The sequence below is a fragment of the Cupriavidus sp. OTU4054 genome (assembly GCF_038440175.1).
Taxonomy (GTDB): Bacteria; Pseudomonadota; Gammaproteobacteria; order Burkholderiales; family Burkholderiaceae; genus Cupriavidus; species Cupriavidus pauculus_D.
Map to the genome: position 1 here is coordinate 1 of NZ_JASATF010000031.1, position 57,428 is coordinate 57,428.

Consider the following 57,428-nt stretch of genomic DNA (forward strand, 5'->3'; position numbering starts at 1 on the left):
CCCCCCCGCCCCCCCCCCCCCCCCCCCCCCCCCCCCCCCCCCCCACCCCCCCCCCCCCCCCCCCCCCCCCCCCCCCCCCCCCCCCCCGCCCCCCCCCCCCCCCCCCCCCCCCCCCCCCCCCCCCCCGCGCCCGTGTGCATTTTCGGGCCGCGCTTTCACTGCCCTCGCACCGCCAGTGCACTGTGTGGGCTAGCAGACAGTACCGCCGCGGCCATCGACCCTACAGTCGTCGCATCCGTAATTCACATGGGACTGTCATGGGCGCAAACGAGCTGGATAACCTTGGCCTCCGCACTTCGGACGATGCTTCGGAGCGTGCATCCGCCACGCCGGCACGCGGCGCTCGCCGGCGTGCGCTGATTACCGGCATCACGGGGCAGGACGGTTCGTACCTGACCGAGCTCCTGCTGCAGAAGGGATACGAGGTGCACGGCATCAAGCGCCGCAGCTCGCTGTTCAATACCGACCGTATCGACCATCTGTATCAGGACCCGCAGGCGGAAGACCGTCGGCTGATCCTGCATCATGGCGACATGACGGACACCGCCAGCCTCGTGCGCGTGGTCCAGCAGGCCCAGCCCGACGAGATCTACAACCTCGCGGCGCAGAGCCACGTGCAGGTGTCGTTCGAAGAGCCCGAGTACACGGCCAACACCGATGCCGTGGGTACGCTCCGCCTGCTCGAAGCCATGCGCATTCTCGGCATGGAGAAGCGCGCGCGGTTCTATCAGGCGTCGACGTCGGAACTGTATGGCCTGGTGCAGGAAATTCCGCAGAAGGAAACCACCCCGTTCTACCCGCGCAGTCCGTACGCGGCGGCCAAGCTGTATGCGTACTGGATTACCGTGAACTACCGCGAAGCGTACGGGATGTACGCGTGCAACGGCATTCTGTTCAACCATGAAAGCCCAGTGCGCGGCGAGACCTTCGTGACGCGCAAGATCACGCGCGCGCTGGCGCGCATCGCACTGGGGCTGCAGGACACGCTGCATCTGGGGAATCTCTCCGCACTGCGCGACTGGGGACATGCCCGCGACTACGTGGAAATGCAGTGGCTGATGCTGCAGCAGGAACAGGCCGAGGACTTCGTCATCGCCACCGGCGAGCAGCACAGCGTGCGCGAGTTCGTGGAATCCGCCGCGCGCTACCTCGGCATCACGGTGGCGTTCGAAGGCACCGGAGTCGATGAGGTCGGCGTCATCGCGGCGATCGACGATCCCGATCGGCGGCTCTCGTCCACCTGCAAGGTTGGCGACGTCATCGTTCGCGTGGACCCGCGCTACTTCCGCCCCACCGAAGTGGAAACATTGCTGGGCGATCCGACGCGCGCGCGCGAGCGCCTGGGCTGGACGCCGCGCACCACGTTCGCCGAACTCGTGCGCGAGATGATCGAGGCCGACTTCGTGTCGGCGCGTCGCGACGCGCTGGTCAAGATGGCCGGCTTCCGGACCTATGACCATCATGAGTGAGCGCAAAAAACGTGTCTTCGTGGCCGGCCATCGCGGCATGGTCGGCGCCGCCATTGCGCGCGCACTATCGCATCGCGCCGACGTCGAGCTCGTGTGCCGCACCCATGCCGAACTCGATCTGACCGACCAGCAACAGGTCCGCGCGTTCTTCGCCGCCGAGCCGATCGACGAGGTCTATCTGGCGGCAGCGCGCGTGGGCGGCATCCACGCCAACGATACCTATCCGGCCGAGTTCATCCAGCAGAACCTCGCCATCGCGAACAACGTCATTCACGAGGCCTGGCGCCACGGCGTGACGCGCCTGCTGTTTCTCGGCTCCAGCTGCATCTATCCGCGGCTCGCGCCCCAGCCGATGCGCGAGAGCGCGCTGCTGACCGGCGAGCTCGAGTCCACCAACGCGGCCTACGCGCTCGCCAAGATTGCCGGGATGAAGCTGTGCGAGAGCTACAACCGCCAGTACGGCGTGGACTATCGCAGCGTCATGCCGACGAACCTCTACGGTCCCGGCGACAACTATCACCCCGAGAACAGCCACGTCATTCCGGCATTGATTCGCCGCTTTCACGAAGCGCGCGAGCACGATGCGCCCACCGTGGCCATCTGGGGCTCGGGCACGCCGATGCGCGAGTTCCTGTATGCCGACGATCTCGCACGCGCGTGCGTCCACGTCATGGCGCTGTCTCCGGACGACTACCGCACGCATAGCGCGCCGGCGGGCTTCTTCAATATCGGGACCGGCACCGAGGTGTCGATTCGCGAACTGGCGCTGCTGATCGGAAAGGTGATCGGCTATCGCGGCGAGATCGTGTTCGATGCCACGCGCCCCGACGGGACGCCCCGCAAGCTGCTCGACTGCGGCGCCATCGCTGCCACGGGCTGGGCCCCGCTGATCGGCCTCGAGGCCGGCCTGCACCTGGCCTACCGCGACGCGCTGGACTCCGGCCGCCTGGCGGCCCCTCTTGAAATCACTACCGCACTGGAAAACTCGGTGTAGGAGACTGCCATGCGTCTGTCGTCCAGCTTTGTTTGGGACATGGTGTTGGCCGCGGCGCTGCTTCTGATGGTGGGCTACTGCCATGCGATCTCGAGCATCGAGTCGCCGATGCTGCTGATGTCGACGCTGTTGCTCACCACCACCGTGATCATCCACTGGTGCCTGCATACGCGGGAACGCGAATCGTCGCTGGCCGATGCCTCGGTGCTGCTCTTCGAGATGCTCTTCCTCGTGGTGGCGCCCGCCGTGCAGCGGGTCTACTACGATCTGCAGATGGTGAACACGGCGCTGATCGTGGAAGGGTACGCGATCGGCACGAACCTGCTTTGCACGCTGTTCATCATGGTGTACGTGGGCACGCGCCAGGCCGCGCTGCGCCGCGCCTCCCTTTACCGTGCCCGGCACGGCGGCCGCGAGCTTCCCCCGCCCGGCGGCGAGCGCGTGCTGCGCCTGACGGTGCCCAAGGCGCTGGTGCTGGGCGGCGTTGCCGCGGCGGCCGCGCTGCTGTCGCTGCAATCGATCGACCTGCGCGCGGCGGAGGAACTGGTCGATGCCACGCCGCAGTACCTGCTGCAACAGAAGTACTTCTGCTTCCTGCCCATTCCGGCCCTGCTGATGCTGATCAACGTGAAGGGCCGCAAGCTGCTGCGCCAGCCCTTCTGGCTGATGCTCGCGGTACTGCTGTTCGGTTGCGTGCTGATGGCGCAGAATCCGCTGATCGAGAAGCGCAACGCGATCGGCCCCGTGTATCTGAGCCTGCTGCTCCTGCTGTTGCCGTGGTTCTCGCGCACGCCGCGGCGCCAGGTCACCACGCTGCTGCTGCTTACGGGCGTGTTCTTTCCGCTCGCCTCGATCTTCACGCACGTCAATCCGGATGCCTGGGATATCGCGGAGATCCTCGACCCGTGGATGTATTTCTCGCACTTCCTGGATCTGCACTACGATGCCTGGTCGAACATCCACACCGTGCTGGAGATGGTGAACCGTGACGGCGCGCGCTATGGCGAGCAGATTCTCGGCAGCCTGCTCTTCTTCGTCCCGCATACGCTGTGGGAAACCAAGCCGCACGCGACCGGCATCGATATCGGCCAGTTCCTCATGGCCTATTACAAGCTCGACTTCGACAACCTGTCGTCGCCGCTGATCGCCGAGGGTTACATCGACTTCTCGGTCTTCGGCGTGGTGCTGGTCGCGGTGGTGCTGGCGCTGGTCACGCGCTTTCTGGACCGCCTGGTCCACGCGGGCGGACCGGTCGGCAAACCCGCTGGCATCTATTTCTCGATCTATCTGATCTTCGTGCTGCGTGGCGCGCTGATGGTTGCGGTGGCCTACGGTAGCGGCGCCGCGATGGCGTTCATGACGATCAGCTGGTTCGTGACGCGCCGCCGGCGGCGCGTGCGGCGCGCCGCGCCCACCGTGCCGGCCGGTGCACCGCTCCATATCCTCGGCAACCCCGCCCGGCCTGCTGGCCCGCCGCGCCGCGCCTGAGCGGCCCTGGCGCGCGGGTTGACATCATCCTGCGCGCCTGAGCAGACCGAGCGCGCGGGCCGGCATCATCCAGAGCGCCGTCACCCCGTTTGCCACCAGCAGTGCGATCACGACATTGGGGAAGGTCACCGCATCGGCCAGATACAGCGCCCCGCACAACACCGAAGCCGCCACCAGTTCCATCGTGCCGATATTGCCGAGGCTGCTGAACGCCTGCGCGCCCATCAGCACGGGCGTGCTCGCGGCGGAGGCCACCAGCACCGCGAAGTAGGCCGCGCACAGCGTGGCCTGGCTTGCCGGGATCACGAATTCACCCGACGTCCACAATGACACCGCCGCGCTCCCTACCAGCGGCGCGGCGGCCACGGCGAGCAGGCCGTATGCGACATACACCGCGCCAAGCTTGCGATAGGTCCGAGACACCCATTCCCAGTCGCCGGCCAGCATATGCCGGTGGATGATCGGCCAGAGCGGCTGGTTGATCATGTACACGAGGCTGTGCAGCAGCAGGTTGGCGCGATAGAGCAGCGCCAGCAGCGCCGCGTCGCGCGGACGGTCCATCTCGTAGCAAAGCAGCACCGTCCCCTGCTGGATGAATGCGAGCGCAAGCTGGGCCTGCACGAGCGACCGCGTGTTGCGCGCAAGGTCCAGCGCGAACGCCTTGCCCGGCCATTGCCGCGGCCGTCCGACCCGCATCAGCACGGCGCCCATGTTGATCACGCGCACGAGCACGAAGCCGAGCTGGCTGGCCACGAACAGGAACGTCACGTCCGCCGCGTGCGTCGGTGCCACGAACGCGATCAGCACGATGCAGATCACGTTGAGCACGCTGCCACCGGCGGTGATGAGGTTGTTGACGTGCTGGCGGTGCTGCCCCTGGTTGACGGCCTCGCCGATCGACAGGACCGTCAGCGTGGCAAAGCACGCCAGGGCCGCGATGAACAGATCGAAATGCCCCGCGGAGAACAGGTTGATGCCGCTGGTCTCGAGCCACGGCCTGAGCAGCAGCGCCGCGGCGATCAACGCGATGAACAGCGACGACAGCGCCGCGGTGGACACGGTCACCACACCGGCGAGCATGGCCTGCTTGCGATCGTCGGCCGCAATCGCGGTGATGGTGGGCCAGATGCCGATGGCCACCAGCGCGAGCCATGCGGAGATGCCGTTGTAGACCATCAGCGCGCTGAAATCGGCGACGTCGAGGACCTTCGCAAACAACGGGATGCTGACGAGCTGCAGCGTGACGCTGCACACCTTGGACACCATGGAGCTCGCCACGGCCAGCCGCAGCGCGCGCGCGCCCTCGCTGGCCCGCTTCACGGCTCCAGGCGCCTCGGCGGGTGCGGGCGCTCCGGACATCGCATCGGGCTCACCCGACGGCATTTCACCGTTCAAGATCTTCACGCAAGCTCCCTTGTTGGTATCGGTTTGGCCGCTCTGGTGGCTCGCCTGGCGGCTGGTTTGGCGGCTGGTCTGGCGGATTTGGCAGGGTCCGGATGGGACGGACTGCCGCAATGCAGCATAGCCCCGCGCGCCGCCGCGATTCTGTTCGCTTGCCCACGCCGGCTCCGTGGGGGGTCGAACATTCACCCGCCACAGTGCCGCATAGACTCCATCGCTGGATAACCGTCGAGCCGAGCCCACACATGAAGATCCTGCTTTACTGCCTCAACTACGCACCGGAGCTGACCGGCATCGGCAAGTACATGGCCGAGCAGGCGGAGTGGCTCGCCGCGCGCGGGCACGAAGTACGCGTGGTCACGGCACCGCCCTACTATCCGGCCTGGCAGGTTGGCGAGGGCTATCGCGCCGGCCGTTACCGCCGCGAGGTACTCAATGGCGTGACGGTCCTGCGCGCGCCACTGTGGATTCCGGCGCGGCCGTCGGGTCTGAAGCGCGTGCTGCATCTCGCGTCGTTCGCGGTCTCGAGCATCGCGAGCCTCGCCACGCAACTGGGCTGGCGCCCCGACGTGGTGTTCGTGGTCGAGCCGCCGCTGTTCTGCAGCCCCGCCGCGCTGGCGCTCGCGCGCCTGACAGGTGCCCGGGCATGGCTGCATATCCAGGACTATGAGGTGGACGCCGCGTTCGAGCTCGGCCTGCTCAAGGGCCGGACCCTGCGCCGCCTGGCGGAGTCATTCGAACGCTGGCTGCTGCGGCGGTTCGATCATGTCTCGTCGATCTCGAACGCGATGGTCGCGCTCGCGCGCCGCAAGGGTACCCACGACGAACGGCTGTCGCTGCTGCCGAACTGGACGGACCTCGGCGCGCTGACGCGGCATGCGGGCGTGGACTTCCGCGCGCGGCTCGGGATTCCCGCCGATGCGGTGGTCGCCCTTTACTCGGGCACGATCGGTGCCAAGCAGGGCATCGAGATTCTGGCGGACGTCGCGGGGCGGCTGCAAGACCGTACCGACCTGCACTTCATCTTCTGCGGGACCGGTGCCGGCGCGCCCGCGCTGCACGCGGCCTGCGCGGGCCTGGAGCGCGTGCACTGCCTGCCGCTGCAGCCGGCCAGCGATTTTCCGTCGCTGCTGGCCACGGCCGATATCCACCTGATGCCGCAGCGCGCCGGCGCCGCGGACCTCGTGCTCCCATCGAAGCTCGCCGCGATGCTGGCCAGCGGGAAGCCGGTGGTGGCCACGGCGGAGGGGACCACCGAGCTCGGCAAGCTGGTCACCGGCTGCGGCGTGCTGGTCGAACCCGGCGACGCCGCGGCCATGGCCGATGCCATCGCGGCGCTGGCGGACGCGCCCTCGCACCGCCTCGCGCTGGGGCGAGCCGGCCGTGTCTGGGCCGAGCAACATCTCGACCGCGATGCGGTGCTGCTGAAGTTCGAGGAAGCGCTGGTTCGCCTGTGCGCGCCGCCCGCGCACGGGAAGCAAGCCGATGTCGACTATGCCGGCAAGTAGCCCATGCGCTGGTTTGTGGGCTGGCGAACGGTCCCGCCCCCGGTGCCGCGTCACGATGGTACGCATATGGGCGCCGGTGGCGCGGAACCGGAAGAAGGACCCCACAACATGATTCAGGATCTGTCGTCGTTCAGGATGCCGCCGGGCTTCCGTGGACGCTCCGTGGTGGTGGTGCAGTTGTGGTGGTGCGTGCAGAGCCTGCTGTTCCATCGCTCTCCACGTTTCGCCAACGGCTGGCGCCGATGGCTGCTGCGCTGCTTCGGCGCGCGCGTCGGACGCGACGTGCTGATCCGGCCCAGCGTCAAGGTGACCTATCCGTGGAAAGTCTCGATCGGGGACTACGCATGGATCGGCGACGACGTGGAGCTGTACAGCCTGGCCGAGATCGAGATCGGCAATCACGCGGTGGTCTCGCAGCACAGCTACCTGTGCGCGGGCGACCACGACTATCAGCGCAGCGATTTTCCGATTCGGGGCAAGCCCATCCGGATCGCCGACGAGGCGTGGGTCGCGAGCCATACCTTTATCGCGCCCGGTGTCACGATCGGACATGGCGCCGTGATCGGCGCCTGCAGCGCGGTGTTCCGCGACATGCCTGCCGGCATGGTCTGCATGGGCAGCCCCTGCCGGCCGCTGCGCCCGCGCGCGGACACGTCGGCCGAATCGGAAAACGCGACGGGGCCCGCGGCAGCGCGGGCCCGGACGCGACGCGCTGCCGCGCGGATCCACGAAGACTTGCACGTCAACTAGCACGGTAACTAGCACGTCAGCCAGCACAGCAGCGAGGGCGAGCCATGCGAGAGCTGGGAGGGGAGAGGGGACCTCATGATGATCGATATCTATCACAACATGCTATGGCCGAAGTACAAGGGCGCAGTGTTCAGCGAGGCGTTCTCTCGCGCGCGCGCCATCGGGCGCGAAGTCAGGTTTTCCCATATCGCCCCCACCGGCTACGGACGCTCGGCTTACAGCAGCGTGGATACCAGCTATCACCGGTATCCGTATCGGATCCTCTTCGACGAACCCTATGACCGCGTGCCGCAGTGGCGCGTCGCGCTTCGCCTGATCAGCGAAGTGTGGCGCTCGCAAAGCGAACTGGTGGTCCTGCCCGGCTATCACCGTGTGGAGTACTGGGCGATGCTGCTGGCCTGCATGGTGCGCGGCAAGCGCCGCGGCGTGTTCTGCGACTCGACCATGCGCGACCAGCCCGACCGCCCGCTCAAGCGGCAACTCAAGCGCTTCTTCTTCCGCCGCTGCGACGGCATCTTCGTCTACGGCCAGCGCTCCGCGGAATACGTGATCGCGATGGGGGCCGATCCGGCCAGGATCATCGACCGCTGCCAGGCCGCGGCCCTGCCCCATGCGTACAGCCCCGAGCAGGCCGCGTGGCAGCGCCTGGCCAATGCGCCGCGCGCCGACGCGCCGCGCTTCCTGTTCGCCGGCCTCGTGTGCCGCAACAAGGGCATCGCGGACCTGCTGCGCGCGTTTGCGCGGGTGCGCAAGCAGCATCCCGCGGCGACGCTGGTGCTGGCCGGCCCCGTCGTCGAAGGCGACGGATTGCGGGAGCTCGCCACGTCGCTCGGCATCGACGGCGCCACCGAATTTCTCGGCGCGCTGGATATCGAACAACTGGCCGACCAGTATTCGCAGGCCACCTGCCTCGTGTTGCCCAGCCATACCGAAGCCTGGGGCCTCGTCGTCAACGAGGCGCTGAGCTACGGCTGCCCCGTGGTCGTCAGCGACTGCTGCGGCTGTGTACCCGAGCTCGTGCATGAAGGTGTGACCGGGCACGTGTTCGCCACGGGCAACGTGGACGCGCTGGCCGGCACGCTGGACCGTGCCGTCGAAAGTTTCGGCGAGGTGGAGCTGGCCATGCGCAACTGCCTGCAGCTGGCCAGCCAATACACCCCTGCCTGTGCCGGCCGCTCCATTATGGACGGCTGCGTGAAGATCATCGAGGAGAACCGCACATGACCACGCCCATTGCCAAGCAGCGCACCGAGCCGGCGGCCGAAGGCCCGTCGCCGCAGGCGCGGCACGCGGCGACGCCCGCGGACCTGGCGCGGCCGGTGATCTTCCTCGGCCATCTTGGGCTGGCGAACAACGGCTTTTCCGCGGCATGCCAGCGCATGCTCGAACGCATTCGCGAACGCGGGCCGGTGGTCGTTCTCGACGTGGCCCGGCGCGGCCGCGGCGCGATGGCGGGCATCGGCACGCTGGGGAATCGCCTGCGCCAGTTCGCGCGCATGTTCGGCACCTGCGTGGCCGCACGCCCGCATACGCTGTATCTCGGATTCTCCGGCGGATTCGGACAACTGATGGATGTGCCCTTCATCGCACTGGCACAGTTGTTCGGCATGGAGATCTATTTCCACCATCACAGCTTCGCGTATATCAATCAGCCCACCTGGTACACGCGGCTGGCCATCCGCTGCGCGCCGCGTGGCCGGCATCTCGTGCTCTGCGACATGATGCGCACCGAGCTGGCGCGCATCTACGACCTGCCGCCGGAACGCGTGCAGGTCTTGTCCAACCTGGGATTGATCGAGCTCGCCGAGCCGGCGCCGCAGGGCGCCGGGCGCCAGACGGAAGACGACGCCATCCATGTGGGATTCCTGTCGAACATCACCGCGGCGAAGGGCATCTTCACGTTCTTCGAGGTGGTCCGGCTCGCGCAGGAGATGAACATTCCCGTCTGCGCCCGCATCGCGGGCCCGGTAGAGGCCGCCATTCGCGAACGCTTCGACGCGGAACTCGCGCGCACGCCCTGCGTGCGCTACCTCGGTCCCGCCCACGGCGCGCAGAAGCAGGACTTCTTCCGCAGCATCGACGTGCTGCTGTTTCCGACCACCTACCACAACGAAGCCGAGCCTCTGGTGGTGCTCGAAGCGCGCAGCCATGGTGCCTCGGTGGTCGCCTATGCGCGAGGCTGCATCGGCGCCATGATCGACGAATGCAGCGGCCTGCTGGTACCGGCCGACGCGGACTTCGCCGAGGCCGCGGTGCCCTATCTGCACCGCCTGATGCTCGAGCGCGCAGGCGGTGCGAGGACGGATGGGAATGCAGAAAGGGATGCAGAAGACTTGCGTGCCCGGCGCGTGGCGCATTTTCATGCGGACCGGATCCGCGCGGAAGCGACGCTGAGCAATGCCGTGGCAATGATCAGCCGCCGCCCCTGAGGCGCCGCTCAGATGTCGTGATAGCGCATCAGCACGGCGCCGGCCTGCTTCAGCGTCTGGGCCAGCGCCGCCGGCGCCATCAGCGGCGCGCCTTCCTGCTTGCGCCAGTCTTCCGAGAAGCCCGGATGCACCGACATCTCGGTGACGCCTTCGGCCAGGACCGCGGGCACCTGCGCCGCCCAGTCCGACTCCAGCGCATCCACCCCGAGGTAGTAGTCCGTATAGCGCAGGCCGCCGAAGTTGCGCAGCAGCATCGCGTTGAGCGTGCCGCGGACGTTGTGCGCGGTCGGATACCAGTTCTGCGGACGGCGCACGCGCGTAATGCCGGCGCGCAGCATTTCGTCGCGCAGCACGCGCATGATCGCCGGGTACTTGTGCATATGCCCGTGCCCGTCCACATGCGTGACGGAAACGCCGTTGTCGCGCAACTCGTCGAGCTGCAGGCGGAATTCGCGGCGGATATCGGCCGCATCGATCAGACCTGCCATGGCGCGGGCGCGCTGCACCCGCGCGGGAAACAGCGAGCCATCCTTGCGGCACAGCGTGCTGGCCGCGCTCTTGGGCCGCCAGCCCTCGACGATATTGAAGTGCAGCCCGAACGAGAAGCGATCCCGATGCTCGCGCGCATAGGCGCAGGCCTCGGCCGTGGCGGGCCGCCCCGCCAGGATCGTCGCGCTCGTCAGCAGCCCCGCATCGAAGCAGGCCACCGTCGCGCGGAATGTATCGTCGTCGTAGCCGAAATCGTCGGCATTGATGATCACGCCTTTCATCCGTTTTCCCCTTTCGCTTTCCCTTGCCATGCATGCCGCCCATGCGACGCGCATGGGCCGTGTGCGCCACGTTATGCGGCGCGTCCGCAGGCCTCGGTGCGCTGTGCCACGTTGCCATGGTGGGGTCCGGGATCAATGTGCGAGAGCGCACCGATAGTGGCATGACGTGCTCCTAGCATCCCATCAACCGGACCATGGCTGACGTTCCAGGCCATGGCCGATCGAGAGACTGGGGAGAGTGCCGTGAGCCATATCGAATACCCGATTACCACCCGGCTGGGCGCCATTGCGGCCATGCTCGGCGCCGCCATCGTGATGGCCGGCTGTTCCACCGCGCCGGGGATGCAGTTCAGCCCCAAGGCGCCCGTCTCCGCGGTCAGCCCGGATGCCGTACCCGATGTCACGCCGATCACGCTGGACCTCGTGCGTGAACAGCGCGCCAAGTCCAAGCCCACGAACGATGGCGTGGAAGAGCTGTACGCCAAACCCGAGCCCTATCGCATCGGTCCCGGCGACATCATCTCGGTGGTCGTGTGGGACCACCCCGAGCTCGTGTTTCCGACGCAGACCTACAGCATCGGCGCCGCGTTCGAGATCCCGACGTCGAGCGGCGGCTCGAACATGCCCGGCTACGTGGTGAGCCCGGCCGGCGACATCCAGTTTCCGTACGCGGGCGTCATGAAGGTGTCGGGCAAGACCGCCAACGAGGTGCGCGACGAAATGGCGCGCATTCTCTCGCGCGTGGTGCGCGACCCGCAGATGACCGTGCGGGTGCTCGGGTTCCGCAGCCAGCGCGTGTATGTCGATGGTGAAGTCAAGACCCCCGGCATGCTCGCCATCGACGATGCGCCGATGACGCTGGTGGAAGCGCTCAACCGCGCGGGCGGCGTGCTGAACCTGACCGGTGACAACAGCCGCGTGCGCGTGACGCGCGGCGAGCGCAGCTGGTACGTCAACATTCCGGCGCTGCTCGCCAAGGGGACCGATCCCTCGCGCATCCTGCTGCGCTCGGGAGATATCGTGCGCGTGGAGCAGCGCGAGGACAGCAAGATCTTCGTGACCGGGGAAGTGGTCAAGCCCTCTTCGCTCCTGATGCGCAACGGACGCATGACGCTGAACGAGGCGCTCGGCGACGCGGGCGGTGTGAACCCATCCTCCGCCAATGCCGAGCAGATCTTCGTGATTCGCAAGGCCAGCGACGGCAACCCCAAGGTCTATCACCTCGACGGCACCTCGCCGGTGGCGCTGGCCATCGCGGAGAGCTTCGAACTCGAACCGAAGGACGTCGTGTACGTGGACGCCCGCGACCTCGTGCGCTGGAGCCGCGTGATGACGCTGCTGATCCAGCCGGTCGTCGGCACGGCCAGCATCGCACGTCCGTGAGAGGAGACTCGATGGACGGGACGCGCACCATTCACACGGTACTCGTCGTGTGCCTGGGCAACCGATGCCGCAGCCCGATGGCGGCCGACCTGCTGCAGCGCGCGCTGCCCGAGTGCAGCGTGATCTCGGCCGGGCTCGAGCCGCCCCCGGACCTGCCGGCCGATCCACGCGCGGTGCGCCTGCTGGCCACCGAGGGCTCGGACCTCAGCGCCCATCGCACGCGCGCCATCGATGCCTCGCTCGTTGCCCGCGCCGACCTCGTGCTCGTGATGGACAACGAACAGCGCGAGGCGCTGGAAGACCTGTTTCCCAATGCACGCGGCAAGACGTATCGCCTGTGTGAGAAGGAAGAGACCGATGTGCCCGATCCCTATGGTGGATCGCAAAGCATGTTCGTCATCGTACTTGGCTTGATCAAGCTGGGTGTTGAATCATGGTCGGCAAGAATCCATGCCGCGGAGCCGACCCATCACGACGGAGGGGCATGATGAGCAACGTTAGGAGTTTCCGAGATCGGGCGCCCGAAACTTGGGAAGAGGACGACAAGCCGATCGACATGACCTCCTACCTGGACGTGTTGATCCGCTACCGAATGACCTTCATCGTCGTTGCCGCGGCGATTCTGGGCCTCGGACTGCTCTATGCCTTCCTCGCGAGGCCTGTGTACCGCGCCGACATGCTGGTGCAGGTCGAGGACACCAACCCCGGCAATTCGGCCAGCAAGATGGTGGCGAACATTTCCCCGGTGTTCGACGTGAAGCCCGCCGCGTCGGCCGAGATCGAACTGCTGCGCTCGCGCATGGTGGTCGGCAAGGCGGTGGATTCGCTGCGCCTCGACATCGAGGCCACGCCCAAGTATCTGCCGCTGATCGGCGCCGCCATCGCCAGCTATAACCCCGAGCTCTCCAAGCCCGGCCTGTTCGGCTTCGGCGGATATGCCTGGGGTGGCGAGTCGATCTCGGTGTCGCGCCTCGACGTGCCTGCCGAAATGGACGGCCGCGCCATGGTGGTGACCGCGCTCGGCAACAAGAAGTACCGCCTCAGCTTCGCAAGCAGCGACCAGACTGCCGAAGGCACGGTGGGCGCGCCGCTGACGGTGGCGATGCCCAGCGGCGACGTCACGCTGCAGATCGAGCGGCTCGACGGGCAGCCCGGCGCGCAATTCGTGGTCCGCCACGTGGCCCGCGCCACCGCGATCACGCAGTTGCAGGAGCAGCTGATGATCGGCGAGCGCGGCAAGCAGAGCGGTGTGATCGGCGTGGCGCTGGAAGGCTACTCGCCCGGCAAGACGGCGGCGATCCTCAACGAAATCGGCAACGAGTACGTCGAGCAGAACGTGCGCCGCAAGGCCGCGGAGGCCGAGAAGTCGGTCGCCTTCCTCGAGAGCCAGCTGCCGCAGCTCAAGCAGCAGGTGGAAACGGCAGAGAGCCGCTACAACACGATGCGCAACCAGCGCGGCACGATCGACCTCAGCGAGGAATCGAAGCTGATGCTGGCGCAGTCGGTGCAAATCCAGACCAAGTTGCAGGAACTGCGTCAGAAGCGGCAGGAACTGATCGCGCGCTTCACCGGCAACCACCCGACCATCGAGATCCTCGACAACCAGATCGCGGGCCTGACCGGCCAGCTCAACGGCGTGAGCGGCAAGATCCAGCGCCTGCCTGAAGTCGAGCAGAACGTGCTGCGGCTGATGCGCGATCTCAAGGTCAGCACCGAGCTCTACCAGTCGCTGCTCAACGACGTGCAGCAGCTGCGGCTCGTGAAGGCCAGCAAGGTCGGCACGGCGCGCCTCGTCGATCCCGCCGAGGTCCCGCTCCGGCCCGTGCGCCCCAACCGCATGTTGATCGCCGGCACGTCGGCGGCCCTGGCGATCATCGCCGCGCTGCTGATGGTCGCCATGCGCCGCATGCTCGACGGCGGTGTGACCGATGCGGACGAGATCGAATCGCAGTGCGGCCTGACCGTCTACGCGACCATCCCGATGAGCCCGCAGCAGGCACGACTCGCCCGCGCCAAGGCCGCGCCCAACGATGTGCTGGCCATCCAGCAGCCCGACGATCCCGCGGTCGAGAGCCTGCGCAGTTTCCGCACCGCGCTGCAGTTCGCGCTGCTCAACGCGCCGGACAACCACGTCGTGCTGTTCACGGGTCCGGCGCCCGATGCAGGCAAGTCGTTCCTCTCGGCCAACTTCGCCGTGGTCGCCGCGGCGTCGGGCCGCAGGGTCATGCTGATCGATGGCGACCTGCGGCGAGGCGAGCTCAACAGCCGCTTCCATGCGACGCGCAAGCCGGGCCTGACCGAACTGCTGACCACCGGCGCGGACCTCGACGAGGTGATCCAGCAGGGCGTCGCACCGAATGTCGACTTCATCTCCACCGGTTCGGTACCGCCGCTCGCGGCGGACCTGCTGCAGAGCCCGGGCATGGACCGCCTGCTGTCCACACTGCGCGGCCGTTACGACCTCGTGCTGATCGATACGCCGCCGGTACTGGCCGCGTCGGACGCCAGCATCCTGGCACCGAAGGCGGGCGCGGTATTCCTCGTGGCACGGGCCGATGCGACCACGGCAAGCGAACTGACCGCGGCGCGGCGTCTGATCGAGCAGGCAGGCGGCGAGGTCAAGGGCGTGCTGTTCAACGGCCTCAAGGTGGAAGGGCGCTGGTATCGCGCCCACTACCGCTTCGGCAAGTACCGCTACCTGAACCGTTACGGCAGCGAACAGGCCAAGCGCGCGTAAGTCACCACCAAAGCGCCACCACCAAGGCGCGCAAGAAGAAGGGGCTGAGCCTTGCGGCTCGGCCCCTTTGACGTTTCCGGGCGCTTCTCCGCCGATATTCTCAGCCGATATTCTCAGCCGATATATTCCACCAGCGCGATCGCACCGCCCCCGGGCGACTGATCGGTGCCGGCGCCGGCCACCAGGCTTAGCGTGCACTGCTGCCGCGTGGTGCAGCGAAAGACCGTGCGCTGGTCCGCCAGACCGCCGGCCGAGAACTGCTGCATGCGCAGCGTGGCGAGCACCGTGGGCTTGCTCTCGCCGCTCTGGATCGTATAGACGCCCGCGCCCGACGACGTCGCGGCGCCGGGCGGCACATCGAGGATCACGCGCGTGACGATCGCGTTGAGCGGCAGCACCACGGTCTGCGCGCCGTCGGCCGCCGAGGGCAGCCTGCCGAACGCGTTCTTGAACGACACCACCTTGGTCCTGACCGTGGCAGCGGCCGCCACATGCCAGCCGATCTCGGCATCGGCGAACACGCCACCGCTGGAGTCTCCGCGGCAGCCTTCCATCGTCACCACGCGGCGCCGGCCCAGCTGATTGCCGGCCTCCGAGAACATCACGGCTTCGTCCGGATGCTTGTAGTTCAGGAAGTCGCAGTTGCGGTACACCGCCCGGCCCTGGCCGGCCGGCCCCTGCCCCGCGTTGTACTGGTGCTTGCCCATGATCGCGCAGTTGTCGAACACCACCTGCGCGCCGGCGGTATTCCCGGGAGAAAACACCGCGGAGATCGTGCCGGCCGCATAGGGCTGGTAGGCCTGCGAGCCGAAGTCGCAATCCTTGAACCCGATGTTCCCCTGCTCCCACTCGCAATAGATGACCGCCGCGTTCTTCGTCTTCTGTTCGACGCGCAACCCCTCGGCCTTGAACGAGCACACGCCCAGCGCGTGGTTGTTGCCGCGCAGGTTGAACAGATACGTCTGGCCGGCGGGCTCGTAGCCGCTGACATCGCAGTCGGTCAGCTTCACGTTGCCGCCGCGCTGCATGTCGATCCAGTTGCTCGAGGACCAGTACTTGCAGTGATCGAACCAGTAGTTGAGGAACTGGTCGGACGTGTTGTCCTTGCCGACGTAGAGAAACGATTTCCAGTTGCCGGCCCACGCGCAGCGCCAGAACTTCCATTCGCTGTTGCAGTTCTCGCCCGTCAGGTTCGCGCCATAGCGCCAGTCCCCCGTGAAGATGCAATCGTCGAACGCATAGTCCTGCGCGCCGCCGGCGCTCACGCTGTCGATCAGGTCGTTGTTGGGCGCCTTGCCATGAAACTGCAGATTGCGGAAACGGACGACCAGCGCCTTGTCCTGGTTGCGGATCAGCGCACCGCTTCCGCGCGGGTCGTAGAGAATCACGACCGATCCGGGCGGTCCGTCGCCTTCGATGACGAGCCCCTGCGTGCGGCCCGAAAGCAATGACGAATCGAACAGCGCGCCCGGACGTGTCAGACGATAGGTGCCCGGCGGCAACACGATGCGCTTGCCGCCGATGAGGTTCGGGTTCTCGCCGAAGGCCGACTGGCGTACCTGCGTCGCCATGTTGCGCAGGGCGCTGGCGAACGCGCCATCCGACGGCGAGCGTCCAGTCGGGTCCAGCCCCTGGAACTCGGCCACGGACACCACGCGCTCGCCCGCGCCGTCGTCGGCGGGGCGGGCCAGCACGTTGCGCGATGCGCCGGTGGCCGCGAGCGCGGCCCCCGTGCCGCCGATCACGCCGAGCCGTGCGAGAAAACTTCTGCGAAGACTGCGCATGCGGTTGTCCTTATATCGGTGGATTCACTGCGTCAGCAGGAACGACCAGAGCGCGGTGCAGTCGGCATCCGCGAGCTGGTATTGCGGCATCGCCTTCGCCAGCAACACCCCGCCCTGATCGATACTGCTGGCCAGCGCGTGGCAGAAGCCGTCGCGGTCGTAAGCGGTGGGAGGCCCACCGCGGCGCGCAGTGAGCGTGAGCAGGGAGTCGGAGGTCAGCCGGGGCCCGAGCGGCTCGGCGCCGGCCGCCGCCGCATGGCAGTTGATGCAGCGCACCGCGGCCGCCGGCAGCAGCCGGGTTTCACCGCGCATATGCGCGGTGACCGGTGCCTCGCCCTGGAAGATGCGCCGCCCCCGGTCGACGTCGGTCGCCGCCTGGGCCTGTACCCACAGGCTGGCGGTGGCCAACAGCCACGCCAGCCTGCGCAGACGGGCGCTCGCCCGCATCAACGTACGCGCACGATCGCGGACACGCTCGGCACCCCGGCGGCGTTCATGGCGAACAGCATGTAATAGCCAGGCACCGCCACGCCAGGATCGGCCGGAATCTGCAGCTGGTACTCGCCGCCCGTGCCGACCGTGAAGTTCAGCGGAATGCGGCGCTGCTCGTTGTTGACCGAGTGCGTGACCGAGGACATCCGCACCAGCGAGAATGCCTTCATGTTCGCGGTAGCGTTGACCGCGATGGTGGTGCCGAGATAGGCGTCGGCCGGTGCGTTGGTGATGGCCGGCCGCGTGGCCGCGGTGCCATCCGCGTTGAGCAGGTACGGCGGCGTCAGGATCTCGACGTTCGGATGGTTGGTCGCGCAGTTGCCGCACAGACCGCCGCCGCCGCTCAGCACACGGCCGTCGGGCAGCAGCAGCGCCACGCTGTGATACGTGCGCGGCGTGACCATCGATGCCAGGCGCGAGAACTTCTCGGTGGCCGGATCCCACATCTCGGCCACGAGCACCGCGCCATCGTCGCTGAACGTCACCGGCCAGGCCTGGCCGCCAATCACTACGATCTGTCCGTTCGGCAGCACCACGCTGTTGTGGAACGCCCGTGCATACGACATCGAGGCCACCTTGCGCACCGTGGGCGTCGTGGTACGGATGTCGATGACATGCGCGTTCGCGGTCGCGTTGGAGTTCTCGTAATCGGGTGCGCCCCCGACCGTGAAGATCCTGCCGATGTCGTAGAGCACGGCGTTGCCGTTCATCGCATCGCCGTCCGCCGCCCGCGTGCCTGCGGGTGTCACGCCGCCGTTGCCCGCGGTGTCGATCCAGTTCATCTGCTTGCTCGGGCCCGCATGGAACACGCGGCCGTTGGACACCGCGAACAGCCAGGCATGGTTGTCGGAGCGATAGATGCCGCCCGCATCGCCAGTCAGGATGTAGTCGTCCCACACGGCGCTGTTCAGCTTCCATCCGGTGGCCGATTGCCAGGTCTCGCCGTCCTTGTCCCCGATATTGCCGCTCCAGGAACCGCCGATCGTGAACACGCCGCCGTTGCTCAGCGTGACAGCACCCTGATAGCCGCGCCCCTTGACCATCGCCGCCGCAGCCGTCCATGCATTGGTGCTGGGGTTGTAGATACTGGTCTTGGAGTCGCTGCTGCCGCCATTGACAAGGATCCGGCCGTCCGGAAGATTGGCCGTACCCGGGCAGAACATGTCGTGCTGGGTGTTCGTCACGAGCTTCTCGGTGGACGTGTTGTTGGCCGGGTTGAAGATGGCGGTGTAGGTTTGCCCGTTATCGCCACCGAAGTTGAAGCGATCGTAGGCCGACCACACGAGGATACGGCCGTTGGGCAGGTTCGCCGCGGCCGCCGGTACCAGCGGCAGGGTGATCGGCGCCGACCACTTCGACGGCAGCACCGTGACCTGCTGGATCGTGATGTTCCACGTCTGCGCCACCGCGCCCGTACAGGTCTTCTGCACGACGGCCTGTCCATCGGCCGCAGTCGAATTCGGCGCGAGACATTTGCCGCTATGAACGGCCACGATCGCGTAGCCGCCGTTCTGGGCCTTCAGCGTGTAGCGCTGGTTGGTCGTGCCGCTGCAGGTCCACTGCAGGGCCGGCGCATTGTTCGCGGTGCTCGCGTACTGGATATCCAGGCACTTGTTGCTGTGCGACGCGGCAAGCTGGTACTGGCTGCCGAACGCAGTCAGGATCCACTGCTGGTTGGCATCGCCATGACAGGTCCAGATGATGGCCGGCGCATCGTTGTCGACGACGCCACCCGAAATATCCAGACAGAAATTGGTGCCGCTCAGCTTGATGGGAACGGGCGCCGACTGCGCCTGCGCGGGCGCGCTGCACAGGAGCAGCAGCGGCAGCAGGCACGCGCCGATCCACCTCGGAAGCCATGCAAGGGGCGACCAGTTGCGAGAGTAGAGATTCATGTTAGGTCCCCTGAAGTGAACCGGTTCAAACGTTATGGTCTTGGTGTCCGCGTGTGCCGTTATGTGTTTGCCAGATGGTCGAGGACGGTCACGATGTCCCCGGGCTCGGGCAGCGACGGACTACGCCAGCACAGCTGCGCCGCCGCGTTGAAAAAGTAGACCTGTGTGGTATGGCGATCGAGGTTCGCGTCGGGCGGGCGGCCGGCCAGTGCGCTCCGGAGGTCGCGCGCGTCGCCGACGGGAATCACGCCCGCCCACGATGGCCCCGCATTCATCTGGCGGAGCCACGCCTGCATCGACTGGGGGGTATCGCCGAGGGGATCGATACTGAGGGATAGCAGGCGTTTCGGGCGGCGTCCGCTGCTGCGTGCCAGGCCCTCCTGCACGGCGCCGAACATCGCGCCCTGCAGCGGGCACACCGAACTGCATCCCGTGAACATGGTTTGCACCGCAGTGGCCTTGCCGAGAAGCAGTTCGGGCAGGCGGCGGCGCTGACCGGTCGCGTCGAGCACCCAGATATCGGGTGCCGGCACCAGTGGATCGACAGGCCCCGTACCAATATGCGCCGCGAGGTCGCGCGAGGCGACGGCAAGGGCAGTGACAGAAATGCTGCGCAGCCAGGCGCGGCGGGTCCAGCTCATCGAAACGCTCCAGCCATCGGTGCATGCCGCACCGGATCATCGCCTCATCTTGCGAGTCCGATGGTGCCTTCATCCGTGCGCTTCCGCACAAAACACGCCTGTGGAGTGAAGCCGCACTCTGTCACCATCCGGGTAGGTGGTCAAACAGACCGATGCCGGAGAACCACTGTTCTCATAGTTGGCATGACTACCCCAACAACAGGAAGAACCCAGGGAGAAAACGTGAATCCGCATCGGACACCAGGCGCGGCACACGCGCACCGCATCGCCGTCATCATCGCCACCAAGGGACGTCGGGAAGCCCTCTCGCACGTGCTACGGCTGCTCGAGACGCAGACACGCGCACCGGACCTCGTGGTGGTCTCGGCAACCTCGCAGGACGACGTGGAAACACCGTTCGTCACGACGTTGCCCATCGAGTACCTGTTCGGGCCCGCGGGCCTCCCCGCGCAACGCAATCGCGGGCTGGAACGCGTGCTGCAAGCGAGCGACATCGTGGTGTTCCTGGATGACGACTTCGTCCCCGCGACGGACTGGCTCGCGCGCTGCGCGGAAGGCTTCGACGCGCGTCCCAATGCGGCCGGCATGACCGGCGCGGTGATCCGTGACGGCGCCAACGGCGATGCACTCGACTGGGACCAGGCTGCGGCGTTGCTCGCCGACGACGCCGCGCATGCACCCGCGGGTGGGCTGGTGCCGGTGGGGAAGCTCTACGGCTGCAACATGGCATATCGCTGCGCCGCGATCGGCGACCTCCGCTTCGACGAACGGCTGGTGCTGTATGGCTGGCTCGAGGATATGGACTTCTCGCGCGCCGTGGGACGCCGGGGGCAGCTGCTCGAGGTCCATGCCGCGCGCGGGGTGCATCTTGGACTGCGCTCGGGCGGCCGGACATCGGGCAGACGGCTCGGCTTCTCGCAGATCGTCAACGCGTGGTACCTGTACGAGAAAGGCGCGTTGTCCGCGCGGGAAGCAATCCTCAACACGCTGCGCGCGCTTCTCGCCAACAGCGGCAAAGCGTTCTTCCCCGAGGCGCATATCGACCGTCGCGGGCGGCTCGCGGGCAACCTCATCGGTCTGCGCGAACTGCTGTCCGGACAGTGCCGGCCCGAGCGCAGCGCCGAACTCTGAGCGTAGCGCCGCGCTGAAGTTGCCGCCGGCCGCGGGCACCATGCGCGGGCCGGCTCAGTCCTTCTGACGGGCGACGGGATTCTGCGCGACGCGCGCGGGCACGCGCACGGGGCGCGGCGGCCGCACGGTATTGCGCGCGGCCGCGCGCTCCACGCGCACCAGCTGACGTGCCATCGAATCCTGCACGCGCGCCACGTGCGCGAGCAATTGCTCCGCAAACGCCTCGCGGCTCGCCACAAGGAACAGCGAGTGGTCGAGCATCGGCAGGATGCGCACATCGACGGATGGCAGCGATGCAATCGCCTCCAGCTGCCGTCCGAAGCCAAGCCGCACTTCGCGCAGGCCCACGTCGCTGGCGCCATAGACGAAATCGGTGCGCACGCCGCGCCGGTTCAGCTCGCGCACGGCGCCGCACGCAAACGCCGACACCCCGGACTCGCCGCCGCCCTCCGTGTGCGCCGCGGCACCCGCGGCACGTGCGCGATGCCGGATCCGCCGCAGCGTCGCGCTGACGATCCGCGCCACATCGAGTCGGCCGCTCAGCAGCCTGCGCCAGTTTTCCCACTTGCAGGCCGCGGCCAGGTACACACGTGCCGAGCGCAGGTCGTCCGATGCCTCAGCCTCGTCGGCGGCATCCCAGCGGAACTTGACGAGGTTCGCGAGCACCACGCCGGTCACGTTCGGGTTGGCCAGTGCCGCGTGCAGGCTCAGGAAGGCGCCCGAGCAGACACCGGCGAGCACGATGCGCCGGTAGCCATGCGCGCGCATGCCGTCCACGGCGAGGCTGACGTCGTGGCGGGCCGTGCGCGAGTAGATGCTGGACAGGTCCATCGTACGCGCCGCGCAGAGGCTGTCGCCGAGCAGCGAGACGTCGAGCCGCAATGCCGCCACGCCCTCGCGTGCGAGACGGCGCGACAGCTCCACGAAGATCCGGCCATCGCCGACATGATGGTTGCCGCCGGTATTCGGAAAGATGACGACGAGATCGGCGGGGGCGCGCTCGGGCGTGCACAGGATGCCGAACAGGCGTCCGTTGCCGAGCCGCACGGGCTGCTCCACCATACCGTCCGCGAGCAGCGTATCGGGCGGTGGCGAGACGCTCACCGCCGTGATTGACTCGTGGGGGGACTCGTTGGGCTGCGAGCGCTCCGCCACCCATCCGACCACGGCTGCCCAGGCGCGTGACGGCACGTCGGCGAACTCGGCCGATCGCATCATCATCGGGTACTCGTCGAACCTCTCCATGCGCACCTGTGCGCCGAGCGAATGAAACTGCCCCAAAAGCGCGGGCGCCGGCGACACATGCTCCGGTCCGGCATCGAGCAGCAGCACGTGCGGGGCCGGCGCCTTGTCGAGGCGATCGAGCCGCAGGGCCTGGATCGCCTCGACAGTGGCCGCGGGCATGCGGAAGCTCAGCACATCCATATCGCCGGCGGGTGCCGGTGGCGGCTGCAGTTCGGGAATGGCGCTGTTGCGCCAGCCCGCGTGGAGCGCGCGCAACTCGCGCAGATAGGCGCGGCCGTCGGCCACGGGAGACAGCATGACGAGCCCCGATGCGCCCACGCGCGTCGCGGCCATGGCCGCCAGGCACGCGCCCATGCGCAGCCCGCACAAGACGACCTTTTCCACGGCGCCATGCCGCCGCAACAGCGCCGCGCCCGCCTCGATATCGGCCACGGCGCGCACCATGGGGTCCTGACTGGCGACATCGGCGGAGTCGCCCGTGCCCGCGTAATCGAAGCGCAAAGCCGGCACGCCGGCGGCGGCCAGCTGATCGGCCAGATGGCGCCAGGCCCGGTGCGACCACACGGCCTCATGGCCCAGCGGCGAACACAACACTACCCCCGTATCCCGCGGACCGAGGGGCCCCGTACTGCCGTGCAACCATCCCGCACAGCCGTCGAAAATGACCCGTTGCATCGATTCTCCTCGTGCGGCTGCCTGAGGCAGCCCCGGCGATGCGCACGCAGGAAGGTGTACGCAGAAACGGGTACGCTCGCCGGCGCTTGGGTGTCGTCAGTGACTGCTTTTTTCTTCTTCGGCGGCCGCATGGGCGAGGCGCCTGGGTTCGTCCGACGTGCCGATCAATGGCATGCCGAGATACGGGTTCATGGTGCCGAACTCCGCGCGATTGCTGCGCCGGGGTGTCACGCCATTGAGAATGCCGCCGAGCATGTGGGCATCGGCACGCGCCAGCCGCTTGAGCGTTTCCTCGGCCTGCGAGGGCAGCGTCGATTCCGCGCGCAGCACCAGCAGCGTCGAGCCGGCGAGATTGGCAACCAGCGTGGCATCGGCCACTGCCAGCACCGGCGTGGTGTCGATCATCACGAGGTCGAAGCGCGAAGCGCAGGTATCGAGACACTCGGCAAACGCGGGCTGCATGAGCAGTTCCGACGGATTGACCGGTGCCGTGCCCGCCGACAACACGGAGAGGCCACTGACAATGCTGGGCCGTACGGCGTCGGACAGCTCGACACGCCCCGCCAGCACTTCCGCCAGGCCGGGTTCCGGATGCTGGTCGAACCAGCTCGCCACACGCCCGCGGCGCAGGTCCGCGTCGATCAGCAGCACGCGCTTGCCCGCTTCGGCAAACAGCACGGCCAGGTTGACCGAGACGAAGGTCTTGCCCGCGCCGGCCGTGGGGCTCGTCACCGCGATCACATTGGCGCGCGGCGCCTGCGATTTGCCGCCCGTCGCCAGCATGGTGAAATGCAGGGCAGCGCGCACGTTGCGCAGTCCTTCCACCGCCATCGAATGCGGGGCATTACGCGCAAGCAGGAAGTGGTCGTGCAGCACCATGCCGGGGAGCGCGTCGACGTCCTCGTCATCGTCGTCATACAGCAGCGCATCCACCACATCGCGGCCCGGCGGGGGCGACGCCAGCTGGGCAAGGCGCGCACCGCCGGGATACCAGTGCGTGCGCGTGCACGATGCGAGCAGCCGCTCCAGTTCCACCTGCTCGCGGCTGTAGCAGATATCGCCGAGCATCGGCAGCCCCAGACTCGCCTCCGCGTCGCCGATGTTCGCGACCACGGGCTTGATACGCTGCCGGAACGAGACGAGCCCCATGGCCAGGAAGATGCCCAGCACGCCGCCGCCAGTCGTCAGCAGGCCCGTGCTCATGCCGATGGGCGCGGCGGGCATCAGTGCGGCGTCGACCACGCGCGTCGGACGCGCGCGGTCCATGCTCGCCAGCGACAGCTGTTCGAGCCGGTTGCGCAGGCCGATGTACGTATCCTCGGCCACCTTGACGTCGCGCGTGAGCGCCACCGACTTCCGCTCGGTGACCGACAGGTTCTGCAGCTTGGAGTCCATGTCGCGACGTTCGCGCGTCAGCTGCTGGATCTGGTTGTCGATGGTCTTCACCTCGTTGGATTCCTCGGTGAAGCGCTGCAGTGCCTTGGTGCGCTCGAGCCTCAGCTGCGCGATCTGGCGCTGGTAATCCATGCTGCCGTTGAGGTACGACTGCGCATCCTGGCTCGGCTGGATCGAACCCTCTTTCGCGCGATAGCGCGTCAGCGCGGCCTCGGCGCGTTCGAGCTCGGCCTGCACGCGCGGCAGTTCGCCGGACAGGTAGGCAATGGCGGCCGCGCCTTCTTCGCGGCGCAAGCCCGCCTGTTCGCCGATATACGATTCCGCGATGCCGTTGACGAGCGGCGCCACCGCGGTCCGGCTCGGGCTCTCCCACGTGATGCGGACCGTGCTCGAGTCGTTGCCGTCGCTGTCGATGCGAAGATCGCGCGCGATCGTGTCGATCGTCTGCGCCGTGTCGCGACGGGTCACCACGAAGCGCGTGCCGGGGCGCGCGGCAATGCGGTCCACCTGGAACGTCACGCCATTGACCTGCACGCGCTCGCCCACGCTGCCCTCCAGCAGCGGCTTGTCGTTGTGCCACACGCGAAACGTATTGGTCGGCAGCACCTGAAGTACCAGCGGCGCGTTGAGCAGGGCGTCCGGCACATCGAGCGTGCGGACCTCGAGCTGCTCGCCGCCCCATGCGTAGCCGAGACTTTCCGGCCACGGCCCATGCAGGCTGCCGGGTTCGGCAAGGTGCGCGGCCACGCCGCCGATCAGCGGCGCGCGCAGCGGTTCCACCGAGACATCGAGGCGAAGGCGCTCGACCACCGGCCCCACGACCGTACGGCTGCGCAGCATGCCCGTGTCGAATGGTGCGGCGCGCGTCGCGCCGGCGCCGGTGTCGGCATCGTTCTGATTGACCTGGATCAGCGTGTTGGCACGGTAGACATACGGCCGCGAGACGGCGGCCACGCCGGCGATCATCGCGCCGACTGCGCCTGCGGCAAGGATCCAGCCCGCATGGTCCATCCACGCTCGCACGTGCACGGCCCGTTTGCGTCCCATCTCCCCCGGAGCCGGCATGGCGCCGGCAAATGACATGGTATTCACGAGATGCTCTCCTGGCGTGTTGCCTATTTGCGCCCGTAGTTGTCTTCGAATCTCACGATGTCGTCTTCCTCGAGATACGCGCCCGACTGGACCTCGATGATTTCGAGCGGTGTCTTCCCCGGGTTTTCGAGACGATGCAGCGTGCCGATCGGAATGTAGGTGGACTGATTTTCCGAAAGGATGCTGACCGTATCGCCACAGGTCACGCGCGCGGTACCGCGTACCACCACCCAGTGCTCGGCGCGGTGATAGTGCATCTGCAGCGACAGGCTCGCGCCGGGATCGACCACGATGCGCTTCACCTGGAAGCGGTCGCCATGATCTATCGAGTCATAGCACCCCCACGGCCGCCGCACCTTGCGATGGTTGACCACCTCGGCGCCATGTTCGGTGCGCAGGCGCTGCACCACGTTCTTGACGTCCTGCACGTGGTGCTTGTCCACGACCAGCACCGCGTCCGCGGTTTCCACCACCACCACGTCCTGGACGCCGACGCAGGCGATCAGGCGCCCTTCCGAATGCGCGAGGCAGGAGGTGGCGCCGTCGAACAGCACACGGCCCCTGCAGGCGTTGCCGGCGTTGTCCTTCGCCGCGATATCCCAGATGGCCGCCCATGAGCCGACGTCGGACCAGCCGGCATCGAGGGGCACAAGCATGCCGGGAATGCCGGGCAGCGCGTCGAGCTGCTCCATCACGGCATAGTCGATCGAATCGGAGGGACAGCCCTCGAACGCATTGCGCTCCAGCTGGAAAACTTCGGGCTGGGCCGCGTTTCCGCTCTCGCCCGCCATCTCGCAGGCGGCGCGGCACTGCAGGTACATCTCCGGCTGCAGCTGGCTGACGGCCTTGAGCCAGACCGACGCCCGCACCACGAAGATGCCGCAGTTCCACCAGTACTCGCCGGAATCCACATAGTGCTGCGCGAGTTCCAGATGCGGCTTCTCGACGAAGCGGTCGATCAGGAAGGCCCCGGGAGGCACGGCAGCGCCGGCATGGATATAACCGAAGCCGGTCTCGGGCGCGGTGGGACGCGCGCCCAGCGTGACGATCGCGCCCTGCTCGGCGTGCTGCACGGCCGTGGCGACGGCATCGCGGAACGCTTCGGTGTCGGTCACGCAATGGTCGGCCGGCGTGGCGATCAGCACCGCATCGCCTGCGTCGCCGGCCGCGAGCAGCGCGTGGAGCGCCGCCACGGTCAGCGCGGGCGCGGTATTGCGGCCGCAGGGTTCCGACACCACGCGTGCCCGCTTGCCCTGTCGCTTCAGCATATCGCTCACCATGAAGCGATGTTCCTCGCCGCACACGACGATCGGCGGCGCATCGAGGCTCACGGGACGTCCGGTGCGCGCGGCCACGCCTTCGAGCCGGAGCGCGGTGGCCTCCAGCAGCGTGTCGTCGGCCACCAGGTTCAGCAGCTGCTTGGGATGCTTTTCGCGGGACAGCGGCCACAGGCGCGTGCCCGACCCGCCAGCGAGGATCACAGGTTGCAGCGCCACGCGCACGGGCGGCGCCAGCACCGTGTCATCGACCGCCCCCAACGCTTGCGCCTGTCCGGCAGGGGGGAGGGCGATGCCCGTCGGCGCGATGCCGTCCTGAATCCGAAGTTTCATGATGTCTCCTGCGTGCACGCAGAAATGGGTACGAAATCCACTCCGGCACGAGCGCCGGAAGATGCGGCCCAGTGTGAAACGTGCACTGCGCAGTATCTGTTCGATTCCGCACACGCTTGCCGGCGCCGCGTCGGCGCCGGCTGGGTTGGACAGCGAACAGATGCGCGGGCGCGCCGGTGCTGCAATGGCACGCGCTGTTTCCAACGTTCCGGAGGGACAAGATGGAGCAAGGCATCGAGACGGTCCTCGAACGCGCGGGCATCGACGGGCAGCAGGACACGCCGCGCCCCGGCAATCTGCACGGCGACGACGCGGTCTGGCAGGAAACCAACTGCTATATGGATCTTTGGATCGAACTGCTCTACGGCTGGGGGCTCGATCCGCGCGCGGCGCTCGCGTTCACGGTCACGCAGGATTTCGAAGGCGACCACTTCACCTTCTTCAAGTATCCGGTGGCCGACCTCGAGCAGCTCTACGGCACCGCGGTGCAGGAGATGGCGATCTACGACACGCTCGAGGCGCATATCGGGGAGCAGGTGGGACGCGGGCACACGGTGCTCGTCGAGGTCGACAGCTTTTACCTGCCCGACACGCGCGCCACCGCTTACCGCCGCGGTCACGTGAAGACCACGGTGGCTGTCGAGGGTATCGACACCGCGCAGCAGCGGCTCACCTACTATCACAACCTGGGCCGGTACACGGCCGTGGACGAGGACTATCGCGGTCTGCTGCGGCTGGAGCCGGCACTGCGCGACAACTCGCTGTTGCTGTTTCCTTACGCCGAATGCGTCAAGCGCGTGCGGCCGCCGCTCGATGGACGCGTGCTGTCCAATGCCGCCGCGGCACAGATGCGCCAGCATCTGGACCGGCTGCCGGAAATCAATCCCGTCAGCCGGTGGCGTGAGGTCTTCGACGACCACGTCGGCACGATACTGTCGCGCGGCGATGCGTATTTCCATCATTACGGATTCAACCTGCCGCGCCAGCTCGGCGCCAATTTCGAGATGCTTGCGCATGGCCTGACATGGCTCGGGGAACACGGCTATCGCGTGCCGCAGTCGATCGTTGCCGGCGCAACGTCGATCGCCACCGAATGCAAGGTGCTCCAGTTCCGCCTGGCCCGCGCCGTCGCGCGGGGCCGTGCGGACGCGTGCAGTGAATGCCTGGACACGCTCGAGAGCGCCTATACGCATGTCACGCAGGGGCTGCTGAACTCGTTCGGCCGCGCCAGTGCCTGGCAGACGTGAACCGATGCGAGAAGGCGGCGAGTGAACGGCCTGCGCGGCCATTCATCTCCGCCCGCTCGCGTATCGCCGCCGGCTCACGTCGCCGCGTTCGCGCTCAGGCATGCACGCCGGCCAGTGCCGGCAGCAGGCGGTCGTATTCGCGCTTGACCAGCTTGTAGCATTCGCAGGAATGCCGCTCGAGGCCGCAACGGTCCAGCACCGTGATATGGCCGCGGCTATGGTGGATCAGGCCCAGGTCTTCGAGCTTGCCGGCCGCCTCGGTCACGCCCTCGCGGCGCACGCCCAGCATGTTGGCAATCACCTGCTGCGTGATCACCAGTTCGTTGGAGCTCATGCGGTCGATGGCCAGCAACAACCAGCGGCACAACTGCTTGTTCAGCGAGTGGTGGCGGTTGCAGGCGGCCGTCTGCGCGATCTGGGTGAGCACGGCCTGCACGTAGAGCAGCGTCACGCGCTGCAGCGTGGGCATATGGCCCAGCTCCGCACGCAGCACGCGCGCCGGAATGCGATAGGCAAAGCCGGGACTGCGAACCTCCACGCGGCTCGGCATGGTGTCGCCGCCCGTGACCACGGGAATGCCGACCAGGCCCTCGTTGCCCACCGCGGAGAACTCCACCGTGGCGCCATCCTCGAGCAGCGACAGCAGCGATACCACCGAGGTGGTCGGGAAGTAGACGTGCACGATGCGCTGGCCGGAATCCGTCAGCAACTCGCCGGCACGCAGGCGAACCAGTTCGAAATGCCGCGAGAGCGTTTCCCACTCATGGCGAGGCAACGCGCTGAGCAAGTGATTGACATGCAGGTCCGACCGATGCGTGATCATTTTTCTCTCTCCCATTAACCCCGGAAGAAGCGATATCGGTCCGCGCCGCACCTGACGTGCGATATGTGACCCGACTTCGCCGCTCCACCGTATCTCGATGACTGACGAAATTTCGGCAACCTTTTCAGCATTCGCCGCGGTTGCCACCCGTGTTTCCCTGTCCCAGGCGATTGGCCCGGTTTGCTCTTGCTGTGCTTGTATTAAGTGTCATGGCGCACAGAACTGACAGTAGGCAGACGGATAGGTCAGACGATCATGCTTTGGTAGGTTGTATGGAGGAAAACGGCGGAGACGGCACGCGCGGGACACATCCGCGTGGAGGATGGGTCGAGTGGGGCGGCAGGGGGTTGAAGCGGCATTCCGCCAGTCCCGGCGTGGGCTGGCGGGAAAGGTGGAGAAGGTTGAGGTCAGCCTTGATAGAACACCGGCGAATCCGCGTTGAGCGCGTGGATCTCACCCGAAGGGATGGCATGCGCACTGCCTGCCGCGGCGGCCTCATGCATCAGGCGGACACGACGCGTTTCGCCGGGCCCGAGGTGGAACCAGTCATGCTCCGCGACGAACGCGTGGTCATCCACATGGACCCACCGCGCGAAGCGGCGCGTACCGATGGTGAGCCACCACTCGCCGTCTTCTTTCGCGACGCTGGCATGCAGGCCCGGATCGCGCAGCGCGGCGGCACGCCTGTCGGGCAGATAGGCCGACTGGCTGAGCAGCGTGCCCGCGTCATCGTGCAGTGTGGCCAGCACGACGTCGTGCGCGGGCGGCCCGAAGCGGTACGCATAGGTGAAGTCGAAGAAGTGGTCGAGCAAGGCCGCGGCCGTCAGCTGGCGCGTCTCGCGCGGTGCCAGCGTGACGTCGAGCGAGGCGCGTGCCGCCACCGCTTCTCCATCGCGCAGGCAGCGCAATGACAGCCGTACCGTCCGCGGTGCCGCCGTCTCGTTGACCAGATGGATGTGCAGCCCGTTGAGCCCCTCATCCGTCAGGATGACCTGCACCGGCTGCCACACCTGACGCAATGCATGCCAGGCCGACTTCGGCCGCGCCTGGGCGTCGACGATTCCCCATCCCGCCCCCGGCTGCAGGTCCTGCAGCTGCCATACCAGCCCGCCCGCGCACGAGGAGCCCGCCCGGCGCCATTCGCCGAACACCTCGGTCATCAGTTCGGCCACCACGGCGCGCGACAGCATCAGGTAGCGCGCGGGCTGCTCGTAGCGCAGTCGCGGCGGATCGACGTCATAGAGCGCGCGCAGGTAGTAGTCGCGGATATCCTCGAAGTCCCACGACGCGCCGGCATCGCGCGGCACGCGCGCTTTCCAGCGCGGATCGTGCACGGGCTGGGTCAGTCCGGCTTCGGCCAGCGTTCGCGCGCAGGGCACATTGGCGAACGCCAGGCATTCGGCGGCAAAGCGCACACCCGCAAGGCGGGCATCCGACAGCGGACGCTGGTAGGCGCCCACGCCGTAGTAGTGGGTCACGCCGGTGTCGGGCTGGAAAGGCCACGCGCCATCGCTGGGCGAGTTGCGTACATAGACCACGTCTGGGCGATGCTCGGCCACGAGCCCCGGAATGAGCGTGTCGAACAGCGGCTGGCGCCAGTCGCCGCGCGCCGCGCCCATCATCGCCGCCTGCTGTTCGGCTTCGCTGCCGCCGCACAGCACGGCAAGGCTCGCGTGGGCGCGCGTCGAGGCGAGCCACTGCGCGACCTCGCGCGCGACGTCGTCCATCAGGCCCGCATTCGCACCGCCCGTATCGCCGTAGTCGAAGTTGGCGAACATGAAGTCCTGCCAGACCATCAGGCCCAGCGCATCGCACTGGCGATAGAACGCCTCGCCCGGATAACAGGTCACGCCGCTCACGCGCACCATGTTCGCGCCCGCGTCGCGCGCCAGCCGCAGCCAGCGCGCCACCGCCTCGTCGGTATCGGCAAGGCCCGGCAGATCGTGCGTCGACACGCACGCTCCCCGGCAGAACACGCGCTCGCCGTTGACGCGCAGCGTGAAGGCGCCGCCCTCGCGATCCGCCTCGACGGTACGAAAGCCGACATGCCCGCAGGACACCACATTGCCACCGATACTTGCCTCGATCCCATACAGCGCGGCCTCGCCGTGCGTATGCGGCCACCAGCGCTGCACCGCGGGCACGCGCAGTTCGCCGGCCAGGAGGTTCGGCGCCACCCTGCGCAGTTCGCCATGCCACATGGCGTGGTCGGGCCCGGTAACGGCGAACGCGCCATGCGCGGGCGTCAAACCCGCGATATGCAGGCGCAGCGCGACGATACCGTCCTCGCCGTCGAGGCGGCTGGACAGCTCGGCCCGCACGCCGCGCGTCGGCTCGGTGCCCATGGGGTCGAGCAGCTCGATATCGCGCCACGGGCCCACCGCGTGCACGGGCGGACACCAGCCCGGCATATGGCCGAGCAGCGTGGTCCGCACGGTGCGCAGCGTGGGCGGCACGATCATGCGCGGCTTCCACCGGACCGGGCCGCGTTGCCCGCGCAGCCATGGATGCAGCGCGCGGAAGCAGATATGGAGCACGTTGTCGGCACCGGCGAGCTCCACCTCGACCTGGTGGGCGGCAAACATATGGCGCGTGGTCAGCACCTGCACGCCATTGAGCCAGACCTCCGCGATCGTCGCCAGGCCGTTGAAGCGCAGCAGGCGGCCACCGCTGCCGGAGAAATGCAGCCGGTACCAGTAGTCATGCCGATGCAGGGGCGGCGGCGCCGTATCGTCCCAGCGGTTCGCGGCGCGCAGCGCGCCCGCCACGGTGCCTGGCACCTGCGCCGGCAGCCAGTGCCCGGTTTCCGACAGTTCGTCGGGATGGGCCGCGGCATTCGCGAACGTCTCCAGGAATGTCCAGTCGCCCTCGAGCCTCGAAGGGCCGATTGCCACGCCAGGCTGCAGCAGGCGCTGCAGGGCAAGCATAGGGTCGCGCGCGGTCATGAGACAGTCTCCCCGAAATAAGCGGCCAGTGCCGGCACGGTGCCCCGGTAGGCCAGTTCGAGCTGCTCCAGGCAGTCTTCGCAGCTATCGGTCTTGTGGCTGATGACGGCGCGCATCAGGCGGAACTGCATGACCATCGCCTCCGACGCCATCGTGTAGCAAGACTCGGCCACCGTATCGGGCAGCACCTGGCCATTCATGACGAGCCAGCGCAGGTAGCAGCCCAGCAGTTCGAAGTTCGCGCCGAGCTGGCGCAGCACGCTCGCGGCATAGGCCTGGAACGTGGGTTCGCCGCACGACATCAGCCGCTCGAGATGCGCAGGAAACGCGGCGCGAAACGCCTCGATCGGATTCGACCGGGGACGCCGTCCCAGATGACCGCGCAGGAGCTGGAGCGAGACGCGCACGAGTTCGTCGGAGCTCGGCGCCTCGAAGCGCCGCCGCACCACCTCCGCGTGCGGGAACGTCGTGGTGCCCCACATGGCATCGTTGCCGGGCAGGCGGAAGATGGACATGTAGTCGTCGCCGCTCGCCGTGTGGTAGCCGTCGTGGTGGTAGTAGCCCACCGCGGTGGCTTCCGGCACGAGCACGTCGATCGCGATGCAGGAGCGCGCGTGCTGCCGGCGATAGGCGCCCGGCGGCTGCGGCAGCTGGTAGTTGTCGACCTCGAGCAGCACCGCGTTGCCTCGGTTCGTCTGCGCGGCCACATGCGCCTCGAGCGATCCATAGGTCGACAGCTCGTCCTGCACGATGCCGTAGAGACGCTCGAGATCGGCCGACGGAATGTTCGACGACGTGAACTGGTCGCCTTCGAAGTCGAGCGTGACGGTGAATGGCAAGGCCGCGATGGGCTCGAAGTTCCATCCGTGCAGCAGCTCGACCCACAGGTCGATATGGCGATTGACGTGCGACCACACGGGGTTTCCCCCGAACAGTGCGCGCGTCCCGCCGCGTGTACGAGCCTTGCCGTCACCGTACATTCACACGCCTCCCAGCGTTTCCCGTACTGCCTGTGGCCAGCGCGAGGGATCGAGCCCATGGTGGCGCAGCAGCGCCAGCGTGAGGCGTTCGATGCCGAAACCCACACAGCCGGTATGCGCGACGCCACCGTCGGGCAATGCGATGTGCCAGAGCTCTCCGAAATGGTCCATGTGGTAGTTGAAGCTCATGCATGCCGTCGGCCCGGCACCGTCGTTGACCGGAATCAGCAGTTCGAACTTGAGCTTCTGCTCGCGCTGGCTGTCCGCCACGATCTTGCCGCCGCGGCCGAAGAACGGATCGTTGGCGATATCGAGTTCGACGGGCAGTTGCAGCGCGCGGCCGAATGCCTGCCCGCGCGCCATCCAGCGCTCGCGGAACGCGACGATCTGCTCCGGCGTGCCAAGGCAGACGAACTCGCGCATCCGGAACAGCTGCATGCGGGTAGGCTCGAGCGATGGCTCGTGGCGATAGCAGTACGACAGCACATCCACCACCTTGCCGTCGTCCGGCAGCGCTCCGCGCCGGGCAATCACCGGATAGACCGGATAGCACGCGGCGGGCGTCAGTACCACGCCCGTCGGCGCCTGCTGGTCGGTCCAGTCCTCCTTGTCCTCGAGCCGGGCAAGCAGCCGATGATGGCCACGATCGTCGCCGCAGAAACTGTGCACGGTGCCCGCGAGTTGCGGAAAGCTCTTGAGGTACTCGCTGGTCTCGAAGTCCTGCTGGCCCATGGCCGGCGGAAAGCGCAGCACTTCGGCGTGCTGGTCCGCGCCCATCCGCGTGACGGCCGCGTTCAGGCCGTCGGCAATGGCTTCGAACACCGCGCTGCGCCCGTACAGGCCCGGCACGCCGGACTCGATCAGAAGTCCCGCGTCCAGCAGCCGGCGCAGGAACGTCGGCTGCGCCGCATCGCCCGCGCCACCGACCGGCTTCACGTCTGTCAGTGCTTGTACATCCATGTCTGTCTCCGTCAGGAACGATCCGCGAGCAGCAGGTTGGCCGTGTTGGCCTGGATGCGGTCGTTGTTGATCATCAGCGGGGCCGACCACAGGTCGCGCAGCTGGCGGCCCAGGCTGAAGGGCGTGCCTTGCTTGTAACCAGCCATGCCGCAGACCATCAGGGCCTGCTGCGCGGCCTGCAAGGCCAGCGCGGAGAGCGAGGTCTTGAGGCCATTCATTTCCGCGGCCAGCGCGAACGCCGCGGAGACGGACCCCCCCTCGGAGCCGCCATCGGCCCGATGCCGCGCCTGCTGATGCGCGAGCGCCATCTCGAGCCGCGCCTCCATCAGCTGCAGCACGCCGACCGCCTCGGCCACACGGGCGCCCGAGGGCGGCAGGGAGCCGGGACGCGCGCGCGCCTGCCCCTGAAAGAACGTCTTGGCGCGCGCCACGACATCGGTGGCCACGCCCAGCCACAGCGCACCCCAGACGATGTGCGAAACGGGCGTCATCGTGCCGTCAGCAATCTCGTTGAAGGGCACCGGCATGATCTGTGCGATGTCGCCCGTCGCTTCCAGCCGAAAACCGTTGCTGCAGGTACCACGCATGCCCAGCGTGTCCCATGTGTTGAGGCTCTGCAGCGTGTAGTCCTGTTTCATGGCGCAGACCAGCACCTGGTCCGACGGCGCCGCATCCGCGTGGCGTCGCGCCGTGACGAGAATGCCGTCCGCATGCGCGCCATAGGAAATGGTGGGTGCCATCTTGAGCAGATGGAAGCGGTCGCCATCGGCACTCACCGCGCAACCGCTGGTGCGCAACGCGCCGCCGATCGCTTCTTCCGAAGTCGCCGAAGCCAGCAGCAGCTGCTCGCCCGCCACGCGCGCCAGCAGACCGTCATGCCATGCACTGCCGCCACCGTGCTCCACGACGCAGGCCACCTGAATCTGATGCATCGCGTAGATCATGCCGGTTGCCGCGCATGCCTCGCCGAGGATGCGGCAGATCCTGGAGACTGTCGCCAGCGATGCCCCCGCGCCACCCAGCGTGACAGGTACCATGGCGCCCAGCAGCTTCTGCTCGCGCAGCGCGGCAAACGCTTCTTCGGGAAAGCGCGCGTCACGATCGACCGCGTCCGCGTGCTGAGCCGCGACGGCGGCCGCGGCACGCGCGCCGGCAAACAGGGCGTCGGCGGCCGCACTGGAAGCGATGGCGTCACCGGGGTTCGCGTGCGCGAGCGCGATCCGGGCCACGGCGCTCACGCAGCCTCCTGGCGCTGCCGGATCGCCGACACCGCGCCGGCCAGCGAATCGATGCTGCGGAACAGCTGGCGCGTCAGCATCTGGTCGGGAATCTCGATATCGAACGCGTTCTCGAGGGCGAGCATGACATGCACGGTGGCCAGCGACGACAGTCCGGCCGCGTAGAGATCGTCGTCGTCGGCCAGGGAGGCCGGCGGCACGTCGAGCCGTCCGACGTCGCCAAGAATCTTGCGGATCGTTGTCTTCATGGATTTCCTCTGCTGATGGTCTGCGCGCCGGACGGCGACCTGCTGCCGCCCGGTGTCTCTCAGTAAGCGGTGGCACCGGCCCAGCCATGCAGGGCGGTACGAAGGATGATGCGAAGGTCGAGCTGGAAGGACCAGTGCTGGATGTAATAGATGTCGAACTCGATGCGGCGGCGCATCTTCTCGACCGTGTCGGTCTGCCCGCGCAGCCCGTTGATCTGCGCCCAGCCCGTGATGCCCGGCTTGACGCGATGGCGCAGCATGTAGCGGTCGATCAGTTCGCGGTAGATCTCGTTGTGCTCCATCGCATGCGGACGCGGTCCGACCACCGACATCTCGCCACGCAGCACGTTGAAGAATTGCGGCAATTCGTCGAGGCTCGTGCGCCGCAGGAATGCGCCCACGCGCGTGACGCGCGCATCGCCGCGGCACGCCTGCGTCACACCGGTGTCCTCGTGCATCTTCATGCTGCGGAACTTGTAGACGTGGAACTGCCGGCCATCGATGCCCAGCCGCAGCTGACGGAACAGCACGGGGCCCGGAGACGACAGCTTCACGAGCACGGCGATCACCAACAGGAGCGGGGAGAGTCCGACGATGGCGGCCAGGGCGAAGATGCGGTCGAAGCTTGCCTTGAGCACGCCGGTGATGCCCGACACGGGCGGCGCGTTCAGATCGATGACGGGCAGCCCCATGAAGTCGCTGAAGCGATGGCCCAGCAGTTCCACGGACGCGACATCGGGCACCCAGCGAATATCGATCAGCTCATTGCGGAACTGGCGCACCACATCGGACAGGTCGCGGCACGCGGCCATCGGCAGCGTCAGCCAGATCTCGCGCACGCCCTCGCTGTGCACGAACTGGTTCACGTCGTCCATCGTGCGCAATGTCGCCACGTTGGCGGGAATCGCCTGCGACGACTCGTCGTAGATGCCCACCACGCGATAGCCCGCGGCGCGAATCTGCTGGACGCGCAGGTACATCTCCCGGCCGAGCGGCCCATAGCCGAAGATCAGCACACGCTTGGCGTTGATGCCCTGCTCGCGGACGTTGGCCAGCATGCGGAACATGATCACGCGCCCCGCCAGCAGCGCGGCGGACGAGGTCAGGAACCAGCCCATCGACCAGATCCGCGACACATGCCCGATCTGATGGATCAGAAACGTTCCCATCAGCGCTGTCAGGAACACCGTGGCCCACGCGGCACCGGTGCGCAGCGCCAGCACGGCCTGGCTACGGCCACGCCACGAGTCGTAGAGGCCGAATGCGGGAAACACCACCAGCGCGCCGAGCGCGCACAGCATGGTGAGAAAACCGTGAACGGCGTTGGCCTGTTGCAGCCCTCCCGGAAAATGCAGCTCGCCTACGATGACGCCGCTGGCAGCGATCAACACTGCGTCGCCGAGTCTGTAGAGGTAGTGAAGCGCCGTACGCCGCTCGGCGGCAACATTCCAGTTCGATGCCATGACCGCTCCCAAACCCTTGCGGGATTTCTATCTGGGTCATGGTTGCGCACGCGTCCCGGAGCGTCTGTTAGCGGGCGCACACACGTTGGCGTGCGTGGAGCGCCGCCGATCCTACAAGAACGAGGACCACTCGCCCCGCTCATAGGGGCGATCGCGTCCGGACAGGAACGTGGCGAGGTCCTGCACCCACACGTGGGTCACACCGGCGAGGCGGCCCACCGGCAGGACCAGCAGTGTGGCGAGTGCCGCCGATACGAGCGCCATCGTCATCGCGCCTCGGGGTACGCCACGGCGCATGATGAACGGCACGCTGACGCAGAAGCCGAGTGCAAGGCCACTCGCGACTTCGGAGACCGAATGCGCGCCGAGCTTCAGCCGCGACACGCCCACGGCAAGCGCGATCAGCACGCCGGCTAGCGCCGCCAGCGATCCCAGCCTCGGGCGGCTGGCGGGCACGGCCAGATACAGCAGCACCGGCAGGATCGAAGCCGCCATCACGGCGTGGCCCGAGAAGCCGGTGAAGTTCATGCGCTCGCTGCCGATGCCCCATCCCATGAACGCGAGCTTCGAGGCAAGCACCAGTGCCGCGATGGCGGAGAACGCGAACAGCCAGTGACGCGCGACGTCGGTAGCGCCTCGCCATCGCAGCCAGCCGTAGAGGAATGCCGCGCATGGGATGAGGAACGCGGACTCGCCGAGAAAGGAAACCAGATGCCATTTCATGTCAGGTTCAATACGTTCATGTCGTCGCGCCGCGTGGATATGATGAACTTCGGACGAAGGACATCGGGGATGAGATGCCCGTCGCGCATGCGTCTTCTGGTTGATAGAGCACCCAGAGTGGATTCGATATGCTCAAGGTAATGTCCGCCCATTCCACATGGACGGACATTTCAAAGCCCGCATGGTCCCCCGGTCGGCGGGCTTCTTTTTTGGTGCGCGCTCAACGCGCCGGGGTATCGTAACGCGGCGGAATGTCGGAGGGCGACAGGCCGTCGGGAGACGCCGCGCGATCGACCGCCTGGGGATGTGGCAAGCCCGGATGAGGCGAGGCCGGATGAGACCATGCCACGATCATCGCGCGGGCGCGCTCCACATGCCGGGTCGCCTCGCGCTCACCGATCTCGCAGGCCGCGACGATCGCCGCGGCCTCGGTCGGATACCGTCGTCCATGCAATTCGCCCCGATATAACAACAGCGGCTCGCCACTGACGATGGCGAGCCGGATCTCGTAGCAGCATGCCCATTTTCCCCGGCCCTCGCGCACGGCGAACCCGTGGACGACCAGGATATCCAAACCGCGTTCCATACGACCCCCTGCTTCCCGCGCCGACTGGCCTCTGTACCAGCTTCTTTCGACGGGCGAGTTCAGCATAGCCCTTTCGAGGGTCGCGCGCCTTCATCCCATCGCAGTAGAGCCGTCGGGGCCGCCGGCATGTACGCTGCCGATGGATGAGTGGAGTACAGGGGGCGGATCAGCCTGACGGTTGTGCTCGCGCAGCAGCGTCAGCGCAGTGCGCGGAAAACACTGGCCGCCAGCCCATGCGAGCGAGGCCGCCGCACAGACCAGTTCGACCGGTGCGGGCACCACGAGGCAGCCGCTCGCACCGAGGCGCGCGGCATGGAACATCAGGCCCGCATCGAGCGCATCCGACAGGACGAGCCATCGGCGCGGTGCAAGCCGGGTGCGTACGAGATCGAGCAGCGCGCGCGGGTCCTCGTCCACCCCGCTGCAGTCGACCAGGGCGATATCGACGGTGTGGCCCGAGGCCGCCCACTCGTCATCGGTGTCATCGGCAAGCCAGTCCGGCGTGCGCCACAGCACGGGCATGGGCAGGTCTTGTCCTTCCATGCGGCGCGCAAGGATACGGCACATCATCTCGTTGCTGGCGATCAGGTAGGTCGTCATCGAGCATTCGGCGAGGGTGGAATGGCGTGGCTTGGTGTGCCTGCCATTCCCCGTTCATGATCGGCATCCGGATATCGGCGTGCGGCATGGTGGCGGTATCGGATCGTGCCGGGTTGAGGCCAATCGTTCTGCGTCTGGGCTTTCTTCGTCTGATCGTTGTTATCGGGCTGATCTCGCGCATCGATCCGCGCGTCCTGCTCCTTCACAAACTAGCAACGTACAAGCGCCGCCGCCTCATGCAAACGGATGAGACGGCGGCGCAGGATGATGTAGACAGCTGAACGCGGGGCATCGGACACCGCGTCGGTTCGCGCAATGTCAGGCCGCTTCGCAGGCCTCCCGCAGCGGCATGACTGCCGGTGCGGAGGACGAGCCGGGACGCGGCGTAGCCGTCGGGCCGGCCCAGTTCAGCGTGGCACCGCGCTGCAGCGCGACGTAGACGGCCTCGCCCTTGTTACGCACATGCAGGCGTTGATACAGCGTGCACGCATGCGTCTTGGCGGTCGCCACCGAGATGTTCAGCAGCCGGCTGACCGTCTTGATCGGATAACCGCGGGCAAGCAGCGCGAGCACTTCATATTGACGCTCCGTGATATTGAGCAGGTGCGCGCCGGCAGCCGGCGTTTCCGGCGGCACCGCGGCGGCGCGTCCCTGCGCTTCCGCGACGGGCAGCTCGCCGTGCGTGGTAGCCACGCTGTGCAGCGGCACGACGATCGGGGCTGACGGATGACGCGGCTCCGAAGCAGGCATCTGGCGCGACGGCGTCCCGGCGATGAACTGGCCTGGCTGCTGCATCGCTTGTTGTCCAAGGTGCAGATCGCCCCAGCGCATCGCGGGCAGTTGCGACGGGAAGCACTCCCCGCCAGCCAGCACCAGCCGGATCGCGGCTTCCAGCGCATCGGCACTGCACGACTTTGCCAGCAGTCCGCGCACGGCATCGGGCAATCCGCCCTCCGGCAGGGCCGGCGGCACATGTTCGGCAAGCACGAGCACACGCTGCGGCGACAGCTGGCGGCAATAGGTTGCCAGCGTGTCCCAGCCGGCGGCGGCATCGGTCGGCAGCCCATAGATCAACAGATCCGCGTGGCTGGTCCAGGGGTCGGGATCGGCCAGCACGGCCGGATCAACGTCGATCAGATCTCCGGGCATGTGCGCCTGGGCAAGCAGGTGACGAAGTCCAAGGCGCAACAGCGGGTGAGGCTCGAGCAAGAGGATGGTGGCCATGGCCGCTCTCTCTTATTATTGGCGCGACCCCGGTTGCGACGGACCGTGTACGCGCTGATTGGAAATGCTCCGCTTATATCGTGGCTGCACTTCCATACGGTCTGGGCGAAACCTCCTGATCCATGCAGCGCGTCCCGTCCTGGCTCATGCTGCTGGATCCTCCCTCGAGGATGCCCGACCGCCCCGTTTGCGTCATGTTGACGCGTTAGATACTTCTGAACTCAGATTCAAAACTTATCTAATTCTGGCTTCAGCATAGGTATCGTCCACTTCAATTGCAAGCGCATGCTGCGACGCAATGGGTATGTCCTTAAATGTATGACAACGATTTCACGCCATATGGGAACGGCGGGCCACTTACCGCGCCATTTCTCTCGCTGACCTCCTTCTTCAGTGGGGTCAATGTTTTGCAACAGCGGTATTGGCGCCCTGGCAAAAATAATTTACATTAACTTTTGTGATGCAAAAGCGCCCGGTTCGACCCGTCGGTCCGCGGTTTCGGTTATAGATCAGTCACTTAGGTGAAATGCAGGGCACAGGCGGATGAGCGAAGACCGGGATACCCTTGCCGCAACGAAGCTGACGCGGACTGAATTTGCCGTCGTCCGAGCGTACGCGCAAGGCATGCGGCCGGTGGATATTGCCAACCGGTACCTGCTTGACCCCGACGACGACGATGCCCTGACGGAAGCCCAGGCGATCACGCGCATCCTGTCACTGCGCGACCGCCTGGTGCAGTTTGCACTGCAGCACGACCGGCCTGACATCGCGGATATGTTCGAGGCCCTGCGCGGGCGGTCCGACGTAGGCATGACGCGCCGCGTGGACGCGCTATCCTCGCTCGAACAGTTGGGCCAGGGACGGCCGCAGCAGACGCACGAGGTCGGCCTCTGGTTCGGCCCGAGCCTCGCCCGGCGCCTCACGGCTGCCGGTCTGCTGCGCATCGCCGACCTCACCGCCCTGGCCAACCGGCGGGGCAGCAGCTGGTGGCGCGCCGTACCCCGGCTGGGCCCGAAGTCCGCCGACACGATTACCCGATGGCTGATCCAGCAGGGCTCGCTGGAAGGGACGCGCCCGGTCGCATGGGTCCGGCCGTACGTCACGCCGGCGCTGGCAGCATCCGCCCGGCAGCCATTGCGGGCGATGCCGCTCGCGCGCGGGATGCCCTATCCGGTGCCGCTCGAGCATATGGCTGCGCCCACACATGAGTCTCATAAAGCACTTTACGCCGATGTGTCGTGGGTTCGGCGCTGGCTGGCGCGGCCGCTCCAATCGCACACGCTCAAGAGTTATCGAAGGGAAGCCGAGCGCCTGCTGCTTTGGCTAGCCGCACAGGGCCTGACGCTCGCCGCGTTCGATACCGATGCGTTCGCGCGTTACGCAGCCTTCCTCCAGGCACCCGAACCGGCGACGTTCTGGTGCGGACCCGCGGGGCCGCGGGATGCCGAGTACTGGCGGCCGTTCGAAGCCCCGCTGAGCGCGGCCTCGCAGGAAGCCGCGCTACGCGTCGTCCGTGCGCTGATGCGGGCCGCCCATCGCGATGGGATCGTTGGCGTCGTTCCTTCGTTAGCGGGAGGCCCCCATCCGGGGACCGACACGCACCGAACCGGCGGCGCCTTGCCCGTTGCGGCCTCATCCGGCCCGTCACTGAACGACGCGGACATTGCGGCGTTTCTGGATTGGCTTGAGCGGCAGGCTGCGGCACCGGTACCGGCCGACCCGGCGCTCGCGGACCGGCGCCGCGTCGCATGGATCGCCGCGCATCTGGTACGACAGGGGGACACCCTCGGGGCCATCGCCGCGCGCCAGTGCACGGCGCCCTGGCCAACTTCGGCGCCCTTCTGGACGGCGCTGTCCGCGCACTGGAATGCCCGGGGTATCGATCCCAGGGCAACGCCGCATGCATCCCTGCTTGCCCCGCTCCATGTGCCGCCGACGGGCCGCGCCGCGGCGCGGCACGGTCCCGGCTCCCTCAGCGGGTACTCCCCCAGCGGGCTGGATCAACTGCTTCGCAGCATCTGGAAGGACTATGTCCGGCAGCAGGGGCTCACGCTGCCACCGTTCACGCCGAAGATGCTGCGCCTCGGCCGGGAGGCGGCATGATCCCGGGGGATCGCGCCTTCAGAGCAGTGTCTTGTCGAGCCCGAATCGCGTCTTGAGCAACTCCACGAGATCTTCGCGGGCATTGCGATCCGACAGTTGCACGTCAAGCATCACGCGGCCCGAGTCCCACTCCTTGATCGTGCCGAGCAACTGCCCCGCTTCGGTCCGGATCTTGTACTGCCGGCTGATTTCCTTGACCTTGCGCGGCTTGCCTTCCTGCGCCTGCTTGCGGATGGCTTCCACCTCGCGGCTCGACAGCCCATCGGCGAGGATGCGGCTCACGAGGTCACGCGTCCGATCCTCGCCGGCCAGCTTGAAGTACAGCGTCAGCTCGTAGCCGGCGGCGATGCCGATCGCGCTTGGTCGCTCGCGCATGGCGCCCAGGACCGACTCCGGCAGCTTCAGCAACGCCAGCGTCTTGTTGACCGTACCCGCCGACATGCCCGTCAGCTCGCAGATTTCCTCTTCCTTCTGGACCTTGCCTTCGTCCAGTAACTGGCGCCAGGCAATGGCGTTGTCCAGTGCGGATTGATCGGAGCGCTGCTCGTTCATCAGGAACGACAGCCGGTAGAAATCGAGATCGCCGAGGTCGCTCTCGATGAAACATTCCATGTCGAGCTTGCCGGCCGACGCCAGCGCGCGCTTGCGGTAATGGCCGTCGATCAGGATGTAATGGCCCGGCCGCGCGGGATCCGGCGCGGCCAGCCCGGGCGTCTTCTGCCCGTGGGTCGCGATCGATGCGGCCCGTTCCTGCACCACGGCCGGATCGTAGATGCGGCGCGCATTGAGCGGGTTGTCGTGCAGATTCGCGAGCGGAATCCGGATCAGCTGCCGCCCGCTTTCCGCGGCGTCCGCACTTTCAGCGCTGAAAGCGGCCACCACCTCGGCCGGCGGACGCCCTTGCAGCAGCCCGTTGGGGTGCCGCGAGATCGCCGCCTCCGCACGTGCAAACCGGTCGATGGTGTCGCTGCGGGTCTTCTCCGCCGCCATGCCGGCAAGCATGCCGGCCTTCAAACTCTTCAATTTCGTGGCCATACGTATTACTCAATCAGCGACAGGACCTCGTCGACCATCATGTCGACCTCCTGGACGGCCTCGCGCGCACCGGGCACGCCATGCACCGTGCACCCAATCGCCTGGCATTCCCGGAATGCCGAGCGCGATCCGATCATGGCGTTCAGCAATGGCACATCGCCGTCATCGCCAAGAATTTCGATGGCCTGGCGCGCAATCGAGACGCGGCGCTGGACCATATTGGCCATGACGCGGATCTGCAGCGTCTCGTTCTGGACCTGCGCGTGCTGCGCCAGTGTCTTGGCGGCGACCGCGGCCCAGAGATCCGGGGGCGAGGGAACAACGGGAATGATCGCCAGATCGGAGATCAACAATGCGCTCGATGGCGCCGCAGAGTGCACAGCGGGCGGGCAATCGACGAGGATGTAATCGTAATCGTTGATAAATTTGCGAACTTCGCGGTGCATCGCGCCGCCGGAGGGGGCGAGCCCGATCACGGACGCCGGAAAGGGCCGCTCATCGCTGGCCTGGGCTGCCCATCGTGTCGCCGTCCCCTGCTCGTCCATATCGACGAGCATCGATCGCGCGCCGCGCAATCCCAGCGTTCCAGCCAGATGCATGCTGACCGTGGTCTTGCCGCAACCGCCCTTCTGATTGAAGACGGTGATGATTTTTGCTGCCACTTCGGCCTCTCTTTCGATCTCTCAGCGCCATCTCAGCGCCATCACTTTCAGCGCTGAAAGCGCGTGGACCATCCACTACAAGACGCAACTTTAGCCAAAGTAGACTGGCTATTCAACCGCAATTCAAATATTTAAATAATTAATCACTGGAAGGGCGCGCGAAGCCGGCCAAATCGCGTCCCGGTGCCATCCATGGGGCGTTCCATTCGGCAATAAACATGAGGTAACGCAAAAGGTGTGGAATCTTCGGGATTCTTCTGCTTGAAAAGAGACATGCAATCCGCCTAAAGTAAAGGCAGTGCGCATTACCCCGCACATGACACAGCAGAACAAACTGGTTATGATGCGCGCTACAGTCGAGTCAAGTCGTGTCAACCTCGTCGACTTCCGTTCGGTATCTACGAGACCTCAACGTGCTTGAACGGTTGTTTGCGTTGTGTACAAGAACTTGCTTCGAAAGGATATTCCTATGGCAACCGGTACGGTCAAGTGGTTCAACGAGACCAAAGGCTTTGGCTTCATCACCCCGGACGACGGCGGTGCCGATCTGTTCGCGCACTTCTCCGAAATCCAGGGTTCGGGCTTCAAGACCCTGAAGGACGGTCAACGTGTGACGTTTGAAGTCAAGCAAGGTCCGAAGGGTCTTCAGGCATCGGGCATCAAGCCCGCCTGAGGGCGACTTCACCGCGCTCGACGACAGCGTTTAGCGTATGTGCCTGCGGTAAGTGGTCCTGCAGTACGGCCACACGACCGCGGCAGCAAAAAGGGCAAGCGAATCGCTTGCCCTTTTTGTTGTTGACCACGCAGGTCTGGCGGTCAGGCGATCTTGCGTACGCTGGTGCGCGACGGTTGCAGAATCAGGGCCTTTGAAGAGTCCGCATCGACCTTGGCTCCCGGATACACCACGAGCACGTCCTTGAGTGCCTTGCGGAACAGCGCCCGGAACTTCCGCTCGCTCTCGGTCTCCGTACCGAACTGCATCTGCAACGCTTCCCACGGAATCTCCGTGCGACGCTGGATCGTAAAGAACCGGTACGTCAGCCACGAATACACGTCAAGCGCGAAGGGCGACTGCTTCAGTGCCTTCAGCGCGCGCATATCGACCGGCACCGGCCGGTTCACGAGCTCGTTGAAGAACGGCTCCGACAGCACCACAAAACTCTCGAACATCGAGCCCTGCCCCGGCTGCATCGGATCCCACCAGGTCGACAGCTGATCGGCAAGCAGATAGCCCACACGATCGATCGCCAGCGGTTCATGGTTCGGATTCTGGTTCTGGCTCGGCGTCGACTTGTTCTGCACGATGGCGATCGTGGCCGAGAACAGACGGATCATCTGCTGACGGACGAGGGTCATCGTGCCGCGCTTGCCGCCAGTCGCCATCGGAATACCGAGGTTGTACATGAACTCCGACAGCGAGTTGCCGAGCGAAATACGGCGGTCCTCCACGGTTCCCGTGAACTCGCCCCGCTTCTTCTTCGCCATGATCTCCTTGCCGATCCATGCCAGCATCAGGCGCGGATACGACCCATACGGGTAGCCAAGGGAGACGGTCTCGGAGACCAGCTTCTGCCGGCCATTCGACGCGCGTTCCGACCGCTGCTGCGTGAAATAGCCGGGCTGGATCATCAGCGAGATATTGCCGCTGGTGCGCGTCCACACGGGCGGCGCGCCCTTGGGCGCGCGATACGGCAGCGTGACCTGCACGCTCGCCCGGCTCAGAAAGCCGACTTCACCGCTTTGCCATGCATCCTCGCGTTCCATGGCCTGGGCTTCATCGAACAGGCGCTGGAATTTCTCGGACGGAACCAGGGCGTTCTCGTTACCGGGAACGATGATTCGGGACGGCTCGCGATCCAGGTCGAGGACGGAGCGGTTTCCGGCGGAGCGACCCACCACGGAGGCTTCTCCCGCAGCGGAGTCCCTCGTCGCGGTGTCCGTTTCAGTGGCAAGGGAGCGTTTGATGGCCATAAGGGACGTGCTTCAAGTTACCCGCCTTTGTACGCGAAGCATTTCTTCTTGTCACGCAGAAACGGGTACGCGAAGGATTTTCCCGCAGGCCCGTTGTGTTGGGCCCATCGGGGCTCTCAATGGTCGCTGGATGGCAGGCACACGGTGGGCAACCCGGGAGGGTTGTCCACGGTTGGCTGCACATCAGCTACAAGTAAACGATACCGATACGGGTTAACTACTTGTAAACCGTATACGCGACGTATACGTGCTTGATTTCAAAGCCTAAAGTCGACCTCTCCGTACCCGATTCTGCGCGCATCCGTACTCGTTTCTGCGTAGGCCCGAACCCGAATCTGCGCAAGAGCGAACCCGTTTCAGCGCTTTCCCCGAACCCGATTCAGCGGGGATAACTCCGTGATTCCACAGGCTTTTCCACAGTTTCAGGGGAAAAAGCGTACCCGATTCTGCGCCGTGTCATCCACGCGGCCGGCTGTCAGCGCACCCAGCGTGCCGAATCGTGGTTATCCACGCAGAATCGAGTACGTTTTGGGGCCGTACGCCGCCTGCCTGCGGGCAAAGCGTACCCGTTTCTGCGCCGGCACCGTCGCGGAGCGTACCTACTTCTGCGTCGACGAGGTTGAGGCCCCGCATGCACCTGAAGCGTACCTGTTTCTGCGGCGTACCCAATTCTGCGAAATCCAGCACCCGGGCGGTCCGCAGGCCAAAGCGTACCCGTTTCTGCGCAACAATTCGCCGCCCGAAATTTGCAAAGCGTACCTACTTCTGCGTAACTTTCGGAGGTGGATTTCACGCTGTGGCGACGACGTATACGTATACGCGAGGGTTCCGGACGAGCCAGCGCTCACTGTATACCGACGTAAACGGGATACGCATCGTCGACCGCGTACCCGTTTCTGCGCGACGTTTACGGATTCGCCGTCGGTATACCTCGACGTATACGGCCCTGGCGTACCCCCTCCCGGAAGCTGGCGTACCCGATTCTGCGTCGACGCGGTGCACCAACCTGGCTGCGGGAGCGTACCCGTTTCTGCGCAGGGCCCGCCGACGATGTTTTCGGGGGCCCGCGCGACCGCTTTCGTACCCGAATCTGCGTGGATAACGTTGCCCACAGGCCGGCCAGCGGCGTTGGGGCGCCAAAGCGTACCCGATTCTGCGTGGCGCGCACGGAGCGGGGCGTACCCATTTCTGCTAACGATATTTGACGGTGCCGGGGTGGCGTGTTGTGCCACGCCAACGCGCGCGGGCGACGGCCTCAAGCCGGGGGCGTACCCGTTTCTGCGCGGGCGCGGGGGTGGGAAAAACGGGGCGCGGGGCGGCTGGCGGGAGAAAAGCGAACCCGTTTCTGCGGGTGGAGGCGTCAGCCTCCGTGGAGGAACATCGGGACGAAAAAAAACCCTGCCGCCAGGGCAGGGTTTTCCGTGTTCCCCGGTGCCCGGTGGGCACCGAATGAACGGCGACTTAGATCGGCGTGATGTTCGCGGCTTGCAGACCCTTCGGGCCGTTCTTGACTTCGAACGACACGCGCTGGTTTTCCTGCAGCGACTTGAAACCTTCCACGCGGACTTCCGAGAAGTGGGCGAACAGGTCGTCGCCGCCGGCGTCCGGCTTGATGAAACCAAAGCCCTTTGCGTCGTTGAACCACTTCACGATACCGGTTTGAGCGGACATGGTATTGCTTTCCAAATAAATAAATGAAGAAATCGATGGCGCATTTGCCACCGTACTGCCAACTCAAGGAAAGGACACCATGGACAACCGAAATACCAAGACGGTGGCAAACGAATGCGCTGTTGCCTCGTCGCTTGAATCTGCCGGGCATTTTATACGAGGGATGCCCCGGAGCGTCAAGGTAGGGTGATTCCCGACATCGAATGGTGCCGCCACGCTCCACCCATGGGATGATTGCGCCCTTTTCGTTTGCGTGCGCACCTCGCCCGTGCGCACGTTCGTTGCTATTGTCAGTGCAACGCAATCGTCACCGCGCGTCCGCCAGAACGCGACCAACAAGAACCGGAGCCAACCCATGCCCCTTTCCGCGCCCCCGACACCGGATGCGTCCCACGCTTCATCGTCCTGGATCGAACGATGGTTCCGGCTGCGCGAACATGACACCAATGTCCGGACGGAACTGCTTGCAGGGATCACGACGTTCCTGACCATGGCGTACATCATCTTCGTCAATCCGAGCATCCTCGGCGATGCCGGCGTGCCGAAGGACGCGGTCTTCGTCGCCACGTGCGTGGCCGCCGCGATCGGCACGCTGATCATGGGGCTGTACGCCAACTATCCCATCGGCATGGCGCCCGGCATGGGCCTGAACGCATACTTCGCGTACGCGGTGGTCAAGGGCATGGGCCTGCCATGGGAAGCGGCGCTGGGCGCCGTCTTTATCTCGGGCTGCCTGTTTCTTCTCGTGACGCTCGTGCGCATCCGCGAGATGATCGTCAACGGCATTCCGCATGCCATTCGCGTGGCCATTACCGCGGGCATCGGTCTGTTCCTCGCCATCATCGCGCTGAAGAACGCCGGCATCATCACCGCCAGTCCGGTCACCATGGTCACGCTCGGCGACCTCCATCAACCTGCCGCCGTGCTGGCGATCGTCGGCTTTCTTGCGATCGTCGCGCTCGAGCGCCTGCGCGTGAAGGGTGCAATCCTGATCGGCATTCTGTTCACGACGATATTGAGCTTCGTCTTCGGCGGCAATGCATTCCACGGCATCGTGTCCATGCCGCCGTCGCTGGCGCCCACGCTGTTCAAGCTCGATATCTCGGGCGCGCTGTCCATCGGCATCATCAACGTCGTGCTTGTATTCTTCCTCGTGGAACTGTTCGACGCGACCGGCACACTGATGGGCGTGGCCAATCGCGCGGGACTGCTCAAGGCCGGCAAGATGAACCGCCTGAACAAGGCGTTGATGGCCGACAGCACCGCGATCATGGCGGGCTCGCTGCTGGGCACGTCGTCCACCACGGCCTATATCGAAAGCGCTTCCGGCGTACAGGCGGGCGGGCGCACGGGCCTGACCGCCGTCACTGTCGCGGTGTTGTTCCTCGCGTGCCTGTTCCTGGCGCCGCTCGCGGGCACCGTTCCCGCCTATGCCACCGCGCCCGCGCTGCTCTACGTGTCGTGCCTGATGTTGCGCGAGCTCGTCGATATCGAATGGAACGACGTCACCGAAGCCGTGCCGGCCGTACTGACGGCGCTGGGCATGCCGTTCACATACTCCGTCGCCAACGGTGTGGCCTTCGGCTTCATCACGTACGCGGCGCTCAAGCTGCTGACCGGACGCGCGAAGGAAGTGCCCGTCATCGTCTGGATCATCGCGATCGTCTTCGTGTTCAAGTTCTACTATCTGCCGGGTCACTGACACCCTCGCGCCAGCGCCCGAGCGTACCCGTTTCTGCGCTGCGGGCGCAGGCGCCGACAGAGGTCGACCGTACCCGTTTCTGCGTCACGCCAGATGCGACACAGATGCGATAAGGAATGTGCCGAATGGCCAAATGTAAGTGCTCATTTACCTTAAGGCCGTGTTGCGAAGCGGCGTTTCGCTCTCATACAAAAGAATGAGATAAGGCTGAAAGCAGGCACACCGGGCTGGACAAACGGGCACAAATGCACTCAACTAGATGCGTGGCAGAGAAGGGCGCGTAGGAGCGCCCTTTCTTGACTCCGCATATGTCGCGCGGGTCTTTTCCGGAATGGGTCAGACATTCCTTTGCATGGACAGATCGTCCGCATCATCACGTCGCTGGACGACGATAGAAGACGACTTCGCCACCAGAAACATCGCGACAGAAACGACAAAGCGCAGAGCGCGCCGCGACGCGCGCCAGCCAGACAGTTAGCCAAAAAACCAGACAGCAAGTGGTAGGCGCGAACCGCGTTCGCGAGCATGCAGTGCCGGGGGTGTTGTTCAACGGGGAACAGATCATGACCGCAGGAGAGATCCGGCGTCCCGACATCGGGCCCATCAGTGAATCCGCCAACCAATCCATACATCGCGCCTGGGCTGCGCTGGGAGAAGCGGCGGCATCCGCAGGCGATATCGCAATAAGAGACCAAGGGCAGGACAACGGGCACGAGGAACACACGCTAGCGGATCTCGCGGCGATGCTCGCGGAAGAACCGGACCTCTCGCCGCGCATGCGGGGCGCCGTCGAAGGCTTGCTGAACCGGCACCGGCTTCTCGCCGTCGAGGTCGTGCGCCAGCGCAAGCTGCTGCAGGAATGGATCCTGAGCCAGCTGACCTACAAGGCCCTCTACATGCAGTACTCGGGCCAGACCCCGGAAGCGCCCAGCGTGGAACTCATGCGGGAAAAGGACATGGTCCGGCGGCGCATCCGGGAGGAACTCCAATCGGGACGCGACTATCGCAGCGTCCTCGACGAACAATCCCGCAGTCCGTCCAGACCGTGATCCCAACGTTGCGTGCGGGAGCGCATCTCTCGCCGGCGGAAGACATGGCCGCCGTCATCAACAAGAAGCCCAACGTCAGGGAGAACGTCATGGACCGACTGTGCAAGGCGTCGACACGCTCCGCACAGATCGTGCTCGTGTCGAGGTATGAAGACTTTGGTTTCAGCGCGAACCAGTTTGGCTCCGGATGGGAGATCCGGCGCGTCCAGCAGGTGCGCGATCTCGAACGCGTGGTGCGCGGCAGCGCACCGATGGCCGGCATCATCGACCTGCAGGCCACCTATACCGACGCGGAACTCAATCAGCTCGAGCAGGGCCTGCAGCATCTGCATGTGATGTGGGTGGCGATCACGTCGACCGCGATGCTCGAGGACGAGCGCGTGCGGCGGCTGATCCGCGATTACTGCGTGGACTACGTGCGTACCCCTTTCTCGTTCGACGAGCTGCTCTACACCCTCAAGCACGCGCACGGCATGGCGTGCCTGCATGGCGCGCGCGTGGTGGAACATGCCGCGCACGGGCCGATGATCGGCGAGTGCGCCGCCATGCGGATGATGTTCCGTTCGCTGGCGAAGGTGGCGCACAACGACGCACCGGTGTTCATTTCCGGCGAGTCCGGCACGGGCAAGGAACTGGCCGCGCAGGCGATCCACGAGTCGTCGAACCGACGCAAGGGTCCGTTTGTCGCGATCAATTGCGGCGCGATTCCTTCGCACCTCGTGCAGTCGGAACTGTTCGGCTACGAGAAAGGCGCGTTCACCGGCGCGAACCAGCGCAAGATCGGCTGGATCGAGCAGGCGCAGGGCGGCACGCTGTTCCTCGACGAGATCGGCGACCTGCCGCTCGAGAGCCAGGTGGCGCTGCTGCGCTTTCTGCAGCAGGGGACGATCACGCGGCTCGGCGGGCACCAGTCGATTCCGCTCGACCTGCGCATCATCTCGGCCACCCACGTGGACCTCGTCGCGGCGCAGGCCGACGGCCGGTTCCGCGCCGACCTGTTCCACCGGCTGTGCGTGCTGACGCTGACGATTCCGCCGCTGCGCGAGCGCGGCGAGGACATCCTGCTGCTGGCTAACGCCGTGCTGGCCGAGCACGGTCACGAGGCGCACCGCCGCATTCGCGGATTCTCCGCGTGCGCGACGCAGGCCATGATGCAGTACACGTGGCCCGGCAATGTGCGGGAGCTCATCAATCGGGTACGCCGCGCGATCGTCATGACCGACAATCGCAAGATCACGGCCGACGACCTGCAGCTGCATGGCGGCGCGGAGCTGCCTCGCAAGACGCTCGATGCCATTCGCGAGGAGGCCGAGCGCGAGGCCATCCGCACCGTGATGGCCAGCCACGGCTTCCACGTCGTGCCGGCCGCGCGTGAACTCAATGTCTCGCGCGTGACCTTGTACCGCCTCATGCACAAGCACAACATCCGCGTGGACATGCAGGCGAGCGCGACTGTCAGCGAGTCGTGAGCGTGTCATAAGCGGCGCCACCCTGGCGCTACCGGGAAGCCGGCGACGTCCGCTCGCCGGCCTCCCGGGTCAACCACCACCGTGCGTTGCCGCGGCGGTGGACTAGCGCTCCGTCACTCGCGGCCGCGTGGCGACACCGGGCGCGCCGCCAGGTCCGTCGTCGGGCATCCGCACCGCGAGGTTCATGCTGATCTTGCCGCGCGGCTGGCGCGGCTGTGCGTTGTTCTGTGGCGCGGCGTGGCCGGGCGGGAGATCGCGCGGGTCCAGCACGCTCTCGCGCGCCTGCCGATCGCCGCCGGGCGGCTGCTCGTCCCGGCCATACTTCACCTCTCCCCACGCCCAGCCGAAGCTGCGCACGTAGATATCGTTGCTCACGGCGGCGTGGCTGTTCGGATTGATCGCATCGCCGCGATCGAAGTACGAATAGCTGCCCGCCAGCGCGGACATCGCCGCGGTGGAGAGCAGGACCAGCGCCGCGGCGGCGAAGACTCTGGCATTCATGATGGCTCCCTCCCTCGCTGGAAAAAAAGTGCCCGCCGGGGGACGGAGCACGTAAATCTCCCGATCGCTATTTCGCGGGGCGCATGCGGCTCGCGTGCGCCGCCAGCACACGGCTGGACGCGGCGCAGAATGGCGACGGATGTCTCGGAGCATGGGGAAACGGCAGCAATGGCGGCGACAGCAGATCCTGTACCGACGGCGGCGGACCGGCCAGTCGATAGGATCGCCTGCGGGCCGTCATACGCGCGGGCGGATGACGCATGGCAGTGTCCTCTGCGTTCTATTGATTGTTGACTCGTGACTTCTCCCTGCCCTTGCAGAGCGACAAGCGTGCCAATGCCCGGAAGCGCTTGCGGGGCGCGGGATTCGCCGCGCGCGGCGCGAATCGGGCGCGGTATCGATCGGTTTCGCGCCGCGATCGGTTTCGCGCCTGTTACGCAAATCGTCAAACGCCCGCGCGTTGTGTTCGCCCGATGAAAATGCGGGGGGCGCCAGCCGGGGCCGTGTGCGTGCCCCACGGAGGGGAGGCAGGCGGCCGTCGCCGGCAAGATTTAGCACCGCGCGCGCCCGGCAATGCCCGTCACCAACGCCCTTGTGGGTATGCCGAGCAAGCCTTACAACAATAGTGGTCGCTCGCATCGCATGCGATGTGCAGCCTGAGCGCGCACGACGCCGGTGGATGGCCGTGCATCCGGTTGCATTGCTGAAACATGCGTTTGACGCAGAAACGGGTACGCCTGCCGAAACGGGCCGACCCTAGCGGGGGGCGGCGGGTGCGCTGGCGGCAGGCGCGGGGGCCGTGCCGGAAATCGGCTTCGGGCCGGGTCCGGGCTGGCTCTTGTCGCAGCCCGCGAGCGCGAGCAGGCAGGCCGCAAGCGCGAGCACAGGCAAGCGCCCGGCATGAGTTGTGCAATTCACGAAAAGTCTCCATTGGCGGCCGGATGGCCGGCGGTGTCGTCACGCCGTGCCGCCGGGCCCATGGATTCACTCTAGCAGGTCGAGTCGGCGCCGCCCGCCCGTGACCGGGATGGGCAGTATCATGAACGCAAGGCATCTTCGGAACGGCACACCGCATGGGACAGACTGACACGCCATCTTCGCCCCCCTCTCCGCCACACACGCCGCCACCCGCGTCGCCGCCGTCCCCGCGGCGCGGGCGCTGGCTGCCCGACCGGCACACCGGCGCGCGCACGGTGCGCGTGGTCGTCGCGGCCGTCCGCGACTGGCTCGATCATCGCGCGGCCAGCAAGGGCGCGGCGCTCTCGTTCTACATGCTGTTCTCGCTCGCGCCGATTCTCGTGCTCGTGATCTCGATCGCCGGGCTGTTCTTCGGCGCCGAGGCGGCGCGCGGCGAGATCTTTGCGCAGATCAACGGGCTGGTCGGCGAGCAGGGTGCGACGGCGATTCAGGGCATTCTGGCGGCCACGCATCGCGCGGGCGGCAGCGGCGTGGCTGCGGTCATCGCATTCGGCGTGCTGTTCGTGGGCGCCACGAGCGCGTTCGCCGAGCTCAAGAGCAGCCTGGACGATATCTGGAAAGCCCCGCCGCCACTCGGAGCCGGCTGGAAAACGCTGCTGCGCGCCCGGCTGCTCTCGTTCAGCGTGGTCCTGGCGCTGGCCTTCATGCTGCTGGTCTCGCTCGTGGTCAATGCGGCGCTGGCCGTGGTGGACCGTTTCTGGGGCCAGATGTGGACCGCGTCATGGTTCGCGCCGGTGGCGGAGGTGATCTCCGCCACGTTTTCCTTCGCGGTGGTCACCATGTTGTTCGCGGTGATCTTCAAGATGCTGCCCAACGCACGCATCGCCTGGCGCGACGTGATCATGGGCGCGATCATCACGGCGCTGCTGTTCTCGGTCGGCAAGCGGCTGATCGGCATCTATCTGGGCAACAGCGCGGTGGCGTCGTCGTATGGCGCCGCGGGTTCGGTCGTGGCGCTGATGCTGTGGATCTACTATTCGGCCCAGATTTTCTTCTTCGGGGCCGAACTGACCCGGCAGTACGCGCTCCAGTTCGGCAGCCTGCGGGGGAAGGATCCGGCGCATCCCGGGACGTATCCGGGAGGGCCCGCGGGACCCGGCACGCCCGCCGGACCCGCGAACCGGTAAAATAGCGCCCTTTCCTGTTTCAGTCCCTCCTGATCCCCCTGCCGTGAGCTCGCTCGTATCCGAAATTGCGCGTCGTCGCACATTTGCCATCATCTCCCACCCGGACGCGGGCAAGACCACCCTCACCGAAAAGCTGCTGTGGTTCGGTGGCGCGATCCAGGTCGCGGGCGAGGTCCGCGCGCGCAAGGCGGACCGGCATGCCACCTCCGACTGGATGGAGCTCGAGAAACAGCGCGGCATTTCCGTGACGTCCTCGGTCATGCAGTTCCCGTACCGGTCGCGTCCGGACGTGGACGAAAACATCGTGAACCTGCTGGACACGCCGGGCCACGAGGACTTCTCGGAAGACACCTACCGCACGCTGACGGCGGTCGACTCGGCCGTGATGGTGATCGATTCGGTGAACGGCGTGGAAGCGCAGACGATCAAGCTGCTGAATGTCTGCCGGCTGCGCGATACGCCGATTCTCACGTTCATCAACAAGCTGGACCGCGAGGGCCGCTCGCCGATCGAGCTGCTCGATGAAATCGAGGATGTGCTGAAGATCCAGTGCGCGCCGATGACCTGGCCGATCGGCATGGGCAAGGCGTTCCGCGGCGTGTACCACCTGATCGACGACAAGGTGCAGCTGTTCGACCCGCGCGGCGAAAAGGGAACGGCCGCCATCGTCGATGGCCTCGACAATCCCGAACTGGACCGCTTGCTGGGGTCGCAGGCCGACGAATTGCGCATCGAGGTCGAACTCGTGCGCGGTGCCTCGCACACCTTCGACAAGGAAGCGTTTCTCTCGGGCAAGCAGACCCCCGTGTACTTCGGCTCGGCCATCAACAACTTTGGCGTGCAGTCGCTGCTCGACGCGCTGTGCGAACTCTCGCCGCCGCCGCTCGCGCGCAATACCGAATCGCGCGTGGTGGAGCCGGAGGAGCCGAAGTTCACGGGCTTCGTGTTCAAGATCCAGGCGAACATGGACCCGCGCCATCGCGACCGCATCGCGTTCGTGCGGGTGTGCTCGGGCCGCTTCGACCGTGGCATGAAGCTGCTGCACGTCTCGGCCGGCAAGACCGTGGCGATCAACAATGCCATTACGTTCATGGCACAGGATCGCAATACGACCGAGGAAGCGTTCGCCGGCGACATCATCGGCGTGCCCAACCACGGCACGATCCGGCTTGGGGATGTGTTCACCGAGGGCGAAGGCCTGAAGTTCACGGGCATTCCGTCGTTCGCGCCGGAATTCTTCCGCCGCGCGCGGCTGAACAACCCGCTCAAGGTCAAGCAGCTGCAGAAGGGTTTGCAGCAGCTGGCCGAGGAAGGCGCCACGCAGATGTTCCGCCCGCTTGGTTCCAACGAACTGGTGCTCGGCGCGGTCGGTATCCTGCAGTTCGACGTGGTGGCGCACCGGCTCGAGCACGAGTACGGCGTGGACGCGATCTTCGAATCGCACGAGTGCGCCACGGCGCGCTGGCTCAAGGGCGACGCGGCCGAGATCGAGAAGCTCATCGACAAGGCAGGCCATAACGTTGCGCTCGACGGCGCGGGCGACCATGTCTATCTGGCACCGAGCATGGTGAACCTGCGGCTCACGCAGGAGCGCTTTCCGAACCTGCAGTTCCTCGAGACGCGAGAGATCGTCTAAATCCCGCTTTAAAGTGCCTTATCAGGCACTATGACGTCATGTATCGATGCTGATACATGACGCCCGCCCCGGCGCGAGGGCGGTCGGCTAAAATTGCCGACTTTGCGGCGTGCGCGCAAGCGCCGCCGGCCCCGCCCCTTCCCGTTCATGTCCACCGCAGCCCCGCTTCCGGCCGACGCGCCGGAGTCCGTTTCCCGCGATCCCGCCTTCCGTCATTACTGGTTCGCGCGCCTGTGCACCACCATCGCGTACCAGGTCGTCACCGTTGCCGTGGGCTGGCAGATGTACGACCTGACGCGCGACGCGTTCATGCTCGGCATGGTCGGGCTCGTGCAGTTCCTGCCGTCGATCGTGCTGATCCTGATGTCCGGCCACGTGGCCGACCGGTTCGACCGGCGCGTGATCGTGCGTACCTGCCAGGGACTCGAGGCCGTGCTCGCGATCTGCATGGCGGCCGCGAGCTTCACGGGATGGATCAACCGCGACTACATCTTCGTCTTCGTCGCGCTGATGGGCGCGTGCCGCGCGTTCGAGACGCCCACGCTGCAGGCGCTGCTGCCCAGTGTGGTCACGCCGCAGGCATTGCCGCGCGCGGTGGCGCTTGCGAGTTCGGCCGCGCAGACCGCGATCATCATCGGCCCGGCGATGGGCGGGTTTGCGTATGTCGCGGGGCCCGGCGTCGTGTATTCGATCGCGGGCGTACTGTTCGCCGTCGCCGCCGGGCTCGTCGCCTCGCTGAAGCTGCGGCAGGTTGCGGCGCGGTCCACCGCGCCCGTCTCGATCAAGACGCTGTTCGCGGGCTTCTCGTACATCCGCAGCCATCCGACCCTGCTCGGCGCGGTGTCGCTGGACATGTTCGCGGTACTGCTCGGCGGCGCCACGGCGCTGCTGCCAATCTATGCGCGCGACATCCTGCATACCGATGCCTGGGGCCTCGGCCTGCTGCGTTCCTCGCCGGCCATCGGTGCGCTCGTCATGGCGCTCTGGCTGTCGCGGCATCCGCTCAACCGCCGTGTCGGCCGCGTGATGTTCGGCGCGGTGGCGCTGTTCGGTGCCGCGACGATGGTGTTCGGTATCTCGAGCTGGCTGCCGCTGTCGATGGGCGCGCTCGTCGTGCTCGGGGCGTCCGACATGATCAGCGTGGTCGTGCGCCAGACGCTCGTTCAGCTCGACACACCCGACGATATGCGTGGGCGGGTGGGCGCGGTCAACTCCGTGTTCATCGGCGCATCGAATCAGCTGGGCGAGTTCGAGTCGGGCGTCACCGCGGCGTGGCTTGGGCCCGTGGGCGCGGTGCTGCTCGGCGGTATCGGCACGATCCTCGTCGTGGGGGCCTGGATGCGCCTGTTTCCGGCGCTCGCCTCGCGCGACCGCCTGCACGAGCAGACGGGGCACGCCCGCTGAACGTCGCCGCGCGCGTGCCGGACTGGCGCGCGCGATCTCCCCGATTCGCCAAAGCGTACCCGTTTCTGCGTGAGTGAAGGATTTGCACGGCGTGCGCTTCCCGTCTTGTAACGCCTACCCACACCGACCGCACCCTTTGCGCCCGTGTGCGCGTTGGCGATATCTCACAGGCGCGCGGCATGCCCCTTCCTGCA

Annotated in this window: 47 protein-coding genes; 21 read left to right on the forward strand and 26 right to left on the reverse strand. The window is 66.4% G+C overall.

Annotation, left to right across the window (positions count from 1 at the left end):
* Positions 1 to 257: 257 nt before the first annotated feature.
* From gmd to AAHB16_RS27400, 3 genes are read left to right on the forward strand one after another with little or no spacing between them, the layout of a single operon-like run.
* The gene (gene gmd, locus AAHB16_RS27390) at positions 258 to 1,469 is read left to right on the forward strand and encodes a GDP-mannose 4,6-dehydratase (protein WP_342052489.1); all 1,212 of its coding nucleotides are present in this window, start codon (positions 258 to 260) and stop codon (positions 1,467 to 1,469) included.
* On the forward strand, positions 1,462 to 2,463 hold the full coding sequence (locus tag AAHB16_RS27395; RefSeq protein ID WP_223851588.1) for a GDP-L-fucose synthase family protein: 1,002 nt from the start codon (positions 1,462 to 1,464) through the stop codon (positions 2,461 to 2,463). Before gmd ends, AAHB16_RS27395 begins: the two co-directional genes overlap by 8 nt.
* A 9-nt stretch (positions 2,464 to 2,472) precedes the next feature.
* The gene (locus tag AAHB16_RS27400) at positions 2,473 to 3,951 is read left to right on the forward strand and encodes a hypothetical protein (protein WP_223851587.1); all 1,479 of its coding nucleotides are present in this window, start codon (positions 2,473 to 2,475) and stop codon (positions 3,949 to 3,951) included.
* Positions 3,952 to 3,975: 24 nt separating this feature from the next.
* On the opposite strand, the gene AAHB16_RS27405 is transcribed toward AAHB16_RS27400, so the two are convergent.
* Positions 3,976 to 5,355, reverse strand: coding sequence for a hypothetical protein (locus AAHB16_RS27405; protein WP_150375971.1), 1,380 nt, complete (start codon positions 5,353 to 5,355; stop codon positions 3,976 to 3,978).
* Between the two features lie 242 nt (positions 5,356 to 5,597).
* Here AAHB16_RS27405 and AAHB16_RS27410 point away from each other — a divergent pair, with 242 nt between their 5' ends.
* The 4 genes from AAHB16_RS27410 (at position 5,598) to AAHB16_RS27425 (ending at position 10,039) form a co-directional block, all read left to right on the forward strand.
* On the forward strand, positions 5,598 to 6,860 hold the full coding sequence (locus AAHB16_RS27410; protein ID WP_342052490.1) for a glycosyltransferase WbuB: 1,263 nt from the start codon (positions 5,598 to 5,600) through the stop codon (positions 6,858 to 6,860).
* A 108-nt stretch (positions 6,861 to 6,968) separates the two neighbouring features.
* Complete coding sequence (locus tag AAHB16_RS27415) at positions 6,969 to 7,610, forward strand: putative colanic acid biosynthesis acetyltransferase (RefSeq protein WP_150375967.1); 642 nt, start codon at positions 6,969 to 6,971, stop codon at positions 7,608 to 7,610.
* 75 nt (positions 7,611 to 7,685) lie between these two features.
* Positions 7,686 to 8,834, forward strand: coding sequence for a glycosyltransferase family 4 protein (locus tag AAHB16_RS27420; RefSeq protein WP_223851586.1), 1,149 nt, complete (start codon positions 7,686 to 7,688; stop codon positions 8,832 to 8,834).
* Positions 8,831 to 10,039, forward strand: a complete 1,209-nt coding sequence (locus tag AAHB16_RS27425) for a glycosyltransferase family 4 protein (protein ID WP_150375965.1) — start codon at positions 8,831 to 8,833, stop codon at positions 10,037 to 10,039. Before AAHB16_RS27420 ends, AAHB16_RS27425 begins: the two co-directional genes overlap by 4 nt.
* An 8-nt stretch (positions 10,040 to 10,047) precedes the next feature.
* Here AAHB16_RS27425 and AAHB16_RS27430 read toward each other — a convergent pair whose 3' ends face one another.
* Positions 10,048 to 10,809: a ChbG/HpnK family deacetylase gene (locus tag AAHB16_RS27430; RefSeq protein WP_150375963.1), complete on the reverse strand. Its 762-nt coding sequence runs from the start codon at positions 10,807 to 10,809 to the stop codon at positions 10,048 to 10,050.
* A 294-nt stretch (positions 10,810 to 11,103) separates the two neighbouring features.
* On the opposite strand from AAHB16_RS27430, the gene AAHB16_RS27435 reads away from it, so the two are divergent.
* The 3 genes from AAHB16_RS27435 to AAHB16_RS27445 are packed head-to-tail and all read left to right on the forward strand — an operon-like array spanning position 11,104 to position 14,929.
* Positions 11,104 to 12,192 (forward strand): polysaccharide biosynthesis/export family protein, encoded by a 1,089-nt coding sequence (locus AAHB16_RS27435; RefSeq protein WP_150377448.1) that lies wholly within the window; start codon positions 11,104 to 11,106, stop codon positions 12,190 to 12,192.
* An 11-nt stretch (positions 12,193 to 12,203) separates the two neighbouring features.
* The gene (locus AAHB16_RS27440; protein ID WP_150375961.1) at positions 12,204 to 12,680 is read left to right on the forward strand and encodes a low molecular weight protein-tyrosine-phosphatase; all 477 of its coding nucleotides are present in this window, start codon (positions 12,204 to 12,206) and stop codon (positions 12,678 to 12,680) included.
* A complete protein-coding gene (locus AAHB16_RS27445; protein ID WP_342052510.1) occupies positions 12,680 to 14,929 on the forward strand; it encodes a polysaccharide biosynthesis tyrosine autokinase in 2,250 nt (749 codons plus the stop codon). The genes AAHB16_RS27440 and AAHB16_RS27445 overlap by 1 nt, the downstream gene beginning before the upstream one ends.
* Positions 14,930 to 15,042: 113 nt before the next feature.
* On the opposite strand, the gene AAHB16_RS27450 is transcribed toward AAHB16_RS27445, so the two are convergent.
* Genes AAHB16_RS27450 through AAHB16_RS27465 form a run of 4 tightly spaced genes read right to left on the reverse strand, consistent with a single transcriptional unit; the run spans position 15,043 to position 19,741 of the window.
* Entirely contained in the window at positions 15,043 to 16,713 is a 1,671-nt protein-coding gene (locus AAHB16_RS27450) for a hypothetical protein (RefSeq protein WP_342052491.1), read from the reverse strand.
* 24 nt (positions 16,714 to 16,737) lie between these two features.
* On the reverse strand, positions 16,738 to 17,121 hold the full coding sequence (locus AAHB16_RS27455) for a hypothetical protein (protein ID WP_150375957.1): 384 nt from the start codon (positions 17,119 to 17,121) through the stop codon (positions 16,738 to 16,740).
* 38 nt (positions 17,122 to 17,159) lie between these two features.
* Entirely contained in the window at positions 17,160 to 19,100 is a 1,941-nt protein-coding gene (locus AAHB16_RS27460; protein ID WP_150375955.1) for an RICIN domain-containing protein, read from the reverse strand.
* Between the two features lie 59 nt (positions 19,101 to 19,159).
* Positions 19,160 to 19,741, reverse strand: coding sequence for an SCO family protein (locus AAHB16_RS27465; protein ID WP_191002279.1), 582 nt, complete (start codon positions 19,739 to 19,741; stop codon positions 19,160 to 19,162).
* Between the two features lie 222 nt (positions 19,742 to 19,963).
* Here AAHB16_RS27465 and AAHB16_RS27470 point away from each other — a divergent pair, with 222 nt between their 5' ends.
* Positions 19,964 to 20,872: a glycosyltransferase family 2 protein gene (locus tag AAHB16_RS27470; RefSeq protein WP_342052492.1), complete on the forward strand. Its 909-nt coding sequence runs from the start codon at positions 19,964 to 19,966 to the stop codon at positions 20,870 to 20,872.
* Positions 20,873 to 20,926: 54 nt separating this feature from the next.
* Here AAHB16_RS27470 and AAHB16_RS27475 read toward each other — a convergent pair whose 3' ends face one another.
* The 3 genes from AAHB16_RS27475 to AAHB16_RS27485 form a co-directional block, all read right to left on the reverse strand.
* Positions 20,927 to 22,792, reverse strand: a complete 1,866-nt coding sequence (locus AAHB16_RS27475) for a serine aminopeptidase domain-containing protein (protein WP_342052493.1) — start codon at positions 22,790 to 22,792, stop codon at positions 20,927 to 20,929.
* Between the two features lie 96 nt (positions 22,793 to 22,888).
* Positions 22,889 to 25,270, reverse strand: a complete 2,382-nt coding sequence (locus tag AAHB16_RS27480; RefSeq protein ID WP_342052511.1) for a polysaccharide biosynthesis tyrosine autokinase — start codon at positions 25,268 to 25,270, stop codon at positions 22,889 to 22,891.
* 32 nt (positions 25,271 to 25,302) lie between these two features.
* The gene (locus AAHB16_RS27485; protein WP_342052494.1) at positions 25,303 to 26,889 is read right to left on the reverse strand and encodes a mannose-1-phosphate guanylyltransferase/mannose-6-phosphate isomerase; all 1,587 of its coding nucleotides are present in this window, start codon (positions 26,887 to 26,889) and stop codon (positions 25,303 to 25,305) included.
* Between the two features lie 221 nt (positions 26,890 to 27,110).
* Between AAHB16_RS27485 and AAHB16_RS27490 the strand changes: the two genes are divergently transcribed.
* A complete protein-coding gene (locus tag AAHB16_RS27490) occupies positions 27,111 to 28,136 on the forward strand; it encodes a DUF1839 family protein (RefSeq protein WP_150375951.1) in 1,026 nt (341 codons plus the stop codon).
* A 94-nt stretch (positions 28,137 to 28,230) separates the two neighbouring features.
* On the opposite strand, the gene AAHB16_RS27495 is transcribed toward AAHB16_RS27490, so the two are convergent.
* The 10 genes from AAHB16_RS27495 to AAHB16_RS27540 all read right to left on the reverse strand — a co-directional run bounded on the left by AAHB16_RS27495 (position 28,231) and on the right by AAHB16_RS27540 (position 38,702).
* Complete coding sequence (locus AAHB16_RS27495) at positions 28,231 to 28,959, reverse strand: Crp/Fnr family transcriptional regulator (protein ID WP_150375950.1); 729 nt, start codon at positions 28,957 to 28,959, stop codon at positions 28,231 to 28,233.
* 407 nt (positions 28,960 to 29,366) lie between these two features.
* A complete protein-coding gene (locus tag AAHB16_RS27500) occupies positions 29,367 to 31,904 on the reverse strand; it encodes a glycoside hydrolase family 2 protein (protein ID WP_342052495.1) in 2,538 nt (845 codons plus the stop codon).
* Positions 31,901 to 32,884 carry a DUF1839 family protein gene (locus AAHB16_RS27505; RefSeq protein WP_150375948.1) on the reverse strand — a complete coding sequence of 328 codons (984 nt, stop codon included), beginning with the start codon at positions 32,882 to 32,884 and terminating at the stop codon, positions 31,901 to 31,903. The genes AAHB16_RS27500 and AAHB16_RS27505 overlap by 4 nt, the downstream gene beginning before the upstream one ends.
* Positions 32,885 to 33,844, reverse strand: a complete 960-nt coding sequence (locus AAHB16_RS27510) for an amino acid--[acyl-carrier-protein] ligase (protein ID WP_150375947.1) — start codon at positions 33,842 to 33,844, stop codon at positions 32,885 to 32,887.
* Positions 33,845 to 33,855: 11 nt separating this feature from the next.
* Complete coding sequence (locus AAHB16_RS27515; RefSeq protein ID WP_342052496.1) at positions 33,856 to 35,082, reverse strand: acyl-CoA dehydrogenase family protein; 1,227 nt, start codon at positions 35,080 to 35,082, stop codon at positions 33,856 to 33,858.
* Positions 35,079 to 35,330 (reverse strand): acyl carrier protein, encoded by a 252-nt coding sequence (locus tag AAHB16_RS27520; protein ID WP_150375945.1) that lies wholly within the window; start codon positions 35,328 to 35,330, stop codon positions 35,079 to 35,081. Before AAHB16_RS27520 ends, AAHB16_RS27515 begins: the two co-directional genes overlap by 4 nt.
* A gap of 59 nt (positions 35,331 to 35,389) precedes the next feature.
* On the reverse strand, positions 35,390 to 36,793 hold the full coding sequence (locus AAHB16_RS27525; protein WP_150375944.1) for an undecaprenyl-phosphate glucose phosphotransferase: 1,404 nt from the start codon (positions 36,791 to 36,793) through the stop codon (positions 35,390 to 35,392).
* A gap of 111 nt (positions 36,794 to 36,904) precedes the next feature.
* A complete protein-coding gene (locus tag AAHB16_RS27530) occupies positions 36,905 to 37,516 on the reverse strand; it encodes a phosphatase PAP2 family protein (RefSeq protein WP_150375942.1) in 612 nt (203 codons plus the stop codon).
* A 220-nt stretch (positions 37,517 to 37,736) separates the two neighbouring features.
* Positions 37,737 to 38,090: a hypothetical protein gene (locus AAHB16_RS27535; RefSeq protein ID WP_411859849.1), complete on the reverse strand. Its 354-nt coding sequence runs from the start codon at positions 38,088 to 38,090 to the stop codon at positions 37,737 to 37,739.
* Between the two features lie 102 nt (positions 38,091 to 38,192).
* The gene (locus tag AAHB16_RS27540; protein ID WP_342052497.1) at positions 38,193 to 38,702 is read right to left on the reverse strand and encodes a DNA-binding response regulator; all 510 of its coding nucleotides are present in this window, start codon (positions 38,700 to 38,702) and stop codon (positions 38,193 to 38,195) included.
* A gap of 56 nt (positions 38,703 to 38,758) precedes the next feature.
* Between AAHB16_RS27540 and AAHB16_RS27545 the strand changes: the two genes are divergently transcribed.
* Positions 38,759 to 38,983: a hypothetical protein gene (locus AAHB16_RS27545; protein WP_150375940.1), complete on the forward strand. Its 225-nt coding sequence runs from the start codon at positions 38,759 to 38,761 to the stop codon at positions 38,981 to 38,983.
* 37 nt (positions 38,984 to 39,020) lie between these two features.
* On the opposite strand, the gene AAHB16_RS27550 is transcribed toward AAHB16_RS27545, so the two are convergent.
* Positions 39,021 to 39,926 carry a response regulator transcription factor gene (locus AAHB16_RS27550; protein ID WP_342052498.1) on the reverse strand — a complete coding sequence of 302 codons (906 nt, stop codon included), beginning with the start codon at positions 39,924 to 39,926 and terminating at the stop codon, positions 39,021 to 39,023.
* A 543-nt stretch (positions 39,927 to 40,469) separates the two neighbouring features.
* Between AAHB16_RS27550 and AAHB16_RS27555 the strand changes: the two genes are divergently transcribed.
* Positions 40,470 to 42,029: a phage integrase family protein gene (locus tag AAHB16_RS27555; protein ID WP_342052499.1), complete on the forward strand. Its 1,560-nt coding sequence runs from the start codon at positions 40,470 to 40,472 to the stop codon at positions 42,027 to 42,029.
* Between the two features lie 18 nt (positions 42,030 to 42,047).
* Here the strand turns inward: AAHB16_RS27555 and AAHB16_RS27560 are convergent, their stop codons facing one another.
* Entirely contained in the window at positions 42,048 to 43,064 is a 1,017-nt protein-coding gene (locus tag AAHB16_RS27560) for a ParB/RepB/Spo0J family partition protein (protein WP_150375934.1), read from the reverse strand.
* Between the two features lie 5 nt (positions 43,065 to 43,069).
* The gene (locus tag AAHB16_RS27565) at positions 43,070 to 43,726 is read right to left on the reverse strand and encodes an AAA family ATPase (RefSeq protein WP_150375932.1); all 657 of its coding nucleotides are present in this window, start codon (positions 43,724 to 43,726) and stop codon (positions 43,070 to 43,072) included.
* A gap of 469 nt (positions 43,727 to 44,195) precedes the next feature.
* Between AAHB16_RS27565 and AAHB16_RS27570 the strand changes: the two genes are divergently transcribed.
* Entirely contained in the window at positions 44,196 to 44,399 is a 204-nt protein-coding gene (locus AAHB16_RS27570) for a cold-shock protein (RefSeq protein ID WP_029045138.1), read from the forward strand.
* Between the two features lie 143 nt (positions 44,400 to 44,542).
* Here AAHB16_RS27570 and AAHB16_RS27575 read toward each other — a convergent pair whose 3' ends face one another.
* Together AAHB16_RS27575 and AAHB16_RS27580 are read right to left on the reverse strand one after the other, a co-directional pair.
* Positions 44,543 to 45,697 (reverse strand): replication protein RepA, encoded by a 1,155-nt coding sequence (locus tag AAHB16_RS27575; RefSeq protein WP_223851582.1) that lies wholly within the window; start codon positions 45,695 to 45,697, stop codon positions 44,543 to 44,545.
* Positions 45,698 to 47,158: 1,461 nt separating this feature from the next.
* The gene (locus AAHB16_RS27580) at positions 47,159 to 47,368 is read right to left on the reverse strand and encodes a cold-shock protein (protein WP_150375928.1); all 210 of its coding nucleotides are present in this window, start codon (positions 47,366 to 47,368) and stop codon (positions 47,159 to 47,161) included.
* Between the two features lie 355 nt (positions 47,369 to 47,723).
* Between AAHB16_RS27580 and AAHB16_RS27585 the strand changes: the two genes are divergently transcribed.
* The 3 genes from AAHB16_RS27585 to AAHB16_RS27595 all read left to right on the forward strand — a co-directional run bounded on the left by AAHB16_RS27585 (position 47,724) and on the right by AAHB16_RS27595 (position 51,588).
* Complete coding sequence (locus AAHB16_RS27585; RefSeq protein WP_342052500.1) at positions 47,724 to 49,070, forward strand: NCS2 family permease; 1,347 nt, start codon at positions 47,724 to 47,726, stop codon at positions 49,068 to 49,070.
* Between the two features lie 563 nt (positions 49,071 to 49,633).
* Positions 49,634 to 50,119 carry a hypothetical protein gene (locus AAHB16_RS27590; RefSeq protein WP_150375924.1) on the forward strand — a complete coding sequence of 162 codons (486 nt, stop codon included), beginning with the start codon at positions 49,634 to 49,636 and terminating at the stop codon, positions 50,117 to 50,119.
* Positions 50,120 to 50,208: 89 nt separating this feature from the next.
* Positions 50,209 to 51,588 (forward strand): sigma-54-dependent transcriptional regulator, encoded by a 1,380-nt coding sequence (locus AAHB16_RS27595; protein WP_150377441.1) that lies wholly within the window; start codon positions 50,209 to 50,211, stop codon positions 51,586 to 51,588.
* Positions 51,589 to 51,690: 102 nt separating this feature from the next.
* On the opposite strand, the gene AAHB16_RS27600 is transcribed toward AAHB16_RS27595, so the two are convergent.
* Together AAHB16_RS27600 and AAHB16_RS27605 are read right to left on the reverse strand one after the other, a co-directional pair.
* Positions 51,691 to 52,089 (reverse strand): hypothetical protein, encoded by a 399-nt coding sequence (locus AAHB16_RS27600; RefSeq protein ID WP_191002277.1) that lies wholly within the window; start codon positions 52,087 to 52,089, stop codon positions 51,691 to 51,693.
* A 756-nt stretch (positions 52,090 to 52,845) separates the two neighbouring features.
* Complete coding sequence (locus tag AAHB16_RS27605) at positions 52,846 to 53,007, reverse strand: hypothetical protein (RefSeq protein ID WP_342052501.1); 162 nt, start codon at positions 53,005 to 53,007, stop codon at positions 52,846 to 52,848.
* A 155-nt stretch (positions 53,008 to 53,162) separates the two neighbouring features.
* On the opposite strand from AAHB16_RS27605, the gene AAHB16_RS27610 reads away from it, so the two are divergent.
* The 3 genes from AAHB16_RS27610 to AAHB16_RS27620 all read left to right on the forward strand — a co-directional run bounded on the left by AAHB16_RS27610 (position 53,163) and on the right by AAHB16_RS27620 (position 57,234).
* Complete coding sequence (locus AAHB16_RS27610) at positions 53,163 to 54,194, forward strand: YihY/virulence factor BrkB family protein (RefSeq protein ID WP_150375920.1); 1,032 nt, start codon at positions 53,163 to 53,165, stop codon at positions 54,192 to 54,194.
* A 43-nt stretch (positions 54,195 to 54,237) separates the two neighbouring features.
* Complete coding sequence (locus AAHB16_RS27615) at positions 54,238 to 55,830, forward strand: peptide chain release factor 3 (protein ID WP_150375918.1); 1,593 nt, start codon at positions 54,238 to 54,240, stop codon at positions 55,828 to 55,830.
* A gap of 147 nt (positions 55,831 to 55,977) precedes the next feature.
* Complete coding sequence (locus AAHB16_RS27620) at positions 55,978 to 57,234, forward strand: MFS transporter (RefSeq protein WP_342052502.1); 1,257 nt, start codon at positions 55,978 to 55,980, stop codon at positions 57,232 to 57,234.
* Positions 57,235 to 57,428: the final 194 nt, after the last annotated feature.

Bases quoted from the DNA above. Each gene is read 5' to 3' on its own strand.
- AAHB16_RS27580 (WP_150375928.1), bottom strand. From the start codon at position 47,368: ATGTCCGCTCAAACCGGTATCGTGAAGTGGTTCAACGACGCAAAGGGC.
- AAHB16_RS27490 (WP_150375951.1), top strand. From the start codon at position 27,111: ATGGAGCAAGGCATCGAGACGGTCCTCGAACGCGCGGGCATCGACGGG.
- AAHB16_RS27510 (WP_150375947.1), bottom strand. From the start codon at position 33,844: ATGGATGTACAAGCACTGACAGACGTGAAGCCGGTCGGTGGCGCGGGC.
- AAHB16_RS27400 (WP_223851587.1), top strand. From the start codon at position 2,473: ATGCGTCTGTCGTCCAGCTTTGTTTGGGACATGGTGTTGGCCGCGGCG.
- AAHB16_RS27620 (WP_342052502.1), top strand. From the start codon at position 55,978: ATGTCCACCGCAGCCCCGCTTCCGGCCGACGCGCCGGAGTCCGTTTCC.
- AAHB16_RS27415 (WP_150375967.1), top strand. From the start codon at position 6,969: ATGATTCAGGATCTGTCGTCGTTCAGGATGCCGCCGGGCTTCCGTGGA.
- AAHB16_RS27460 (WP_150375955.1), bottom strand. From the start codon at position 19,100: ATGAATCTCTACTCTCGCAACTGGTCGCCCCTTGCATGGCTTCCGAGG.
- AAHB16_RS27465 (WP_191002279.1), bottom strand. From the start codon at position 19,741: ATGAGCTGGACCCGCCGCGCCTGGCTGCGCAGCATTTCTGTCACTGCC.
- AAHB16_RS27540 (WP_342052497.1), bottom strand. From the start codon at position 38,702: ATGACGACCTACCTGATCGCCAGCAACGAGATGATGTGCCGTATCCTT.
- AAHB16_RS27420 (WP_223851586.1), top strand. From the start codon at position 7,686: ATGATGATCGATATCTATCACAACATGCTATGGCCGAAGTACAAGGGC.
- gmd (WP_342052489.1), top strand. From the start codon at position 258: ATGGGCGCAAACGAGCTGGATAACCTTGGCCTCCGCACTTCGGACGAT.
- AAHB16_RS27520 (WP_150375945.1), bottom strand. From the start codon at position 35,330: ATGAAGACAACGATCCGCAAGATTCTTGGCGACGTCGGACGGCTCGAC.
- AAHB16_RS27500 (WP_342052495.1), bottom strand. From the start codon at position 31,904: ATGACCGCGCGCGACCCTATGCTTGCCCTGCAGCGCCTGCTGCAGCCT.
- AAHB16_RS27485 (WP_342052494.1), bottom strand. From the start codon at position 26,889: ATGAAACTTCGGATTCAGGACGGCATCGCGCCGACGGGCATCGCCCTC.
- AAHB16_RS27595 (WP_150377441.1), top strand. From the start codon at position 50,209: ATGGACCGACTGTGCAAGGCGTCGACACGCTCCGCACAGATCGTGCTC.
- AAHB16_RS27555 (WP_342052499.1), top strand. From the start codon at position 40,470: ATGAGCGAAGACCGGGATACCCTTGCCGCAACGAAGCTGACGCGGACT.
- AAHB16_RS27410 (WP_342052490.1), top strand. From the start codon at position 5,598: ATGAAGATCCTGCTTTACTGCCTCAACTACGCACCGGAGCTGACCGGC.
- AAHB16_RS27525 (WP_150375944.1), bottom strand. From the start codon at position 36,793: ATGGCATCGAACTGGAATGTTGCCGCCGAGCGGCGTACGGCGCTTCAC.
- AAHB16_RS27475 (WP_342052493.1), bottom strand. From the start codon at position 22,792: ATGCAACGGGTCATTTTCGACGGCTGTGCGGGATGGTTGCACGGCAGT.
- AAHB16_RS27575 (WP_223851582.1), bottom strand. From the start codon at position 45,697: ATGGCCATCAAACGCTCCCTTGCCACTGAAACGGACACCGCGACGAGG.
- AAHB16_RS27440 (WP_150375961.1), top strand. From the start codon at position 12,204: ATGGACGGGACGCGCACCATTCACACGGTACTCGTCGTGTGCCTGGGC.
- AAHB16_RS27590 (WP_150375924.1), top strand. From the start codon at position 49,634: ATGACCGCAGGAGAGATCCGGCGTCCCGACATCGGGCCCATCAGTGAA.
- AAHB16_RS27570 (WP_029045138.1), top strand. From the start codon at position 44,196: ATGGCAACCGGTACGGTCAAGTGGTTCAACGAGACCAAAGGCTTTGGC.
- AAHB16_RS27600 (WP_191002277.1), bottom strand. From the start codon at position 52,089: ATGAATGCCAGAGTCTTCGCCGCCGCGGCGCTGGTCCTGCTCTCCACC.
- AAHB16_RS27425 (WP_150375965.1), top strand. From the start codon at position 8,831: ATGACCACGCCCATTGCCAAGCAGCGCACCGAGCCGGCGGCCGAAGGC.
- AAHB16_RS27495 (WP_150375950.1), bottom strand. From the start codon at position 28,959: ATGATCACGCATCGGTCGGACCTGCATGTCAATCACTTGCTCAGCGCG.
- AAHB16_RS27480 (WP_342052511.1), bottom strand. From the start codon at position 25,270: ATGTCATTTGCCGGCGCCATGCCGGCTCCGGGGGAGATGGGACGCAAA.
- AAHB16_RS27545 (WP_150375940.1), top strand. From the start codon at position 38,759: ATGATCGGCATCCGGATATCGGCGTGCGGCATGGTGGCGGTATCGGAT.
- AAHB16_RS27530 (WP_150375942.1), bottom strand. From the start codon at position 37,516: ATGAAATGGCATCTGGTTTCCTTTCTCGGCGAGTCCGCGTTCCTCATC.
- AAHB16_RS27435 (WP_150377448.1), top strand. From the start codon at position 11,104: ATGCTCGGCGCCGCCATCGTGATGGCCGGCTGTTCCACCGCGCCGGGG.
- AAHB16_RS27505 (WP_150375948.1), bottom strand. From the start codon at position 32,884: ATGTACGGTGACGGCAAGGCTCGTACACGCGGCGGGACGCGCGCACTG.
- AAHB16_RS27430 (WP_150375963.1), bottom strand. From the start codon at position 10,809: ATGAAAGGCGTGATCATCAATGCCGACGATTTCGGCTACGACGACGAT.
- AAHB16_RS27560 (WP_150375934.1), bottom strand. From the start codon at position 43,064: ATGGCCACGAAATTGAAGAGTTTGAAGGCCGGCATGCTTGCCGGCATG.
- AAHB16_RS27395 (WP_223851588.1), top strand. From the start codon at position 1,462: ATGAGTGAGCGCAAAAAACGTGTCTTCGTGGCCGGCCATCGCGGCATG.
- AAHB16_RS27450 (WP_342052491.1), bottom strand. From the start codon at position 16,713: ATGCGCAGTCTTCGCAGAAGTTTTCTCGCACGGCTCGGCGTGATCGGC.
- AAHB16_RS27585 (WP_342052500.1), top strand. From the start codon at position 47,724: ATGCCCCTTTCCGCGCCCCCGACACCGGATGCGTCCCACGCTTCATCG.
- AAHB16_RS27445 (WP_342052510.1), top strand. From the start codon at position 12,680: ATGAGCAACGTTAGGAGTTTCCGAGATCGGGCGCCCGAAACTTGGGAA.
- AAHB16_RS27610 (WP_150375920.1), top strand. From the start codon at position 53,163: ATGGGACAGACTGACACGCCATCTTCGCCCCCCTCTCCGCCACACACG.
- AAHB16_RS27550 (WP_342052498.1), bottom strand. From the start codon at position 39,926: ATGGCCACCATCCTCTTGCTCGAGCCTCACCCGCTGTTGCGCCTTGGA.